The sequence below is a fragment of the Burkholderia sp. BCC1644 genome, assembly GCF_902833225.1.
Taxonomy (GTDB): domain Bacteria; phylum Pseudomonadota; class Gammaproteobacteria; order Burkholderiales; family Burkholderiaceae; genus Burkholderia.
This window is the reverse complement of the sequence record NZ_CADFEI010000009.1, coordinates 1-57,009: the sequence shown is the minus strand read 5'-3', so window position 1 is coordinate 57,009 and position 57,009 is coordinate 1. Positions and strand designations below refer to the sequence as shown.

The window sequence follows — 57,009 nt, the reverse complement described above, 5'->3', positions numbered from 1 at the left end:
TCGCCGCGCAGCACGTTGACGAACTGCGGCAGTTCGTCGAGGCTCGTGCGGCGCAGGAATGCGCCGATGCGCGTGACGCGGGGATCGCCGCGCGTGGCCTGCCGTACTTCGTGGCCGTCGTCGTGCAGCCGCATCGTGCGGAACTTGAGGATCGTGAAGGTGTGGCCGTTCGCGCCCTGACGCTGCTGCCGGAACAACGCAGGGCCCTTCGACGAGAGCCGCACCGCCGCGGCGATCGTGAGCAGCAGCGGCGCCGTGCCGATCAGCACCGCGGCTGCGAACAGGCGATCGAAAACGGCTTTCTGAAGCAGCGCATGGGACGACAACGGCGACGCGACGAGATTGATCGCCGGCGCGCCGACGAGGTCGACCATGCCGCCGTCGAACATCGTCATCGTGCTGACGTCGGGCATGAGCCGGATGTTGACGAGATCGTTGCGGAACGCATCGATCACGGCCATTACGGTGCGTGTGTCGCCGATCGGCAGCACAAGCCAGACTTCGGGGATCGCGTGCGCGCGTACGTGCTGCGCGAACGCGTCAAGCGCATCGAAGTGCGGGACGTCGGCGCGGCCATCGGGGCGAGCATGGTCGAGGTCGAACGTGGCGGCGGCGCGGAATCCGGCCGACGGCATCCGCGCGATCCGGTCGCGTACCGCGTCGCAATGGGTACCGGTGCCGACGATCGCGACCGGGTGGCCGCCTGCGGGCGGATGTCCGATCCGGCCGAACGTCCGTCTGGCGACGAGCCGCGACAGGCAGAGCGCGGCGCCGCTCGCGGCCGTCCAGAGCAGGTACCAGTTCGCCGGTATGCTCGACTCGGGCGCGAGCGTGCGCATCACGAGCGCCGCGCAGCCTTGCGCGAGCAGCCACGCGAGTGCGGTCAGGATCGCGGCGCGGCATTTCGGCCGGCGGTCCGGTATCCGGTAGATGCCGAACGCGGGGAACAGCATCAGCGCGAATGTCGCCGCGCAGGCAACGGCCGCCAGTTCGGGCGATCGGTCGGTGCCCGTATCGGACAGCACGAGTGCCGCAGCCAGTGCGCCGATCGAGATCAGCGCGACGTCGGACACGCGTGCGAGCGATCCCCCCGCGGTGGGCGACACGTGCGCTTGCCGGATTTCGAATGGCGTATCCATATACCCCTGCCCCTGTCGATTGGTCGGATGGGCGATGCGTCGTGCGTTTTCGATGCCGATGCGTTGCCGCCCCCGGATCGGGCCGAGGGGCGGCGGTCTTGCAGTGCATGGGACGGGCAATCGATGAACGACGACGGCGCCTGATTTGTCGGCCGGTTGCGCGCGTGTATCGGCGGTTTCGGCCTTGCTATGGCGGGCGAATGTTTGCGAAACGTTGCGATCGACTCGACCCGGTCAATTTTCGGCAAGCAGGGAGGTGATTTAAATAGAACGCCTACTAAATGGGACGCGTGCGGCTTCGTACAGGTACGAATGATTCGGGACTACGTCACAGGGTCAATTTTTTTTTGACGGACAAGTCCCGTTCGATGCAGGCGGTGGTCGGCGTGGAGGAAACGGGGGCGATGCCGTGTGCGAAGCTGCGGGGGAGGGAGTGAAAAGCGGTGGAGCGCCGCGATGGGGCGGAGCGAGAGGCAGCCAAGGGACGCAGGACGCGTCATAACGAAGAAACGGCGCCGTCCCGATGTCGACGAAGTCGACCGGGCCGGCGCCGTGACGGCGCGCAGGCGGGCGCGCCGGAGCGCGATCGCTCGCCCGTCACCCGTTGCGGAAAATCTCCGCATACGCACTCAACGCCGGCACGCCGCCGAGATGCGCATACAGCACCTTCGACCCCGGCTCGAATTCCCCGTTGCGCACCTTGTCGATCATCCCGTGCATCGATTTCCCTTCATAGACGGGATCGGTCAGCATGCCTTCGAGCCGCGCGCACAGCCGGATCGCTTCCAGCGTGCCGTCGTTCGGCAGCCCGTATTCCGGGCCCGCATAACGCGTGTCGAGCACGACGTCCTGTTCGTCGATGCGGCGCCCGAGCTCGACGATTTCAGCCGTGTGCCGGGCAATACGCGTGATCTGCGCATGTGTCTTTTCCGGCGTCGCCGACGCGTCGATGCCGATCACGCGATCCGCGCGCCCGTCGGCCGCGAAGCCGACGACCATCCCCGCCTGCGTGCTGCCCGTCACCGAGCACACGACGATGTAGTCGAACTTGAACCCGAGCTGCGCTTCCTGCGCGCGCACTTCTTCGGCGAAGCCGACGAAGCCGAGCCCGCCGAGCGGATGCTCGGAGCAGCCGGCCGGCACCGGATACGGCTTGCCGCCCGCCTGCCGCACGCTTTCCATCGCGTCTTCCCAACTGCGGCGAATGCCGATGTCGAAGCCGTCCGCCACGAGCCGCACGTCGGCGCCCATCATGCGCGACAGCTGGATGTTGCCGACGCGGTCGTATACCGGATCGTCGTAGTTGACCCAGTGCTCCTGCACGAGCACGCATTTCATCCCGAGATGCGCGGCGACGGCCGCGACCTGGCGCGTCTGGTTCGACTGGACGCCGCCGATCGACACGAGCGTATCCGCGCCCTGCGCAATCGCGTCGGGGATCAGGTATTCGAGCTTGCGGGTCTTGTTGCCGCCGAATGCGAGGCCGCTGTTGCAGTCCTCGCGTTTCGCATACAGCTCGACCTTGCCGCCGAGGTGCGCACTCAGGCGCTTGAGCGGCTGGATCGGGGTCGGGCCGAACGTCAGCGGATAACGGGGGAAACGTTGCAGGTTCATCGACTCGAGTCTCCGGAAAGGCGGGGTGGGTACGGGAAGCAGCACGTTCGGGAAGCGTCGGCATGCGGCCTCCCGATGTAAAAATGATAGGCAAGCACGCACGAAATGAGCTTGCGAAATAAATATCGTCGGCCTACGTTGATAATGAAGATGGAGCTATCAAAGCAATTTAGGCTCGGAAAAACGGAGGATGACGCAATGAAATTAAGTAGAAATTCGGCGGTGCCGGCCGATGCGGCGCCCGCGCTCGACCGCATCGATCGCGCGATCCTCAGGCAGCTTCAGCAGGACGCGTCGATCTCGAACGTGAGCCTCGCCGCGAAGGTGAAGCTGAGCGCGCCGGCGTGCCTGCGGCGCGTCGAGCGGCTCAAGGAGATGGGGATGATTCGCGGAATCGTCGCGCTGCTCGACCCGAAGCCGCTCGGGGCCGGCATGCTCGTCGTGATCGGCTTCGTGCTCGACCGCTCGACGCCGGAGGCATTTGCCGCGTTCGAGAAGGCCGCGCAGAAGGTGTCGGGGTGTGTCGAATGTCACGTCGTGACCGGCGAGTTCGACTACTTCATGCTGGTGCGCACGCGCGACAACGAGAGCTTCAACCGGCTGCATGCGGAGCAGCTGATCTATCTGCCGGGCGTGCGGCAAGTGCGCTCGTTCATGGTGCTCAAGGAGATTCTGTCGACGCACGCGCTGCCGGTGTAGTGCGGTTCGGCGGCGGGTGGAGTGGAGCGCGAGTCATCAATGACCGTCGGCGGTCATGGCACGCAACCGCCGATCCATGCAAAGACGCCGCGCAGGTCGCGCGGCGTTTCGCGTCAGCGTTGCCAGGGCGGCGTATCCGGCGATGTGCCGTGCCGGTAGCGTTCGCGCGCGGCCCGCACGATGGCCGGGTCGATCTCGTGCTCATCCGCCAGCGCCTTCAACGCCGCAAGCACGATGCTTGCGCGGTCGACCTCGAAGAACGCGCGCAGCGCGTCACGCGTGTCGCTGCGCCCGAACCCGTCGGTACCCAGCGTCACGTAGCGGCGCGGCACGTACGCGCGGATCAGTTCGGGCACCGCGCGCACGTAGTCGGTCGCGGCGATCACGGGCCCGCGCGTCGCGGCGAGCGCGCCGGTGACATACGGCATTGCGTACAGGCTGTCGTCGTCGAGCCGCGCGCGACGCTCGGCCTCCATCCCGTCGCGCTGCAGTTCGGTGAAGCTCGTGACGCTCCACACGGCCGCATCGATGCCCCAGTCTTCCTTCAGCATGCGCTGCGCGGCGATGACTTCGCCGAGGATCGCGCCCGCGCCGAGCAACTGCACCTGCGCGGTCGCATGCGATTCCGCCGCCAGCGGATACATCCCCTTCAGGATTCCTTCGCGCAATGCTTGCGCATCGCCGCCGGGCATCGACGGCTGTGCGTAGTTCTCGTTCATGACGGTCACGTAATAGAACACGTCGCGTTGCTGCTCGACCATCTCGCGCATGCCGGCATCGACGATCGTCGCGACTTCATACGCGAACGCGGGATCGTACGCGCGGCAGTTCGGAATCGTCGACGCGGCGAGATGGCTGCTGCCGTCCTGGTGCTGCAACCCTTCGCCGCCGAGCGTCGTGCGCCCGGACGTCGCGCCGACGAGGAAGCCGCGCGCGCGCTGGTCGGCGGCGGCCCAGATCAGGTCGCCGATGCGCTGGAAACCGAACATCGAGTAGTAGATGTAGAACGGCAGCATCGGCAGGTCGTGCACGCTGTACGACGTCGCGGCGGCGATCCACGACGAGATCGCACCCGCCTCCGAAATGCCTTCCTCGAGGATCTGGCCGCGCGTGTCCTCGCGGTAATAGAGCATCGAGCCGAGATCCTCCGGCTCGTAGCGCTGGCCGAGCGGCGAGTAGATGCCGACCTGCCGGAACAGGCTCGCCATGCCGAACGTGCGCGCTTCGTCGGCGACGATCGGCACGACGCGCGGGCCGAGGTCGCGATCCTTGATCAGCGCGGCAAGCATGCGCACGAGCGCCATCGTCGTCGACATCTCGCGGCCGGCCGCATCCAGCGCGAACGCACCCCAGGCCGGCATCGAAGGGACGGTCAGCCCCTTCGATGCCGCCATCCGCCTTCTGGGCAGATAGCCTCCCAGGGCAGCCCGGCGGGCATGCAGGTAACGCATTTCCGGGCTGTCTTCTGCTGGCTTGTAAAACTTCAACTGCTCGACGTCGCTGTCCGACAGCGGCAACCGGAAGCGGTCGCGGAACGCCTTCAGATCGTCGACGTCGAGCTTCTTCTGCTGATGGGTCGTCATGCGCCCCTGGCCGGCCGCGCCCATCCCGTAGCCCTTCATCGTCTTCGCGAGGATCACCGTCGGCTGGCCGCGGTGCGCGAGCGCGCGTGCATACGCGGCGTGCAGCTTGCGGGCATCGTGGCCGCCGCGGCGCAGGCGGTCGATCTCCGCGTCGGTGAGTTGCGCAGCGAGTGCTTCGAGCGCCGGGTCCTGGCTGAAGAAGCGCGCGCGGTTGTATGCGCCGTCGTTCGCGGAGAAGGTCTGGAACTGCCCGTCGACCGTATTGGCGAATGCGCGTGCGAGTGCGCCCGCGTGGTCGCGCGCGAACAGCGGATCCCAGTCGGAACCCCACAACACCTTGATCGTGTTCCAGCCGGCGCCCGCGAACTGCGCTTCGAGTTCGTCGATCACGCGGCCGTTGCCGCGCACCGGGCCGTCGAGCCGTTGCAGGTTGCAGTTGATCACGAACACGAGGTTGTCGAGCCCCTCGCGCGCGGCGAGCGACAGCGCGCCGAGCGATTCGGGTTCGTCCATCTCGCCGTCGCCGAAGAAGCCCCACACGGTACGGCCCGCGGTGTTCGCGAGGCCGCGATGCTGCAGGTAGCGCATGAAGCGCGCCTGGTAGATCGCGTTGATCGGACCGATGCCCATCGAGCCGGTCGGGAACTGCCAGAAATCGGGCATCAGCCACGGGTGCGGATACGAGCACAGGCCCGGGCCGGCGATCTCGCGGCGGTAATGCTTCAGGTGATCCTCGGTGAGGAAGCCCTCGAGGTACGCACGTGCGTAGACGCCCGGCGACGAGTGCGGCTGGAAATACACGAGATCGCCGCCGGCCGTGCCGGGGGCGTCGCCGCTCGCGGGCGACGCCGCGCGGAAGAAGTGGTTGAAGCCGGTCTCGAACAGGTCGGACGCCGACGCATAGCTCGCGATGTGGCCGCCGAGTTCGCCGTACGCGCGGTTCGCGCGCACGACCATCGCGAGCGCGTTCCAGCGCAGCGCGGCCGACAGCCGTTCCTCGAGGTCGAGGTCGCCCGGGTAGGGCGGCTGCTCGGCGAGCGGAATCGTGTTCAGGTAGCGCGTGACGGGCGTGCGCGGCGACGCGAGGCCGCTGGCGCGCGCATGCTCGGCGAGCCGGTCGAACAGGTATTGCGCGCGGTCGCGGCCGACGTGCGCGACCACCGCGTCGAGCGCCTCGAGCCATTCGGCGGTTTCTTCCGGGTCCGCATCGACGCGCGCGAGAGTCGCGCGCTGCGCGTGTTCGATACCGTTCGACAGATCCGTCATGGGAGTCTCCCGCGCGCCGGGAGTGGCACGCATCAATGGGACTCATGCTACGCGCCGATCCCCAGAATATGCGTCTGATTTCATTGGGAATTTGCTTCCGGATAGTGTAAATATTCTGGAATTGACGCGAGCGAAGGAATATTCGAACCATGAGCACAACCCCGAAGCGGCTCGACCGCATCGACATCGGCATCCTGAACCAGCTTCAGCAGAACGCGAGGATCACGAACGCGGAGCTGGCGCGCGCGGTGAACCTGTCGACGACGCCGTGCTTCAACCGCGTGCGCGCGCTCGAGAAGCTCGGGCTGTTCCGGCAGCAGGTCACGCTGCTCGATCCCGAGCCGCTCGGGCTGCGGATCAACGTCTTCATCCAGGTCAGCCTCGAAAAGCAGGTCGAGGACGCGCTGCAGCGTTTCGAGGAGGCGATCTCGCAGCGGCCGGAGGTGATGGAGTGCTACCTGATGTCGGGCGACGCCGACTATCTGCTGCGCGTCGTGATGCCCGACATGCGCACGCTCGAACGTTTCATCATCGAGCGGCTGACGACGATTCCCGGCGTGTCGAACATCCGCTCGAGCTTCGCGCTGAAGCAGGTGCGCTACAAGACCGCGCTGCCGCTGCCGGCGGCGGGGTTGACGCTGGTCGATCCGGACGAGGCCGCGTCGGACTGGAGTTGAGCGGGGAGTCGCCGGCGCGCCTGCCCGGTTTCCGGCTTCCGACTGCAGTCGGAACGATGACAAGGCGCCGACGATTGCCCGACGCCGTCGAAAGGGCCGGCATGCGGCAGGATTGATCGCTGCCGCAGCGGCGTGCAGGGCGTTCGCGTCTTCACGACGCCGCACGGCACGATCGCGTATGCTCGTCCCGTCAGCGGCGACGGCGGCTGCCGTTGCCGGATCAATCGTGTGACGACCGATCAACGAGCGAGGGCATGATGGCTAGACAGACGATGGCGGAATATCTGGCGAAGACGCTGGCGGCAGCGGGCGTCGAGCGCATCTGGGGCGTGACGGGCGACAGCCTGAACGGCCTGTCGTTCAGCCTGAGCCAGATCGGCTCGATCCGCTGGATGCATACGCGGCACGAGGAAAGCGCCGCGTTCGCGGCCGGCGCGGATGCCGCGTCGACCGGGCGGCTCGCGGTGTGCGCGGGCAGCTGCGGCCCAGGCAACCTGCACCTGATCAACGGCCTCTACGACTGCCACCGCAATCACCAGCCGGTGCTCGCGATCGCCGCGCACATTCCGTCGACCGAAATCGGGCTCGGCTACTTCCAGGAAACCCATCCGCAGGAACTGTTCCGCGAGTGCAGCCACTTCGCGGAACTCGTGACCAACGCATCGCAGTTCCCGCGCGTGCTCGCGCGCGCGATGCGCACCGCGATCGACGAGCGCGGCGTCGCGGTGATCGTGCTGCCGGGCGACATCGCGCTCGGCGACGGCCCGGAAGAAGCGCCGGCATGGAGCGAAGCGGCGCCGCCGTCGATCCTGCCGGCCGATGCCGATCTCGACCGGCTCGCGGCGCTGCTCAATGCGTCCGACGCGGTCACGCTGCTGTGCGGCAGCGGCACGCAGGGCGCGCACGACGAAGTGGTCGCGCTGGCCGACACGCTCGGTGCGCCGGTCGTGCATGCGCTGCGCGGCAAGCAGTTCGTCGAATGGGACAACCCGTTCGACGTCGGGATGACGGGGCTGATCGGCTTCAGCTCGGGCTATCACGCGATGGAATCGTGCGACACGCTGCTGATGCTCGGCACGGATTTCCCGTACCGGCCGTTCTATCCGTCGAACGCGAAGGTCGCGCAGATCGACTGGAAAGGCTCGCAGCTCGGCCATCGCGCGCCGCTCGCGCTCGGCCTCGTCGGCACCGTGAAGGAAACGATCGCGGCGCTGCTGCCGCGCCTGACGCGCAAGACCCAGCGGCGTTTCCTCGAGAATGCGCTGAAGCATTACGCAGCGGCGCGCAAGGGGCTCGACGATCTCGCGGTGGCCGAGCCCCCGGGCCGCGCGATTCATCCGCAGTACCTGACGAAGATCGTCGACGAAGTCGCGGCGGAAGACGCGATCTTCACGGCCGACGTCGGCACGCCGACGCTGTGGGCCGCGCGCTACCTGACGATGAACGGCAAGCGGCAACTGCACGGCTCGTTCAATCACGGCTCGATGGCGAATGCGATGCCGCAGGCGCTCGGCGCGCAGGGCGCGCATCCGGGGCGGCAGGTGGTGTCGCTGTCGGGCGACGGCGGGCTGTCGATGCTGCTCGGCGACCTGCTCACCGCACGCCAGCTCAAGCTGCCGATCAAGATCGTCGTGTACAACAACAGCCTGCTCGGCTTCGTGTCGATGGAGCTGAAGGCGGCCGGCTATCTCGACACGAACGTCGACCTGAGCCCGACCGATTTCGCGGCGATCGCGAAGGGCGCGGGCATCTTCAGCGTGCGCGTGGAGCACTCGGAGAACGTCGAAGAAGCGCTGCGCATGGCGTTCGCGCATGACGGGCCGGCCGTCGTCGACGTCGTCACGTCGAAATACGAACTCGCGATGCCGCCGAAGATCGAGCTCGCGCATGCGAAGGGCTTCAGCCTGTTCATGCTGCGCGCGATCCTCAGCGGGCGCGGCGACGAGATCGTCGAGCTGGCGAGAACCAACCTGCGGTGAGCGGTGCCGCGCAGCGCTGCTTCGGGCAGCGCCCGCGGCGTCACGCATCGACGAACGCGACACGGTGCATTGTGAGGCGCCGCACGGCATCGTCCGCGACGATGGGCCGGTGCGCTTGGGCCTGCGCGTGCGTTCAGCCCGGCGCCGCTTCGCACCCGGCGGCCACCCACTCGCGCACGGCCTCGACGAACAGCCGCAACGCGGCCGGCGGATGCCGGTTCGCCGGGTAGTAGAGGCACAGGCTGTCGAACAGCTGGCTCCACTCGGGCAGCACCTGCACCAGCCGTCCCGACGCCAGATGCTCGGCGACGCGAGATTCCGTGACCCACGCGATTCCGATGCCGGCCAGCGCCGCGTCGATCATCAGCGTCTGGTTGCCGAGCGTCAGCGGCCCGTCGACATCGACGCTCACGCGCTTGCCGTCGCGCATCAGGTCCCAGCGATAGAGTGCGCCGCTTTCGAAGCGGTAGCGGATGCACGCGTGGCGCGTGAGGTCCTGCGGGCTTTCCGGTGCGGCATGCCGCGACAGGTAGCCGGGCGATGCGACCGCGACGAAGCGCATCGGGCCGCCGAAGCGCACGGCGATCATGTCGCGCGGCACATCTTCGTGAACGCGGATGCCGGCGTCGAACCCGTGTTCGACGATGTCGATCAGCCGCGAATCGGTGACGAACTCGACGTGGATGTCCGGGTAGCGGGCGACGAAGGCCGGCAACACGTGCCGGATCAGCGGACGCGACGCGGCTTCCGACGCGCTGATCCGGATCTGGCCGGACGGGCGGTTGCGGGCGGTGGCGGCGTCGTTCAGCGCGTCCTCGAGATCGGCTACTGCGGGCCGCACGCGCACCAGCAACTGTTCGCCGGCTTCCGTCAGCGCGACCGAGCGCGTCGTGCGGTTGAACAGGCGCACGCCGAGGCGTGCTTCGAGGTGGCGGATCGTATGGCTCAGCGCCGACGGCGACACGCCCAGGATGCGCGCCGCGCCGCTGAAGCTGCGCTGCTCCGCGATCGTGATGAAGCTGGTCAGTTCGCCGATGTCGGTGCGCTGCATTTGTGAAAATTCCTCAATAACGCGTGAAATGGTACGCCGATTGTTGAGCCGTATCCATCAACCTACACTGCGTTCCTCGGCATTCCGTCGATCGTCTTCACCTTTTTCGCAGGAGAAATTCATGCAAAAGCGCATGCTTGGCAAGAGCGGCCTCGAAGTCTCGGCAATCGGGCTCGGCTGCATGGGATTGAGTTACGGCTACGGCCCCGCGACCGACAAGGCGAGCGGCATCGCGCTGATTCGCACCGCGTTCGAGCGCGGCGTGACGTTCTTCGACACGGCGGAAGCGTATGGCCCGTTCGTCAACGAGGAACTGGTCGGCGAGGCGGTCGCGCCGTTTCGCGACCAGGTCGTGATCGCGACCAAGTTCGGTTTCGAGGGCGGCCTGCCGATGAAGGGCGTCGACAGCCGGCCGTCGCATATCCGCGATGTGGCCGACGCGGCGCTGAAGCGGCTGAAGGTCGACCGCATCGACCTGTTCTACCAGCATCGCGTCGATCCGAACGTGCCGATCGAAGACGTGGCCGGCACGGTCAAGGACCTGATCCGCGAGGGCAAGGTCGCGCATTTCGGGCTGTCGGAAGCCGGTGAGCAGACGATTCGCCGCGCGCACGCGGTGCAGCCGGTCGCCGCGCTGCAAAGCGAGTATTCGCTGTGGTGGCGCGAGCCGGAGGCGCGGATCCTGCCGACGCTCGAGGAACTCGGGATCGGCTTCGTGCCGTTCAGCCCGCTCGGGAAAGGCTTCCTGACCGGCGCGATCGATGCGAACACCACCTTTGCCGAGAACGACTTCCGCAATATCGTGCCGCGCTTCTCCGAGGACAACCGCAAGGCCAATGCGGGCCTCGTCGATCTGCTCGGCCGCATCGCGACCGACAAAGGCGCGACGCGCGCGCAGATCGCGCTGGCCTGGCTGCTGGCCCGCCAGCCGTGGATCGTGCCGATTCCGGGCACGACGAAGCTGCACCGGCTCGACGAGAACGTGGGCGCGGCCGACGTCGTGCTGACGGCCGACGATCTCGCCGCGATCGAGACCGCACTGCAGCAGATCAGGATCGTCGGCGAGCGCTATCCGGCGCAGTTGCAGCAGCGCGTCGATCGCTGAACGCGCGTCCGGCGCCTGATCGGGCACGAATTGATCAGGGGAATCAGGGTCAATCTTCACGTCGCCTTAAGTTTGCGTTTCCTAGAATCGATTTGATCGTCGCTCTTCCTGCGGCGGACCGATTCGTCCAGGAGGATGCGCATGCCCAAGCCCCGTGTCGCCGTAGCCCTGTTCCATGAAGTCTTCGGCACGTCGTTGCCGACGGCGCAATCGTTGAAGGGCTGCCCGTGATGTGGCCGAATGCGTGGCGTGTCTCGGCGCTGTTCGTGCGCGAGTGGGTCGGCCGTCCGGCCGCGGTAGGTGCGTTGTGTCCGAGTTCGCGGCACCTGGCGCGCGAGATGGCCGATGCGGTGCCGGACGGCGAAGGGCTCGTCGTCGAGCTCGGCGGCGGCACCGGTGCGATCACCGCGGCATTGCTCGAACGCGGCGTCGCGCCACGGCGCCTCGTCGTGGTCGAGCGTTCGCCGGCGTTCGTCCAGCATCTGCGGCGGCGCTTTCCGGGCATCTCGATCGTGTCGGGCGATGCACGGCAGCTCGAACGGCTATTGCCGCCCGGTGCGCACGTCGACGCGATCGTGTCGTGCCTGCCGCTGCGCACGCTGCCGCGCGAGGACGTGACGGCGATCGTCGATCAGTGCCACCGCGTGCTGTCGGCCGACGGCGTGATGATCCAGTTCACGTACGACCTGCGGCCGCCCGGCCGTCATCCGCTGGGCGATTCGGCATTTGTTGCCTGCGGCAGCCGGATCGTCTGGGCAAACATTCCGCCTGCACGGATCGTGACCGTGCGCAGCGCCACCGCCGAACACGCGGAATGACGCCGCTGCGCGCGCGGCGCCCGACCGGGGTGCCTCGCCGACGCCTTTCATAATTCATTCGATGCCTTCCAATTAGCATTCATATTGCCGTCACATCGGGTTCCTACCATCGCCTTTCATTTCGAAAGCATCAACGGCGGGGAGAACCGGCAACATGAATCGAAACAAAATGGCGGCGCTGCTCTGTGCCGGCGCCTTTGCGCTTTCCGGATGCGGCAGCGACGACGGCCCGACCAGCACGGCGCCCGGCCCGATGAAGCCGCTGGCGCGCAACGTGATCTTCTTTCTCGGCGACGGGATGGGGATGACGACGCTGACGGCCGCACGTATCTACGGCGTCGGTGAAGACGGCGCGCTCACGATCGATACGCTGCCGGAAACCGCGTTCGTGAAGACCTACTCGAACGATGCGCAGGTGACGGACAGCGCGCCGTCGATGTCGGCGTACATGACCGGCGTGAAGACCAACAACGAAGTGATTTCGATGTCGCCCGATACGAAGGCGATCGAACCGACCGCCGGCCTCACCGGCAACTGCGGCGCGAACAACGGCAAATCGGTGTCGACGCTGCTCGAGATCGCGAAGGCGCAGGGGATGGCTACCGGCGTCGTGACGACCACGCGCGTCACGCACGCGACGCCCGCCGCAACCTACGCGCACGTGTGCCATCGCGATGCCGAGAACGACATCGCGGCGCAGCTCGTGCCGGGCGGCGCGGGCTACAACGGCGCGCTGGGCGACGGCGTCGACGTCGTGCTCGGCGGCGGCACGCAATTCTTCGTGCCGAAGGACGGCGGCGGCAAGCGCACCGACGGGCGCAACCTGGTCAACGAGCTGAAGGCGAAGGGCTATGCGTTCGCGCAGAACCGCGACGACCTGCTGGCGGCCGATGCGACGAAGAGCGGCAAGCTGGTCGGCCTGTTCTCGTCGAGCCACATGAGCTACGACCTCGATCGCGGCGCGACCAAGGAGCCGAGCCTCACCGACATGGCGACGCGCGCGCTCGACGTGCTGCAGAAGAATTCGAACGGCTATTTCCTGATGGTCGAAGGCGGCCGGATCGATCACGCGCTGCACGACACCAATGCGAAGCGCGCGCTGCAGGACACGGTCGCGTTCGACAACGCGATCAAGGCGACGATCGACAAGGTGCGCAAGACCGATCCCGACCTGAAGAACACGCTGATCGTCGTCACGGCCGACCACGACCACACGCTGGTGCTGAACGGCTATGCGGCACGCACCGGCAAGACCGAGGCGGGCAAGCCCGGCGTGCTGGGCGTGCTGCGCAGCTACCAGACGGGCGCGATCGCGAAGGACGCGGACGGCGCGCCGTACACGATCATCGGCTTCGGCAACGGCGAAAACCGCGTACAGGGCAGCCGTGCGGGCACCGCGCTCACCGACGCGGTGACGGGCGCCGACGACTACCGCCAGGAGGCGGTCGTGCGGATGGACAAGGGCAACGAGACGCACGGCGGCACCGATGTGTTCCTCGGTGCGATCGGCCGCGGCGCGGATGCGTTCCACGGCGTGATCGAGAACAACAAGGTCTTCGAGCTGGTGCGCAACGCGGTGCAGCTGTGAGCGCCGATCATACGGGTACAGGGGAATACAGGATGTCGACCATCAAGTGCATCGCGGCGGCGCTGGCCGTCGCGGGTTTCGCGTGCGGCGCGGCGCAGGCCGCCGGCCAGGCGAAGAACGTGATTTTCTTTCTCGGCGACGGCATGGGGCCGACGACCGTGACGGCGAGCCGGATCTACAAGGTCGGTGAGTCGGGACAACTGACGATGGAGACGCTGGCGCGCACCGCGCGCATCAAGACCTTCTCGAACGACGCGCAGACGACCGACAGCGCGCCGTCGATGGCCGCGTACATGACCGGCGTGAAGATGAACAACGAAGTGCTGTCGATGTCGTCGGACACGCGCGCGGTCGCGCCGGGCAGCGACGCGAACGGCAACAAGACGGTCAACAACTGCGCGCCGGGCAACGGCCAGCCGGTCGCGACGCTGCTGGAACTGGCGAAGGCGCGCGGCAAGGCGGTCGGCTCGATCACGACGACCGAACTCACGCACGCGACGCCGGCCGCGACCTATTCGCACATCTGCCATCGCGACGCGCAATACGACATCGCCGCGCAGGCGGCGCCGGGCGGCGCGGGCTACAACGCGGCGCTCGGCGACGGCGTCGACGTGCTGATGGGCGGCGGCCGCAATCACTGGACGCCGTTCGACGCGGCGACCAACAAGCGCGGCCGCGCGGACGGGCGCAACCTGCTCAACGAGATGAAGGCGAAGGGCTACACGGTTGTCGCCACGAAGGATCAGCTCGCGCAGGCCGGCAACGGCAAGCTGGTCGGTTTGTTCAGTTCGACGAGCCATCTCGAGTACGAGCTGGACCGCGTCGCGGGCAAGGGTGAAGGGCCGTCGCAGCCGAGCCTCGCCGAGATGACGTCGAAGGCGATCGACGTGCTGTCGAAGAATTCGAACGGCTATTTCCTGATGGTCGAGGGCGGCCGCATCGATCACGCGCTGCACGGCACCAACGCGAAGCGCGCGCTCGAGGACACGGCCGCGTTCGACGAAGCGATCCGCGTCGCGCTGTCGAAGGTCGACCTGTCGAATACGCTGATCGTCGTGACGGCCGACCACGACCACACGATGACGATCAACGGCTATTCGAAGCGCGGCAACCCGATTCTCGACATCAGCCGCAACTACCGCGACGGCCAGCCGAGCAAGGACGCCGACGGCAATACCTACACGACGCTGGTGTTCGGCAATGGCGCGAACCGGCCGAACGTGCGCACGTCGGTCGATTCGGCCACCGCGACGAACGAGGCGTATCTGCAGGAAGTCGGCGTGCGGATGGGCAGCGCGGGTTCGGAAACGCACGGCGGCGGCGACGTGATGCTGTTCGCCGACGGCGCGGACGCGAAGGCGTTCAAGGGCACGATCGACAACACGAAAGTGTTCGGGCTCGTACGCTCGGCGTTCGGTTTCTGAATCCGTTGACTGCATGAGGAACGGGACTGCCCGATGAAACGTCAGCTTCTCTGCGCGCTCGCTTGCGGGTGGGTTGCGCTGCCGGCCCTTGCAGCGGCCGATCTCGACGCCGTGCTGCTGCACGAGAGCCGCACGGTGACGGCCGACGGCGTGACGCGCACGACGCTGTATCGCGAACGGATGGTGAGGCGCGACGGGCACGTGTGGGTCGAACGCGTGCTGCCCGTGGCGGCGGCCGGCGGCGGTCATGGCGACGATCACGATCATGATCACGACACGGGCCGCCGCGCCGGTGTGCAGCCGGCCGCGGCCCACGCGGGCCACAAGCATTTCAACTTCCAGGCGGCCGCGCGGCACGTGACCTACGACGGCAAGACGGCGCGCATCGAGTACGTCGATGCGGCGAACCGGACGGTCGTCGGCGTGCCGCCGGCCGAGTACGAAACCACGGGCTTCGATGGCTCGTGGGACAACGCGTACTACGTGACGCCGCCGTCGCAGCTGAAGCGGCTCGCGGTCGCCAAGCGCGGCGACGCGCCCGGCACCGTCTGGTATGAGCAGGCCGTCGATACGCCCGGCGCGCGCGGTGTGAACCGGATCCTGTGGAGCGAGAAGCTGCAGGCGCCGCTGTCGGTCGAATACCGGAGTGCCGACGGCCGCGTCGTGCGCAAGCTGACGTTGACGCCGGCGCCGGCCGCGCGGCGCGAGCCGTTGCCGTGGCAGACGCTCGCCAGCTATACGCGCAAGGAATACGCCGACTATCTGGATTGACCGGCGGGCGGCCACGCTCTCCCGATCACGCAACGGCTTCTGTCGCCCGGTCGATCGTACGATTCGTACGCGGGGTTTGCGGTCAGGCCGGCCGGTATCGCATTCGCGATACGGCCGGGCGCTGGCCGCTTTTTTCTTTTTCCGTAGTGATGTCGCCCGGCAGGGGATGCCGACGATTCGCTAGAGCTGCGCGCCGTCCGGCACACGTGCTGAAGGCCGCGACGCGACCCGCTTGATGAAGCGGTCGAGCGGTGTCGCAAAGCCGCGCGCAATCGCCGCGCTCAGCACCGCCGACAATGCGAGATACGCCATCAGCAACAGCAGCTTGCCGTCGCCGTGCATGCCCGACGGCGGCCAGAACGTGCGCAGCCCGCCGAGCACGATCAGGTGGAACAGATACAGCTCGTAGCTCAGCGTGCCGGTCCGGCGCAACGGCGCGAGCAGGCGGCCCTGCGCGCGCGTGCCGTTGACGTGCGCGCCGATCAGCAGCACGGCGGTGCCGAGCGCCATCGCCGTGACGCCGGCGACGTGGCTTTCCGCGATCGGCCAGGCGAGGTAAAGCACGGCCATCGCCGCCGCGACGAGACCCTGCACGAGCGGCGCGGCCAACCGTTGCCAGCTTGCGCGTTCGGCCAGCAACGCGGTGCAGCAGCCGATCGCGATCCCGTCGAACGACGCAAAGTACGCATAGAGGAATCCGCCTTCGTCGCCGGCGTGCGTGAAGCGGTACACGGGCCCGATCGCGGCGATGACCACCCAGAACGCGGCCAGCCGTGCATCGCGGCGCAGCGCGATGCACAACAGCGGAAACGATAGATAGAACACCTCTTCGACCGACAGCGACCACAGCACGCCGAGCGCGTAGTTGACCCACCCGTATGCGCCGATCAGCACGTTCATCCAGAACGTCAGCGATGCGAGATTCACGAGCCAGAACGACACGGCGATGCCTTGCGGTGCATGGTTCTGGAAGATCGGCACGCCGGCCGCCGCGAGGCCGTTGACGAGCGCGAGCAGCAGGAGCAGGCACGGGACGATGCGCGCGACGCGCGACACGTAGAACGCGCGCACGTCGACCGCGCCGAGGTTGCCCCAGCGGTGTCGCGCATTCGACGTGATCAGGTAGCCGGAAATCACGAAGAACATCGTCACGCCGTAGTTGCCATTGCGCGCCACCGCATGCACCGCATCCCAGCCGAATACGCGGGCGAGCGACGTGTCGCGCAGCGAGTACGGGATGTTGAAGTGATGCAGCAGGACGAGCACGATCGACACCCCGCGCAGCAGGTCGATCCGCGCGTTGCGCGGGCCGGCGCTCATTGCGGCCCGCCCGTTTCGGCGAGGGCCGGCAGCGTCGCCAGGAACGTATCGCGTGCGCGCAGGCCGGCGTTCGGCGTCTGCCGCTGGTCGTCCTGTATCAGGTACGCGAACACGAGCTGGCGCGGCCCTTTGGCGGCCCAGCCGACGAACCAGCCGTACGCGTGCGACGCATCGTACTTGCGCCCCGGCGACCCGGTGCCCGTCTTGCCGTGCACGATCCAGCCGCCGGGCTGCGCGTCGATCAGCGTGATGCGCTCGGTCATGTCGTACGCGTGCGCGCTGACAGGCAGCGTCCGGTTCGCGATCTTGCGCATGAAGCCGACCTGTTCGAGCGGCGAGATGCGCAGCGACGCGTTGACCCACGCGCCCATCACGCCGTTCAGTTCGCCCTGCTGGCTGGTCGCGTCCGCATTGCCATAGCCGAACGCGGTCGTGTACTGCTGGAAGCGCGCCTGCCCGAGCGCCTGCGTGACCTGCTGCGAGTACCAGAACACCGACAGCTTCATCCAGCGCGCCGGATCGGTCGGCTCGCGCCACGGCGCGCCGCCCCAGTCGGGGTAGCCGGCGTGGAAGTCGAGCGTCGGGGTGTGCGCGTCCTTCAGGACGCCCGCGTCGAAGCCCATCAGGCTGATGGCGACCTTGAACGTCGACGCCGGCGTCACGCGGGTCGCGCAGTCGCCTTGCTGCACGAGCACCTGGCCGGTGGCGGCGTCGGCGACGACGGTGCAGATCGGGCGGGCATCGGAAGTCGTGCTGGCCAGAAGGCCGGCGGCGAAGGTGAACAGCGCGCGGCGCCAGTGCTTCAAGTGACACTCCTCGGGGATGGGCAGCAGGCGCACGGCGCGGGCGAAAGGCGGCAGGCCGTGCGCAATGAAGGCGACGGCCGGCATCGAGGAAGACGGGGATGGCGGGGATGGCGGCCGTTGCGCAGGCCCACAGTGTATCGACGGATCGTCGTCCGTTGACCTGTCACGGTTGACGGGGCGATTGTGCGCCTGCTTGCTGTCCGTTGCGGCGGCGCCGGCCGGTCACGCGTGGCGGCGTGCATGAAAAAGCCCGCCGGCAGGCTTGCGCTTGCGGGCGGGCGAAGACACCTCGGGCCGACCGGCACGGGTGTCGCGTGAAGAACGGAGAACCGGGTTGCGTCAGAACTTGTGGCGCAGCGCGAGACGCACGGCCACCTGGTTCGACGTCGACGACGGCGCGTCGGTGCCGGGGATGAACGCGTTGTCGAGGATCGAGTTCGTCTTGTCGCCGGCGATGTGCTGGTACGCGGCCTGCACGTACACGTCGGTGCGCTTCGACAGGTTGTAGTCGGCCATCAGCCCGGCCGAGTGGATCTTCGGCTTCGCATTGCCGGTCGATGCGTCGTACTTCTCGAGCGACAGCACGTACTGCGCGCCGACCATGAACGCCGGCGTGATCTGGTACGAACCGTTCAGCTCGAAGTTCTGGTACTTGATCGCGCTGACCGTCGCGCCCGGGGCGATGATCGCGCCCGGCGTGCCGAGGTAACCGTTGCCGGTCGGGTTCTTGTAGTTCGAGTTCGTGTACGCGAAGCCGACCGTCGCCTGGCCGAACGTGTAGTTGATGCCCGCGCCGAACACGCGCATGCGCTCTGCGATGTAGCTCGCGTCGTTCGCGGTGATCGCGCCGGCCGAGCCGTCGCCCGGATGGTTCGCCTGCAGGTACGCGGCGCCGATCAGCAGGCCGTTGTTCTGGTACTGCGCGCCGAAGCTGTACGCGCGGTTGTCCGAGAAGTTCGTGCTGTTGCTGAAGCTGTATGCGCCGCCGAACGTGAAGCCGCCGAAGTTCGGGCTCGCGTACTTCACGGTGTTGTCGAGGCGGAACGAGTTGTCGGTGTTGTCGTTGTCGAACGGGTGCGCGAGCAGGTAGCCGCCCCAGTTGCCGTTGGCCGTGGTCGGTGCGAGATAGTCGACGACAGAATCGTACTGGCGGCCGAACGTCAGCGTGCCGTACTGCGTCTGGCTCAGGCCGACGTAGGCCTGGCGGCCGAACATGCGGCCGCCCTGGTTGAGCCGGCCGGTGTTCACGTCGAAGCCGTTTTCGAGCTGGAAGATCGCCTTCATGCCGCCGCCAAGATCTTCGCTGCCTTTCAGGCCCCAGCGGCTGCCCTGCGCGTAGCCGCTCGCCATCTCGTAGACGTGGCCGGTGCCGACGTTGTTCGTGTAGTTCAGGCCTTCGTCGATCACGCCGTACAGCGTGACGCTGCTTTGCGCGAACACGGGGGACGCGAAGGCGGTCGTTACGGCCAGCGCCGTCAGGGTCTTTTTCATTGAGAGATCTCCGGGATATCCAGCTTCTTGTATCGGTTGTCGTGAGCGCGTCCGGCGAGGCGCGCCCCGTCATCCGGGGCGATCCGGCGCAGCGCGCGCGGCGCCGGAAACGCGCGATGCGCGGCGGCGCGGCGACCGGCTACGTCGGGTCGTGTCTCCTCCGATGACACCGCGCATTCTTCCGAAGCCGAAAAGGAATCGAAAGCGAGTAATTTCGATGGATGGGATCGGGTTCGCCAATGGGGTCGCGACAGACCGTTTCGACAGTCGAAACGGCGTGCGCGGCGGCGCGCTGCAACGCCGCTCGCACCCTCGCCGAACGGGGGCGCGACGCGGCCCTGGCAGGGCCGTGCGCGAGTACGGGAAATCGGCCGGGAAGCCCGTCCGGCGGGCCTCACGGCGTACCTGGCGATCGATTGGCGCTGCCGATTGCAATGATCGGAATTACTCGTTTCCCTAAACATATTGGCGGCTGAAACATGCAGGCTGACCGGACGTGGCTGGATGCACGATTCGCCGGTCGCCGCGCATGCCGCGACGCACAAACAACAGATTCGATTTGGAGACGACCCACCATGCAGATTCGACGACTGAAAACGGTCCTTCTCGCCGCCGCGGCGATTCTTTCCGCGCCCGCGGCCCACGCGGCCGGCGGCGTGTGCGCCGACGGCAAGACGGTCCATTTCGCGGGCATCACGTGGGAGAGCGGGTCGTTTGCGACCGAAGTGCTGCGGCAGATCATGGAGAAGGGCTACGGCTGCAAGACGGACGTCGTGCCGGGCAGCACGGCCGCCACCGAAACGGCGCTCGCGCGCAACGACCTGCAGATCTGGGCCGAGCAGTGGACGGGCCGCAGCGAGATCACCGCGAAGGCGGTTGCGTCGGGCTCGGTGAAGCTGATCGGCGACACGCTGCCGGGCGGCACAACGGAAGGCTGGTTCGTGCCCGACTACGTGGTGAAGGGCGATCCGGCGCGCAACATCAAGCCGGTCGCGCCGGGGCTCGTATCGGTCGACGATCTGCCGAAGTTCAAGCAGGTGTTCGCCGACGAGGAGGAACCGGACAAGGGCCGCTTCCTGAACTGCCCGACGGGCTGGGACTGCGAGCGCGTGAACACGCGTCTGCTGAAGGTGCTGAAGCTCGACCAGTCGTACACGAACTTCCATCCGGGCACCGGTGCGGCGCTCGACGCGGCGATCGCGTCCGCGTACCAGCGCGGCGCGCCGATCGTGTTCTATTACTGGGGCCCGGCCGCGCTGATGGCGAAATACAAGTTCACCGCGCTGAAGATGCCGGCCTATAACGAAGCATGCTGGAAGACGTTGCGCGACGAGAGCAGCACGCACCAGTGCGCGTCGTCGTACATGGTGTCGCGGCTGACGGTCGGCGTGTCGAAGCCGTTCGCCGATGCGAATCCCGATCTCGTCGGCGTATTCGGCAAGGTGCGTTTTCCGATGGACTTCCTGAACCAGACGATCCTCGAGATGACGACGAAGAAGATCGACGGCGCGGCGATGGCCACGCAGTTCCTGAAGACTCGCCAGGACATGTGGAAGCAGTGGGTGCCGGCCGACGTCGCGCAGAAGATCGCCGGCAGCCTGAAGGGCGCGTAACCTGCGCGCGGCGGCAGGCCCGCGCCCGCCGCCGCCGTCACGCGCCTTCGCGGCGCGACGGAGAATCAACATGAACGGCTTCTTTCTGCACCTGTCGATCGCCGACTGGGTGAACAGCGCGCTCGAGACGTTCGTCGCGCAATACGGCGACAGCTTCCATCACTTCAGCGTGCTCGTGCTGCGCTACCTGCTCGTGCCGCTCGAAGGCGCGCTGCGCGTGGCGCCGCCGTGGCTCGTGCTGCTGGTCGTCGGCGCGATCGCGTGGAATGCGACGCGCCGCATCGGCCTCGGCGTGCTCTTCATGCTGCTGCTTTACGCGATCGGCTGCTTCGGCCTGTGGGACAAGCTGATGCAGACGCTCGCGCTGATGCTCGTCTCGACGGTGCTGTCGGTCGCGATCGGCGTGCCGGTCGGCATCCTCGCCTCGCGCAGCCCGTGGCTGCGCCGGCTGCTGCTGCCCGTGCTCGACGTGATGCAGACGCTGCCGAGCTTCGTGTACCTGATCCCGGTGCTGATGCTGTTCGGGCTCGGCAAGGTGCCCGCGATCCTCGCGACGATCATCTATGCGTTGCCGCCGCTGATCCGCCTGACCGATCTCGGCATCCGCCAGGTCGATCCGGACGTGACGGAGGCCGCACGTGCGTTCGGCACGACGCGCTGGCAACTGCTCGTCAACGTGCAGCTTCCGCTTGCGCGGCCGAGCATCATGGCCGGCATCAACCAGACGACGATGATGGCGCTGTCGATGGTCGTGATCGCGTCGATGATCGGCTCGCGCGGGCTCGGCGAGGACGTGCTCGCGGGCATCCAGACGCTCGACGTCGGCAAGGGCACGCAGGCCGGCCTCGCGATCGTGATCCTCGCGATCGTGATCGACCGGATCAGCCAGGGCTTCGGCCAGGAGCGGCGCGCACGCCGCCGGCTCGCGCAGCAGCGCCGGCAGAAGGGCGCATCGCGCGTGCCGTACCGGCTGCCGCGCAAGGCGCAGTCGGCGGGCGTCGATTCGAATCAGGCGACGCAATCGTCGCGCGCATAGGAACGGAGGCAGACATGGCGACTATCGACGTCAAACACGTGTACAAGCTGTTCGGGCCGCAGGCCGCGCATGCGCGCGTGCTCGACCTGCTGCGCTCGGGCAAGCGCAAGGCCGACGTGCTGGCCGAAACGGGCTGCAACGTCGGGCTCAACGACGTGAGCCTCGGCATCGAGTCAGGCGAGATCTTCGTGATCATGGGGCTGTCGGGCTCGGGGAAATCGACGCTCGTGCGGCACTTCAACCGGCTGATCGAACCGACGGCCGGCGAGATCGTGATCGACGGCAGCGACGTGATCAAGCTCGACGCGCACGGGCTGCGCGAGCTGCGCCGCTTCAAGGTCAGCATGGTGTTCCAGAACTTCGGGCTGCTGCCGCACCAGACCGTGCTCGACAACGCCGCGTATGCGCTGCGCACGCGCGGCGAGAAACGGCACGACGCGGCCGACGCGGCGCGCAACTGGCTGACGAAGGTCGGGCTCGACGGGTATGGCGATCACTATCCGGACGAGCTGTCGGGCGGGATGCGCCAGCGCGTCGGGCTGGCGCGCGCGCTGGCGGCCGACACCGACGTGCTGCTGATGGACGAGGCGTTCTCCGCGCTCGACCCGCTGATCCGCACCGAGATGCAGGATCAGTTGCTCGAACTGCAGGCGACGCTGTCGAAGACGATCGTGTTCATCACGCACGATCTCGACGAGGCGCTACGCATCGGCGACCGGATCGCGATCCTGCGCGACGGCACGCTCGTGCAGGTCGGCACGCCGGACGACATCCTGTCGCGGCCGGCGGACGACTATGTGCGGCGGTTCGTCGAGAAACGCACGAGCATGAACTGACGCGCGTCTCGCTGCCCAGGCCGCGTACTGCGCTCACCGCGCGCGGTGCGCGGCCGTCGTCAGCACGATCTTGCCGACGTGCACGCCCGAGTCGATCAGCACGTGCGCACCGCGCGCGTCGTCGAGCGGGAAGGTGCGGAACACCTGTGGCTTGACCGTGCCCGCCGCGACGTGCGGCCACAGGTGGCGCTCGAGATCGGCGATGAGCGCGCCCTTTTCCTCCGGCGTGCGCGAGCGCAGCGTCGAACCGATGTGCGTGAGGCGCTTGGTCATCATCGGCCACACGTCGAGTTCCTTCGCCGGCCCGTTGAGCGCGCTGACCTGCAGGATCCGCCCGTTCATCGCCGCGGCCCGGTAATTGCGCGCCACGTAGTCGCCCGCGATGATGTCGAGGATCACGTCCACGCCCTTGCCGGCGGTGATCGCGTCGACTTCGGCGACGAAATCCTGTTCGCGGTAATTCACCGCGTGATCCGCGCCGAGCCGCAGGCTCGCGGCGCGATGCGCTTCCGAGCCGACCGTCGTGATGACGGTCGATGCGCCCATCGCCTTCGCGATCATCGTCGCGGTGGTGCCGATGCCCGATGCGCCGCCGTGGATCAGCACCGATTCGCCCGCCTGCAGCCGCCCGCGCTGGATCAGGTTCAGCCATACCGTCAGGAACGTTTCCGGCATCGCCGCGGCTTCGATCATGTCGAGGCCGGGCGGCAGCTTCATCGTCGTGAGGTGATGGGCGACCGCGTATTCCGCATAGCCGCCGCCCGTCACCAGCGCGCTGACGCGGTCGCCCGGCGCGAAACCGTGCACGGCTTCGCCGGTCGCGACGACTTCGCCGGCGATTTCCAGGCCCGGGATGTCGGACGCGCCGGGCGGCGGGTTGTAGAGCCCCTTGCGTTGCAGCACGTCCGGGCCGTTCACGCCGGCGGCGTGAACCCGGATCAGCACTTCGTCGGCCTTGGGCCGCGGCACGGGGCGACGTGCGGTCGCGAGGACGTCGGGGCCGCCGGGGCGGGTGATTTCGACTGCCGCCATGTCGGCGGGAATGGAGGAGAGCGTATCGGACATGTTTGCCTCGAAAAGACTGGTGAGTGGTCGGTGAAAAAAGTATAGGCTTGGGCCTTGATGAATTCACGCAGCGATTTTCACGACCACAGATGCAAATTTGCATCACCTTGGAGAAGGCGCTTGAACTGGGACGACGCACGAATTTTTCTCGCGATCCACCGGGAACGCAGCCTGCGCGGCGCGGCACGGGCGGTCGGGCTCGATCAGGCGACGGTCGGCAGGCGGCTTGCGGCGCTCGAGCGCGCGCTTGGGGCGACGCTGTTCCTGCGCACGTCGGCCGGGTACGTGCCGACCGCGGTGGGCGAGGTCGCGCTGCGCAACGTGGAGAAGATGGAGCAGTCGGCGATCGACCTGGTGCGGCAGACCCAGGGCGTCGACCGGCGCCTGGCCGGCGACGTGCGCGTGACGACGACCGATACGATCGGGCTCGAATTCGTGATGCGCGCGATGCGCGACCTGCACGACGAGCATCCGGACGTACGCGTGCTGCTCAACACGTCGACGCAGGTGGAGAACCTCGCCAAGCGCGAGGCGGACATCGCGATCCGCACGATCAAGCCCGACAATCCCGATCTGCTCACGCGCCGGCTCGCCGCGTGGCCGACGGGGTTGTACGCGTCAGAGGAATACCTGGCGCGGCATGGCGAACCGGTGCCCGGCACCGGCTTCGAAGGGCATGACCTCGTGTGCTTCCTGCCGCACCTGAATGCGCGCGGCCCGCTCACGGTGGTCGGCGAGCCGGTGCGCGCCGGGCGGATCGTGTCGGGGCTGAATTCGAATCTCATGCTGCGCGCGGCGGCGCGCGCCGGGCTCGGGCTCGCCGAACTCCCGGTGCCAATCGCGGAGCGCGACGCGCTGGTGCGCGTGTGGCCGGCGCGTACGTCGGCGCGGCCTTACGAAGTCTGGATGGTGACGCACAAGGATTTGCGGCATACCGCGCGGATGAGCGCGATGATCGACCACATCGTGCGGGTGTTCGACGAGGTGCCGGTGCAGGGCGGGGCGGGGGATTGAGGCGGGAACGGCAACCGGATCGCGATCCTGCCCGACAGCACGCCGGACGATATTCCGTCGCCGCCGGCCGACGATGACGTGAGGCGGTTCGTGGCGAGGCGCACGAGTGCGAACCGGGCCGGCGGTGGTTGGTTGCGAGACGACACTACTTGCCGGCCGCGGTCGACGTGACGACCGATATGTCGGTCAGCCGCACGCCGTACGGGCCGACCAGTTCCTTGACGCGGACGATGCCCGACGCGCTTGCGTCAGGCAGATCCAGATCACGGTTGCACACCGAGACCGGCGCAGCGAGTCCGTTGTCCATGAATGTGACCTGGTGCCGGCAGCCCTTCGGACCGGACTCGTCCAGCGCGAAGCCGGCCTCGAAGGAGCGGGGCGAATGCGCGGTCATTCTGACCAGCGCGCTGAGCGTGAAGTTGCCGAACATCATGCCCAGGCCGCCGAACATGAAAAGGCAGAAAAGGAGCTCCTTGAGGCCGCCCGCCTTTCGCAGGTCCGACGTGACGATCACGGCAAGCAGCGCGAAGGCAATGGCGAATCCGGCGACGACAGCCGAGGAACCGGGCCAGTCGGCAGGGTAGCAGTGCTTCGTCGCAAACAGGCCGACGAACATGATGACGAGCGGCGCGAGAATCAGCGAGAGAAAGGTGATTGCGTGCCATCTCTTCATTTCTTTTTTTTGTGTCGCCATCGAATCGGGAACCTGTCGCGCGAGGTGGAAGACCTCGTAAATTATGAACGACTTTCGACAGGCCCCCTGGCGACCACTCAGTGCGCGACGGGCTCCCGTTCGCCGGTCCGCGCGTCAGCCGTCTCGCCGCGCGACGCATCCGCCAGAATCAGATCCGCGCCTTTCTCCGCGACCATCATCGTCGGCGCGTTGATGTTGCCCGACGTGATGTTCGGGAACACCGACGCGTCGACGATCCGCAGCGCCTGCAGCCCGTGCACGCGCAGCGACGCATCGACCACCGACGTCGCCGCGTCCGGCCCCATCGCGCACGAGCCGCACAGGTGGTAGATCGAACCCGACTGCTCGCGGAAATACTGCAGCATCGCTTCGTCTGAATCGACCTGCGGCCCCGGCGAGATTTCCTCGACGGTCATCGACTTCAGCGCCGGCGCGCGCATCAGCGCACGAATCACCTTGCTGCCCTGCACGGCCTCGTCGAGATCCTTCTGCGTGGTGAGCGCGTTGATGTGGATCTTCGCGGCATCTTCCACGCGGTTCGACGCGATCTCGATCGTGCCGCGGCTCGTCGGCCGGCACGGGTTGAATGCGATCAGGAATCCGGAGTAAGGCTCGGGCTTGATGCTCGCGCGGTCGCTCTTCGGGATCCGGTACGACAGCGGGTTGAAGTAGAGCTGAATGTTCGGCTCCTGCGCATCGGCCGTGCCGCGGAAGAAGCCGCCCGCCTGGTTCACGCTCATTGCGAGCGGGCCGCGCTTCGTCAGCAGGTAGCGCAAGCCGATCTTCATCTTGCCGATGGGCGTACCCATCTCGTCGTTCAGCGTCGGCCGGTTCGCCTTGAAGTAGAAGCTCACGCACAGGTGGTCTTGCAGGTTGCGGCCGACGGCCGGCAGTGCCTGCACGAGCGGCACGTGGTGGCGCGCGAGCAGCGCCGGATCGCCGACCCCCGACAACTGCAGCAGCTTCGGCGTATCGACCGCGCCGGCCGCGAGGATCACCTCGCGCGCGGCGACGAGCGTTTCGTCGCCATGCTCGCCGGCGACGACCACGCCGGTCGCGCGCGTGCCGTCGAACGTCACGCGCCGCACGAGCACGCCCGAGCGCAGCGTGAGGTTCGAACGGCCCAGCGCGGGACGCAGGTACGCGAAGCTGCTGGAGCAGCGTTCGCCGTTTTTCGTGTTCAGATCGTAGATGCCCGCGCCCTCGAACTGCGCGCCGTTGAAATCGTCGGTGCGCGGCAGGTTCAGTTGCCCGCAACCCTTCAGGAACTCGTGGACGATCGGATGCACGTCGGCCTTCATCGACGTGATGTGGATCGGCCCCGTCGCGCCGTGATGCTGCGGATCGGTCGCGCCGGCCGCGTGGGTTTCGAGCTTGCGGAAGTACGGCAGCACGTCGTCGTACGCCCAGCCCGGATTGCCGGCGTTCGCCCAGTCGTCGTAGTCGCTGCGCTGGCCGCGCACGTAGACCATCGCGTTGATCGAGCCCGACCCGCCGACCACCTTGCCGCGCGGGCAGTACAGCTTGCGATCGGCGAGCTGCGCCTCGGGCTCGCTGTAGTACATCCAGTTGTAGCGGCGGTTGTAGTAGGTCTTCGTGAAGCCGACCGGCACCTTGAACCAGAACGACGCGTCGCGTTCGCCCGCTTCGAGCAGCAGCACCGAGTGCCGGCCCGATTCGCTCAGGCGGTTCGCGAGGATGCAGCCGGCCGAGCCCGCGCCGACGATGATGTAGTCGTAGCTCATGTCTGTCCTTTGCGCTCAGCCCTTCGCGGGGGCGAGATCCTTCACGTCGACGGGGTGTTCGCCCATCTGCAGGTGCAGCCGTTCGCCGGTGTAGGGCGTGTGGCGCTTCACGACGTCCATGTCGAGCTCGATGCCGAGGCCCGGCTCGTTCGACGGGATGATGTAGCCGTCTTCCCAGCGAATCGGCGTCTTCACGACTTCCGCGTGGAAGCCGCCCCACGTCATGATGCTTTCCTGGATCAGGAAGTTCGGCGTGCAGGTCGCGAGCTGGATGCTCGCGGCGGCGCCCACCGGCCCGTTGTACAGGTGCGGTGCGATCTGCGCGTAGTGCACTTCGGCGAGCGTCGCGATCTTCTTCGCTTCGAGCAGGCCGCCCACGCGCGCGACGTTCAGCTGCAGGATCGATGCGCCGCCCGCCTGCAGCAGCTTGTGGAATTCGTACTTGGTGGTCAGGCGCTCGCCGGTCGCGATCGGAATCGACGTATGCTTCGCGACTTGTGCGATCGCCTCTTCCTGGCCGGGGGGGACCGGCTCCTCGAACCACAGCGGGTCGTATTTCTCGAGCCGCTTCGCGAGCCGGATCGCCGACGACGGCACCATTTGCCCATGCGTGCCGAACAGCAGGTCGGCCTTGCTGCCGACGGCTTCGCGCACCTTGCGGCAGAACAGCTCGCAGCGGTCGAGCACTTCCAGCGACAACTGGTGGCCGGAGTACGCCGTGTACGGGCCGGCCGGGTCGAACTTGACGGCCGTGAAGCCGAGCTTCACGTTCTCGGCCGCGCATTCGGCCGCGAGGTCGGGGTCGTCGTAGTCGTATTCGCCCTTGGCGTTCTTCGGGTACAGGTACGTGTACGAGCGCAGCCGCTCGTGGATCTTCCCGCCGAGCAGTTCGTACACGGGTTTGCCGGCGGCCTTGCCGATGATGTCCCAGCACGCCATTTCAAGGCCGCTGACGACGCCCATCATCGTGAGGTCGGGGCGCTGCGTGAAGCCGCTCGAATAGGCCTGGCGGAACAGCCGTTCGACGTGATGCGGGTCGCGGTTCAGCAGATGGCGTTCGAACACGTCGTCGATGATCGGGGCCATTGCCTTCGGGCCGAACGTCGCCGAGTAGATTTCGCCGACGCCTTCGATGCCGTCGTCGGTCTTCAGCTTCACGAAGATCCAGTACATCCCGCCGACATGCGGCGGCGGCACGGCGACGATATGGGTTTCGAGAGAAACGATCTTCATACGGACTCCTGGATTCGGTGAATGCGGGTGAGGCGGTATTTGAGGAAGGCGGCCGCGCCCGCGCCGCAGAGCGCGATGGCCGCGATATAGCCGAAATAGAGCTGGTAGCCGTGCGCGCCCGGGTAGGTCTGCGTCACGTAGCCGTTGATCAGCGGCACGAACACGTCGGGCGAATAGCCGAGCACCGAGATCAGGCCGATCGCGAGGCCCGCGCAATGCGTCGGCACCTTGCAGTCGTCGAGCAGCGACCAGTACAGGCCGCGGATCGCGTAGGTGAGGATGCCGATGAACAGCACGAGCACGACGAGCATCGCCTGCGGGCTGTGCGCGGGCGCTGCGATCAGCCCGACGAGCGACAGCGCGGCGAGCACCAGCGCCCAGAACAGAACCGACACCTTCGAGACGCGGTCGCCGAGGAAGCCGCCGCCGATGCCGCCGACGGGGCGCATCCACAGCTTGAGCGTCGTGATGAAGCCGGCCGCCGTCGCGCTGAGCCCGAAATTACCTTCGTGCAGGTAGGCCGAGAAGCTGTAGGTTGCCCAGAACACCTGGTAGCCGCAGAACACGATCGCGGCGACGAGCCACAGCTCGGGGATCGCCGCGAGCGTCTTCAGGTCGGACAGCACGTTGCCTTTTCGGCGTTCCGTCACGGCCTTGCGTTCGTTCGCGCCCGCCGGATCCTTCACCAGCGCGAGCAGCACGCCGAGCGCGATGCAGAAGAACGCGTACAGATGCACGACGAGCCTGAAGCCGGCCGCATCGGTGCTGCCGTGCGCCTGCGTCACGTAGGCGAACAGCGTGATCGCGATCGTCGCGAGCAGCGCCTCGACGAGCCCGCGGCCGCCGTCGAGCAGCCCGAAGAAACGACCCTGTTCGTCGGGGCCCGCGATCATGTTCACGCGCTTGATCACGGCGGCCCAGAACGTGAGGCCGGTGGTCAGCCCCCAGCCGCCGAAGATCAGCACGAGCGTGTCGAACGACGGCCCGGTCGCGTAGACGAGCCCGAGCGCGCCCGTCGCGAGCAGCGAGAAGCAGATCAGCCAGCGCGGCGACAGACGGTCGGCCAGCCAGCCGCTCGGCAGGTAGCTGACGAGGAAGATCGTGCCGAGCGACGAGTACAGGTAGCCGAGCTGTACGTCGTCGATATGGAAGAACTGCAGCATCGTCGGCTGGTACACCTGCCGCAGATACAGCATCGGGTAGATCGCGCCCGCGGCGATCACGAGCAGCAGCAGTTGCAGGTAGCGTTGCGCACGGGAATGCTGCGACGCGTGGGCGTCGAGCGTTTTGTCTTGCAACGCGAGCGACGCGGCGGGTGTCGACGGTTGGGTCGGCATGATGTCTTCCTCCATCAGGCGTCCTTGAAGCGGAGGCCTGCAGATTTCTTATGTTCTGGTTGGGTCAGGTGCGGCGCGCGCGGCGTGGTGTCGGGGGCGCGCGCCGGAAACGATGCGTCGGCGTGACGGCGTCAGTACTTCATGACGACGAGGCGCGTCTGCGTGAATTCGAGCATCCCGTGCTTGCCGTCGTCGCCGCCGAGGCCCGAACGTTTCCAGCCGGCATGGAAGCCCTGGTACGGATCGGCCGGCGTGCGGTTCACGTACAGCTCGCCGGCTTCGATCGCGTTCGCGACGGTCATCGCGGTGCGGTAGTACTCGGTGTAGAGCACCGACGACAGGCCGAACTGGTGGTCGTTCGCCTGCGCGATCGCTTCGTCGATCGTCGTGTAGCGCAGTACGGGCATGATCGGGCCGAAGGTTTCCTCCTGCACGATCTCCATGTCCTGCCGCACGCCGGTGAGCAGCGTGGCCGGGTAGAAGAAGCCGGGGCCGTCGGGGATCGCGCCACCGGTTTCGAGCGTCGCACCAGCCGCGATCGCGCGTTCGACCATTCCGTGGATGTGCGCGCGCGCCGAAGCGCTGACGAGCGGGCCCATCCGTGTGGCGTCTTCCGCACGGTTGCCGATGCGCACGGCCGCCATCTTCTCCTTCAGCAGCGCGACGAAGCGGTCGTGCACGCTGTCGTGCACGTACACGCGCTCGATCGCCGTGCAGAGTTGGCCGCAATGGGTCGTCTTCGACGCGACGAGCGCAGCGGCCGCGCGTTCGAGATCGGCGTCGGGCTCGATGATCGCGGGCGTCTTGCCGCCGAGTTCGAGCGACGGCTTCGCGATGTTCGTCTTGCAGTAATCGAGTACCTTGCGGCCCGCGTTCACGCTGCCGGTCAGCGTGATCATCCCGACTGCGGGGTGCGTGCACAGCGCTTCGGCCGTCGCGTGGTCCATCGTCAGGATGTTGATGACACCCGGCGGGAAGCCCGCGTCGTCGGCCGCCTTCGCGATCTCGAACGCGGACACCGGCGTGTGGTTGCTCGGCCGCACGACCACGGTGTTGCCCGCGATCAGCGCGGGCGCGACCTTGCGCAGCAGCGTGTAGACGGGGTAGTTGAACGGGATCAGGCACGCGACGACGCCGATCGGCTCGCGCTGCAGGAACAGGTTCTCGTCGGGCGTGTCGCTCGGGATGATCTCGCCCTCGATCCGGCGCGCCCACTCGGCGTGATAGCGCGTGATCTGGCCCGCGTAGACGGCTTCGTTCGACGCGTCCTCGACGCTCTTGCCGGATTCCTGCGCGAGCGCCGCGCCGATCTCGGGGGCACGCGCGGTCAGCGCGTCGGCGAAGCGGTGCAGGTACGCGGCACGCTCGGCGCTCGGCAGCTTGCGCCATGCCTTCTGCGCGGCTGCTGCGGCGTCGACGGCGGCAAGTGCGTCGGCCGGCGTCGCGGCCGGCACGCGCGCGAACGGCGCTTCGGTGGCGGGATTGTGGACGACGATGAACGCGTCGCTTTCCGGGGCAACGAAACGGCCGTTCACGTAGTTGCGTTCGGTGCGCATGAAGTGACTCCTCCGATGAATGCAGGCGGATCGCTTCGGGTGGCGACACGCGTGGCATGGGATGGAGGCCATTCTGTTCATGCGTTTAGCGCACGGCAAACGACTTATTTTCGCGCCGAGCATGAGAAAAACGCACGTTACTCGACAAGTCGCCCGGAGTCGGCCGTCCGGCAAGGCTGTCGTGGTGGTGGCGGGATGGCGCGCGGGCGGCGGCCCTGTCGTATTTTCGACCGGTCCGCGTGCGGACCCGCGCGGGAGCCGGTAAGGTGTCGCCCGCGGCCCGCGGCCCGCGGCCCGCGGCCCGCAGCCGGCGGTCGCGGTCGCGGCGGTCGGGGACGGATCGCGCGTCAGGCCAGCGGCACTTGAGGCAGCGGCGACGACGGTTCGAGATGGCGCTTCGCGAGCCACACTTCCTGCTGCAGCCACTCGCGAAACTGGACGATGTGCGGCAGGTTCGTCTGCTCGGGCCGCGTGACGAACCAGTACGACTGGTGGCCGTCGACGTGTACGTTGAGCACCTGCATCAGTTGCCCGGTCGCCAGTTCGCGCGCGACCATGTGGCGATCGGCGATCGTGATCCCGAGGCCGTCGATCGCCGCGCGGATCGCGTGGTCGAGCAGGTCGAATTCGTAGCCGCCGCGCGTGTCGACATCCGCGATGCCGGCGGCTTTCAGCCAGTGCTGCCAGGTCAGATAGCGCTGGTCGTCGGTGGCGAGCACGTGCAGTAGCGTGAAGCGGTTCAGGTCGATCGGCGCGCCGTCCTGTCGCAGCCGCGCATACAGCGCGGGCGCGCAGACGGCGATATGCTGCTCCTGCATCAGCAATGCGTTGTCGAAGCCGTCCCATTCGCCGTCGCCGAACCGGATCGCGCAGTCGAGCACGCGCGATTCGCCGAGGCTGTCGTGAATGCGGGTCGTGAGGCTCAGCTCGAATTCGGGATGCGCGTCGCGCAGCCGGCCGAGCCGCGGCATCAACCAGCGCGCGGCGAAGGTGGGCGGCACGTTCGCGCGCAGGCGGTTCAGGTGGGTTTTTTCCTGCAGGCTGCGTACGGTCAGCTCGATCTTGTCGAACGATTGCTGCAGCGCGCGCAGCAGCACGCGGCCCGCTGCCGTCAGTTCGAGCTGGTGATGGCGGCGCTCGAGCAGGGTTTCGCCGAGCTGGCCTTCGAGCTGGCGAACCTGGCGGCTCACCGCGCTCTGCGTCACGTTGAGCAGTTCGGCCGCGCGTGTGAAGCTGCCGGTGCGGCCGGCCATCTCGAAGGCTTTCAGCGCGTTCAGCGCCGGCATCTTGCGTCTCACGGGGCGGTGTCGTGTTTGGTGCGGGATGCTTATTGTAGGCGGGCGGCGCGGGCGCGGGGACGATGAATGGATGCGACGGAGGACGCGGGCCCCCGGGGTTTTTACGGCGCGGCGGTTGGCGCGCAGGATGGTCGGCGGCGCCGGCGCGCAACAGCGTGAACGACACGAACGATACAAACGATACGAACGAAAGGGACACACATCATGCGACGCCTGCCATCGTTGATCGCGCTGCGATTTTTCGAGGAGACCGCGCGTCACCTGAGCTTCAACCGTGCGGCGGTATCGCTGTGCGTGACGCAGGGGGCGGTGAGCCGGCAGATCCGGCTGCTCGAGGAGGCGCTCGGCGCGCGGCTGTTCGAGCGCGATCACAAGGGTGTGCGCCTGACCGATGCCGGCCAGCGGTTGCTGCCGTTCATCGGGCAGGCGTTCGACACGATCGAACGTGGCGTCGACGAAGTCGCCGCCACGCGGCCGGGTGCGAAGCGGCGCCTGACGGTGTCGCTGCCGCCGACGTTCGCGACGCAGTGGTTTTCGCCGCGGCTCGGCACGCTCGCGGAGGCGCTGCCCGACGTCGAGTTGTCGATCCGCACCGAGCCGGCCGACGATTGTCATTGCCACATCCGCTTCGGGCGCGCGGCGCGCGCCGGGATGCAGTCGGAGCTGCTGATGATGGAGCGGCATGCGCTTGTCGGTGCGCCGCGTTATCGCGGCGATGCGCTCGACGTGCTGCTCGGCCGGCTGCCGTCGCTGCATGTGCTGCACGAAGGCAAGCGCCTGACGTTATGGGCCGACTGGTGCGAGCAGGCGGGCGTGCCGGTGGCGCGGATCGGCGACGGCATCGAGTTTTCCACGCTCGAACAGGCGATCCGCGCGGCGCGCAAGGGCGCGGGGCTGGCGGTGGTCGACCTCAACATGATCGAGGAGGAGATCGCCGAGGGCAGCCTCGTGCGGCTGTCGCCGGTGCAGCCGATCGGGCCGTTCGGCTATTGGCTCGATGTCGAGCCGGAGAGTGTCGCGGTCGAGCACGTGGTTGCGTTTGCCGCGTGGTTGCGGGGGCAGGTGGCGAGGCGGGGGTAGAGGGTGATGGCGGGACGCGGCTGATCGAGGGGTGGGGGAAATCGGATCAGTCCGCGCCGGTCGTGCGGTGCCTCCTGCTTGGGCGTCTGTCAAAGATCGTTACGAACTGAAGGCTGGCTAGATCGTCGTTGAACCGAGCCGCGCGGTTACATTCCATTGCCGCGGGCTAGAGGTCGGGGTCCTGTCCGAAGTGCAGGAGTGTTTCCCGGCGACAACGGGCTTCGGCATCGGCCATCGAGATGATCTGCAATGTGCTTTTCGAGTGATCGATCGGCCCCACGTCGAAGACTTTTCTTTGCGGCGGTGATGCCGGCTTGCCGGCCGGTTGCACGTGATATTCGACGGCAGACGTCAGCGCCGCCTGCGCTTGATCGTGATGGCGTGTGCTTGCGACGAGTTCGCCAATGAGCTGCCGGATTTCCGAGAGACGAATGGGGCGATTCTCGTTCGTCATGCGGCTGCGCCTGGCTATTTGCTTCGCGAAACGGAAGCCCGTGATCGGATGGTGCTTTTGTGTCATTCGTAAATTCCTTTCTCGATCAGGTATTGCTGCAGCGTCAGCACTGACTGGCTATGCGGGGCAACCTCGAATGTCATCCAGCGATGTGACCCGGCGACTCGCCAGAAGTCCCGCCCGAATCGCGTTGCGTAGAGTGCACGTAGCGACCGAAGCGACCGGTCGGCCAACCCGACCGGATATCCGGGGAAATGCTGGAACAGTGCAGCCTCGTCACCGTGCCGATTCGGAATCGGCGCATCGAAGCCGAACCTGGGCCATGCGTAGTATCCGGAGAGCTTTGGTCCACCGGGTTCCGGGGCGGCTTTGCGACCGCCTATCGCGAACGCACTGATCCGGGCAATCCTCAGCCTATCGCATGCTCTTACGATTCGCCATAGCATCGCTGCGCCGAGTCCGGCGACAGCGGTGTCGACAAGATCGATGGATCCCAATTCGAGTACGCGCGTGTCCGGGGTTTTGAGCACGGAGATGCGATTTTCCGAGCGGATCAATTTCGGATGCGTGACGGCGAATGTCAGCCGGTCCGCGCTGTCGACATAGGCTTGAATTTCCGACCCGGCGGGCGCTCCGCACAATGAAACGAGCAGTTCGTCGGGGATGTTGCCGCTCACGCCAAGCAACGCGGGAATATCGAGGTCGTTTCGATCGACCTCGAGCCGATCGTCGAAATACGTCGTCTCGTACGGCAGAACATGACTGAGATCGACAGTTGGAGCGGGCATGGCTTCCGGCAATGAATGGAAAGCCCCAGCATATCGCCGCGAATCCGGCAGGCCGAGTCCGCCAAACGGCCAATCTCGATGCGGGACGATCGCCTTTTCCGCCCGCCTTACGACCAGTCGAACGTCAACAACGCCACACGGCTCACCGGCTCGTAAAACAGCAGAATCCAGTCCGCCCCCATCGCGCGATATTCCCATCCGGTCACACCGGCGACGAAGCGAAAGCGTGCACCGTCGGGGCCGATCGGCCGGATGTTGTCCGGATCGCTGTCGTCGACCGGAAAATCCGAGGTGCCCGACCAGTTGCCCCAGCCGACTGATCCGCCAAGCTGGTCGATGATGTTGCACGGTTTTTCCTGGCTGAAATCGCGCTCGTCCGGCGCGTACTGGTTGGACGAGTAGAGCACGCCGTATTCGGCGAACCGCTGGCGCGCCGCTTCGATGCTGGCTTGTTGCTCGGCGTAATGCGCCTCCAGTTCCGCGCGATAGCCTGCGTCATGCGTGCCGGGCGGGTTTTCCAGATAGAAGTAGCGCGGGTCGCCGAGCAGCGTGTAGCGGTTGTCGTCGTCGAGCCGGAACCCGATCCAGTTCGCGCGCAGATAGTCGTTGTGGTACGCGGCCGTGTCCTGCCCGACGAGCCCGTCATAAGGTTCGACGGGGCTGAGCAGGTGGATCCAGCCCTCCCACGATGGATTGACCGTCGACAGGTCGATCGATACGAGCGGATGCAGATGGCGCGCGAGCGCGGTATGGGGCTCGGCAAAGACGTCCGTGTCCGACGGGTAGACCTTCAGGCCGGGTTGTGGCGTGACGATGTCTTCAATCATGATCGGTGTCCGCATGGTGAGCGTTCGGCAAGGCTACACGAGTGCAGGCGAAACCCGGATGAATGGCGGCGCCGCAGCAGCCTGTCTGAATCCCGTTCCGTTCCACCCATCCGGTCGCATGTGAAAGTAGTCGCGCCGGCCCGTCTGGAGATCGTTCGCTTGATAATAGTTGATAACCGGGATACGCTGGATGGATCGAATTCAATCCGGTCGGGAGGTCGACATGATCAGCGCGGAACTGGGCCAGCAACTGGAGGCTTATGTCGCGAAGCTGGTCGAATCGGGGCGCTACGGTTCCAAGAGCGAAGTGCTGCGCGAAGGCGTGCGCCTGATCCAGGATCGCGAGGCGCAACTGAATGCGCTGGACGCGGTGATCGCGCGCAGCGTGGCCGATGCGGAAGCAGGACGCGGCGCCGAGGCGGCGGAAGTCTTCGATCGTCTCGAGGCGAAGTACCGGGCCCAGGCCGATCGTCAGGCCTGACCGTGCGCCTGTCGGATTTCGCGATTGCCGAACTCGAAGCGATCGCCGATTACATCGCGCGTGACAACCCGGAACGCGCCGTGACGTTCGTGCGGGAGATTCGCGACAAATGTCTGGGCCTGGCCGTGATGCCGCGGGCATTTCCGCTGGTGCCGCGCTTCGAGCGCCACGGCGTGCGGCACCGCGTGTACGGCAACTACCAGATCTTCTATCGTGTCGTCGGCGATCCGCCGACGCGGATCGATATCCTTTACATCCTGCACGGCGCGCGGGACTACGCGTCGATTCTGTTCTGAGCGATATCGGCGACCGCTTCTTCTCGCAGGGAACACGAGAATCCGCCGGCCGCATTGCATGAACCCGGCCTTGGCCGGGTTCGTTCCGATCGCATTCCGCATCGCCACCGCGCATGAGCCGTATGTCGCTGCGAAAGCACGGGGCACGACGACGGAGGCGGGCACGCAACCCGCCTCCGTCGTCAATGCCCCGACGCCTCCTCCAGCGTCAGATGCTTCGTCTCCGGTGCCCACGCGATCGACACGATCATCCCCACCAGCAGCACGCCCGCGAGCGCGAACATCGTCGCGTGAAAGCCGAGCGTCGCGATGCCGGCCGGCAGCAGGAACGTGCCGATCGCCGAACCGAGCCGGCTGCACGCGATCGCGAGACCGACGCCGCATGCACGCACTTCGGTCGGAAAGCACTCGGGCGGGAACACGCCGACGAGGTTGCTGAACGCCGACATCGTCAGCGTGAAGATCGCGAACGCGACGATCATCGCGACGGCCGCCGACGACGGCAGCACCGCGAGCGCGACGAGCGACGCGCACGTCACCGCGAACGAGCCGATCAGGAAGCCGCGTCGCGACAGCCGGATCGTCAGCCAGATGCCGATCAGCGCACCCAGCACGAGAAACGCGTTCAGCAGCAGGTCCGCACCGAAACCTTCGGCGAGGCCGATCGTCTTCAGGATCGTCGGCAGGAACGTGTAGATCGCGAAATACGGAATCACGAGGCACACGAAGAACGCACAGTTGAAAATCGTGGGGCGGATCAGGTCACGCTGGAACAGTCGCGCGAAGCCGGCATTCGCATGCGGTTCGGCCGAACCGTCGAGCATCACGTGCGGCCCGAAATGCTTCGCGACGATCGCGCGCGCTTCCTGCACACGGCCCTTGCCGAGCAGCCAGCGCGGCGATTCGGGCGTGCCGATCCGCAGCACCAGCACGATCAGCGCAGGCAACGCGGCCGACGCGAGCAGCCAGCGCCATGCGTCGGGCGCGGCGTCGCTGTACGCGAGGCCGAGCACGTTCGCGGCGACATAGCCGATCGTCCAGATCACGCTGAACGAGCCGAGCAGCGCACCGCGATGCTTGCGCGGCGAGAATTCGGCGAGGATCGCGTGGCCGACGGTGAAGTCGCCGCCCATCCCGAAGCCGATCAGCACGCGCAGCACGCACAGTTCGAGCGGCGACGTGACAAAGCACTGCGCGAACGCGGCCGCCGTGATGATCACGAAGCTCGTCAGGAAGATCTTCTGCCGGCCCATCCGGTCGGACAGCCAGCCGAACACGAGGCTGCCGAAAAAGATGCCGATCAGCGCCGAGCTGCCGATCATCCCCATCCAGAACGCATCGATCGGCATCTGCTTGCCGAGTGCGGCCAGCGCGTAGCCGATCGTGCCGAGCGTGTAGCCCTCGGTGAAGTGCGCGCCGAACGTCAGGCCGGCGATCTTCACGTGGAAACGGTTGAGCGGCACGTCGTCGAGCGCGACGGGGCGGTGCGGCGCGCCGGCGCCACGCGACAGCGGCAATGCGCGTGCGGTGCCGGATTGAACGTTGGCTTGAGTCAAGCTGCCTCCTGGATTGTTATCTGGTGCGCAGCGGCGCGTGCAGGCGGCATGCCGCCGCGAGCGTCGTGCGAGGCGCCGCGCGGCCGGGCGGCGCGCGGCGCGGGTCGACCGCGGGGAGCGGTCAGCGGCCGAGGCCGGCCATCAGCGTGTACTTGAGTTCCACGTATTCGTCGAGGCCGTACTTCGAGCCTTCGCGGCCGAGCCCCGATTGCTTGACGCCCCCGAACGGCGCGACTTCGGTCGAGATGATCCCGTCGTTGACGCCGACCATCCCGCTTTCCAGCGCACCCGACACGCGCCACGCGCGGCCGAGGTCGCGCGTGTAGAAGTACGCGGACAGCCCGAACGGCGTGTCGTTGGCCGCGGCGACGGCTTCTTCCTCGGTCGTGAAGCGGAAGCAGCCGGCGACGGGGCCGAAGGTTTCCTCTTCGGCGATCAGCATGTCGGCCGTCATCCCGGTCAGCACGGTCGGCTCGTAGAACGTGCCGCCGAGCCCATGACGCTTGCCGCCGGTGAGCGCGTGCGCGCCCTTCGCGGTGGCGTCGGCCACGTGCCGCTCGACCTTGCCGAGCGCCGCCTCGTTGATCAGCGGCCCCTGGTCGACTTCACCCGCGAGCGCGTTGCCGACGCGCAGCTTGCGCACGGCATCCGCGAGCTTGTGTGTGAACGCGTCGTACACGCCGTCCTGCACGAGAAAGCGGTTCACGCACACGCAGGTCTGTCCGGTATTACGGAACTTCGACGCGATTGCGCCGACGACCGCCGCATCGAGATCGGCATCGTCGAACACGATGAACGGCGCGTTGCCGCCGAGTTCGAGCGACAGCTTCTTCAGCGTGTCGGCCGACTGCTTCGCGAGCAGCTTGCCGACCCGCGTCGAGCCCGTGAACGACAGCTTGCGCACGACGGACGAACTCGTCAGCGTCTCGCCGATCGCGACCGCGTCGCCCGACACCACGTTGAACACGCCGGCCGGCACGCCCGCGCGCTCGGCGAGCACCGCGAGCGCGAACGCCGACAGCGGCGTTTCCTCGGACGGCTTCAGCACCATCGTGCAGCCGGCCGCGAGCGCGGGGCCGGCCTTGCGCGTGATCATCGCGAGCGGGAAATTCCACGGCGTGATCGCCGCGACGACGCCGACCGGCTCGCGCGTGACGACGATCTGCGAATCCGGCTTCGGGCTCGGGATCACGTCGCCGTACATGCGCTTCGCTTCTTCCGCGAACCATTCGAGAAAGCTCGCCGCGTACGCGACTTCGCCGCGCGCTTCGGCGAGCGGCTTGCCTTGTTCGCGCGTCAGCAGCTCGGCGAGCGCGTCGCGGTGTTCGAGCATCAGCTCGCCCCAGCGCTTCACGCGTGCGCCGCGTTCCTTCGCGGTCAGTGCGCGCCACGCGGGAAACGCATGCGCGGCCGCGTCGATGGCGCGCTGCGTGTCGTCGGCGCCGCCTTTCGCGACTTTCGCGATCGTCTCGCCGGTCGCGGGGTTCAGCACCGGATAGGTTGCATCGCTCGCGCCATGCGATTCGTGCCATTCACCGCCGATGTAATGGCCGGTCCTCAGAAATTCGTTCATTGTGTGTCGTTCCTTCAGTGCCTCGGAGCTTCGGTCCTTCAGTCCTTCAGTCCTTCAGTCCGTCGCGAAACTGCCCTGCGCCGGACGCGATGCGCGCGCGATCCGCTTGCCGGCCGTGTAGTCGTTGATCAGGTCGCACGGCGTGTAGTTGCGCTCCAGTTCGTGCAGTTCTTCTTCGGTGAGCTGCGTTTCGAGCGCGCCGAGCGCGCTGTCGAACTGCGCGACGGAATCCGCGCCGACCAGCATGCTCGCGATGCCGGGGCGACTCAGCACCCACGCCTGCGCGATCTGCGCGGGCGGTACGCCGCGGCGCTTTGCGACCTTCGCGACCGATTCGGCGATCGCGAGCGACGAAGCATCGCCGTACATCTGTGCGGTGAAGAAGTCGGTCTGGTTGCGCGTCGATTGCGGCTCGCAGGTCAGCAGGCCGCGCGCGAGCGGGCTGAACACCGACACGCCGACGCCCTGGTCGATGCAGTACGGCACCATCTCGCGCTCTTCCTCGCGATACGCGAGGTTCAGCTGCAGCTGCATGTTGATCGGCTTGTCCCAGCCGTTTCGTTCGCAGGCCTGCATGATCTTCGCGAACTGCCACGTGTACATCGTCGATACGCCGATGTAGCGCGCCTTGCCCGCGCGCACGATGTCGTGGAGCGCGCTCATCGTTTCCTCGACGGGCGTGTTCACATCGAAGAAGTGCAGCATGAAGATGTCGACGTAATCCATCCCGAGCCGCTTCAGCGAAGCGTCGATGCCGTCGAGCACGTGCTTGCGCGAATGGCCGCCTGCGTTCGGATAACTGCCCATGTCGTAGCCAACCTTGGTCGTCACGACGAGCTCCTCGCGGCGCGCGTTGCGCTTCAGGATGCGGCCGACCACTTCCTCGCCGACGCCCGTCGAATAGAAATCCGCGAGGTCGATGAAGTTGACGCCGGCGTCGAGCGCGCGGCGCACGATCGGCTCGCTCTGCGCTTCGTCGAAGATCCAGGGCTTCCATTCGGGGGTGCCCATGTTCATCGTGCCGAGGCACAGGCGGGACACCTTCAGGCCGGACTGGCCCAGGCGGACGTATTCCATGTTTCCTCCAGGTGCGGCCTTGTGTCGGCCGCTCGTCGTCGTCAGTTTTTCTTCGGGGTGTAGAACGGGTTCGACACGTCGCGCGCGGCGGCGAACACCGCGTCGCGATGCGGCAGCCCTTCCATCGCGGCAACGATCGCGTTGCGGCACGCGCGATAGTTGTTCTCGAACACGGCATCGAGATCGTCGGTTTGCGGGTTCACCCAGTTCGCCGACACGACGACCCAGTCGTTCTCCGCTTCGGGCGGCAGCGTGCCGTTCTCGAGCGCTTCGGCCACGGCCTTCGCGATGCCGGCCTGCGATGCGCCCCACGTGGCGTTGCCGTGGAAATCGTTGGCGATCTGCGCCTTGTTGACGTACAGCGTGAGCGGCTTGGTCGGCACGCCCGGCTGTGCGATCACGACGAACGGCGCGTGGCCGGCCGACGGCGTCGCGAGCGCGGTGGCGAACGCCTGGCCTGCCGGGCCGTTGCGCGGGCCGACCAGCACGTTGATGTGTGCGAGGTTGACGCCGGGGCCTTCGAAGCCTTCGCCGATGTAAAGCTGCCTGGGTTGGGATGCGGTCATTGCGGTGTCTCGTCGATGAGGTTGGGTGTGCGGCGATTGTGGTGGGCCGCGGCGCGGCCGGTGAATCGATGTTTTCTGATCGGGCTATGAGTTTTCGTCGTCTCCGGGAATGCCCTCGGCCCGGCACGCCAACGCCCGCCGGGCAAGCCTCGGCCGTCGTCATGACGGCGGGCGGGGCGGGATCGGCGGGTGGGCATTCGCGAACCGGCTCCGGGTTTGTCATACCCGGGCAGGGGTTGGAGGGCCGGGCGCATCCGGACAACAATCGGCGTACTCCGAGCCCTATCTTTCGTCTTCCCTTCTTTTTTCGAAAGCGAGTAATTCCGATGGCTGCCATTCAAAGGCCCGATTGGTCGAAGCTCAGTTCGCTCGATCCGGAGCTGATCCGCGCATTCGTCGCCGTGGTCGAGAGCGGCGGCTTCACCGCGGCGGCCCGGCAATTGCATCGCACGCAATCGACGATCAGCCTGCGCATCCGCACGCTCGAGGAGCGGCTCGACACGCACCTGTTCATGCGCAACAGCCGGCGGCTCGAACTGTCACGCGACGGCGAGAATTTCCTGATTCATGCGCGCCGCATCATCCAGGTGCAGAACGACGCGATCCTCGCGCTGAAGCAGGCGAGCAGCGACCGCGGCGTCGTGCGCTTCGGGCTGCCCGAGGACTATGCGGAGCTGTGGCTGCCCGACCTGTTGAAGTCGTTCTATGCGATGCGGCCGGGCGCGCGCTTTCACGTGCATTGCCGCACGTCGCTCGAGTTGCTCGAACGGCTGCAGGCCGGCGAGCTCGACGTCGCGCTCGTCGTGCGGCACGGGCCGAACGCGGGCGGACGGCTGCTCGGCCGTCACGAGGTCGTGTGGGCCGCGCACCGGGATTTCGCGCTCGGCCCGCAGGCATCGGTGCCGCTCGCGCTGTTTCCGGAGACGTGCTGCTACCGGCAGCGCGGGCTGCAGGCGCTCGCGACGGCCGAGCGGCCGTATCACGTCGTCTATACGAGCCAGAGCCCGACCGGCATCAAGATCGCGGTGAACCACGGCGCGGCCGTGACGATGATCGATCGCTGCACGCTGCCCGAGAACTGGCGCGTGCTCGACGAGACGGACGGGCTGCCGCCGTTGCCGGCTGCCGATCTCGAACTGCACCGCTCGCCGGGCATCTGCGATCCGCTGACCGACGATCTGGTGTCGCTGATCGAATCGATGGTCGACGAGCGGCGGCGCGCGTCGCTCGAGGCGTTCGCGTAGCGGGGCGACCGACGCGCAGGCGGGGTGACGCGGACCGTGGCGCGGTGGCACGGCACGCGCATGGCGACTGCGAGATCGGCCGCCGGCCGCCAGCCTTTAGCGGCCCGGCCGGCGCACACCGCCCAGCGGCCAGCGACCAGCGGCCAGCGGCCAGCGCCCATCAGCCACCAGCCACCAGCCACCAGCCACCAGCCACCAGCCACCAGCCACCAGCCACCAGCCACCAGCCACCAGCCACCAGCCACCAGCCGGTGACGTGTCGCGTCCCCCGCGCCGTTTTTTGCGCCCGCAGGCCGTTTCTTTGCACGACGTTTATGCGGTCTCTTCTAAGCTGAGGATGTGTCGAACAGCCGAGACGGCCTCCGTCCGCTCCATGACCTTCATTCATCCTGTTCCCGCCTTCAATGTCGCCGGCCGCCGGTTGCGCGCCGGCGTACGCAACAACGTCATTCCGTTCCCGCCGCCGCGCCCGCGCCTGCAGTTGCCCGTCACGTTGACGGCCGATTCCGGCGAACGCGCGCATGCCCGGCTCGCGGCGCTGCTGCATTCCCCGCTCGGCGTGTATGTCGTCAGCGCGCGTGCCGTGCGCGACGTGGTTCACGTGCACTTCGACATCGCGCCGGAAGACCTGGATTTCACGCTGCACATGCTGATCGCGCAGCAGGCCGACGCGGTGATCGGGCCGGTCGCGCGCCGGTTGCGCGTCGGGCCGAAGGCACGGTGAAGCGGGGAACGGCTGTTGCCCGTTCCCTGATGGCTTGTCCGATCCGCCGCCCGTTCGCCGGTTGCCGTGTCGTCCGTCCGCAGATGGCGGACAGGCGCGCGGCACCGCGTGCGCGGCGCCGATCCTGACTACGGAGGGGTCATGGACCTCATGGAAGCAGTGCATGTCGAGCGGCCGGAAAGCCGCCGGGTACGGACGGCGTCGCTGCCGTCGGGCCAGCAACTCGCGCGTCAGCTCGTGACGACGGTGCGCGTGGCCGAAGTGCTGCTGCATCAGGCGATCGTCGTGCCCGACGGGCATCAATGGTCGGTCGACACCGAGCGGGCCGATGCGGCCGGCGGCCCGCTCGCAGCCTGGGAGACGTGCGTAATCTGGCGGATCGGCAAGGTGTTCGCCGCGACGGTCAGCCCGGCCGCTCGCGTCAACGATCGCGACCAGGTCGCGGTCGAGATCCGGCTCTGTCTGCCCGAACAGGACTACGTGGCCGAGCGGCGCGTGAGCACCTTCGGCCGCCGCCACGGCAATCGCTTCGGCGCGACGCTGTCGGTCGCGTCGGGCGCGCAGTGGGGCTGGCAACGCACGGAGCACGTCGCGCCGGAACACACGCAGGTGCGCGGCGATACGCTGGAAGCGCTCGTCGACCGGGTTGCCGCGAACGTCAACGCGGCGCTGGGCGCGGCCGGGTTCGGCGCGACGCGCTGATCACGCGTCGCTGGTCTGCCCGGTCGGCCGCTGCAGGTCTTCCATCAACTGTTCCGCGAGAAAGTCGCACGGCGGCCGCTTCGATTTCGTGCTGCGCGCGAGAATCAGTTCGAGCGGCGGCAGGTCGGGCAGCCCGTGCGCTCGGCCGAGCATCGACAGTTGCGCGGGAATCGCGCAGCGCGCGAGCGGCGCGACCGCGAGGCCGGCCTCGACCATGCTGAGCAGCCCGAGCAGGCTCGGGCTTTCATACGAAGTGCGGTACGGCACCTTCGCGCGCTCGAGGCTGCGGATCGCGTTCTCGCGCGCGACGCTGCCCGGCATGAACACCGCGATCGGCAGCGGCCGCTCTTCCCACACGCGCGGCCCGTTCGTCATCGCGGCCCACGCCATCGGCTCGTGGCGGATGAAGTCGCCCGACAGCCCCTTGATGCGCGTGCCGCATACGAGGTCGACGGTGCCCTCCTTGATCAGCGGCGCGAGCGCGCTGCTCGGCAGCCCCATCACCTGGATCTCGACCTTCGGGTAGGTCGCCGAGAACTTCTTCAGGACCGACGGCAGCAGCGACGACGCATAATCGTCCGGCACGCCGATCACGACTTTACCGGTTACTTCCGGCCGCACCACGGCCGCCCACGCCTCGTCGCGCAGCGCCAGCATTCGTCTGGCGAATCCCAGCAGTACCTCGCCTTCGCGCGTCAGCACGATGCTGCGCGGCTTGCGCACGAACAGCGGTCGCCCGATCGCGTCTTCCAGGCTCTTGATCTGCATGCTCACGGCCGACTGCGAGCGGTTCACGGCCTCGGCGGCGCGGGTCATGTTGCCGGTCTCCGCGACGGCGACGACGGTGGCCAGCACGTCGTGATCGAGCATCTTCATGGGTATCAGGAAAACTGAACGTAACGATCAGCATTATGCGTTTTTATTGTTGCTGTGTGTCTGCCATAGTGCGATCACGCTGGCGTTTCGCCCGAGGGCGGCGCGGCGTTCAGGCCGGTTGATCCGGTGTGCAGGACTGAACAAGGAAGCGTGGTGTATCGATGATCGACCATCCGTTGCGCGCCGCACTGGCCGCGGAATTGCATGCCCGGCCCTTCCTGCGGCTCGCCGAAGCCGTGTCGCTCACGCATTACGCGATCTACGCGGACGGCCAGCCCGACATCCACGAAACGCTGCTGCACGCGCTGTGCCGCGATACCGGCATCGCCGCGCCGCACGAAGGCGCGACGCACTACGCGGTGCAGTCGCCGAGCGGCTGGCACCTGAAGTGGGAGCGCCACACCGAATTCTCGACCTTCACGTTCGTCGCCCCGCGTCGCGACACCGGCTATTTCGACGATCTCGCGATCGAAGGCATTCCGGCTGCGTGGTTCGCGCGGCTGGCCGGCATCCGCTTCGTCGCGGTGCGCATGGAACTGCTGACGGGCGACGCCGCGCGGCTCGTGTGCGGCGACCTGCGCCGCTGGATCGACGGGCCCGCGCTCGTCGGCAGCAACGTGCTCGGCGGCGGCAAGGTGTTCTGCGACTGGCATGTGCGCGACGACGGCTTCATGCGCTTTCTCGTCGTCGACGAGGATTTCCGCGAGGAGCAGGGCGGCCGCCTGCTGCAGCGCCTGCATGAAATCGAAACCTACCGGATGATGGCGCTGCTGGCGTTGCCCGTCGCGCGCCGGATGAGCCGCGAGCTCGACGAGATCCACGCGGCGCTGCACGCATTGATGCAGCGGATGGACGCGAGCGGCGCCGACGGCGACGATACGGCGCTGCTCGTCAAGCTCACGCATCTCGCCGTGCGGGTCGAATCGCTGTCGGGATCGGGCGCGCGCTTCAGCGCGTCGCGGGCATACGAAAAGCTCGTGCTGGCGCGTATTCACGAGCTGCGCGAGGAGCGTATCGAAGGGATGCCGACGATCGCCGAATTCATGGAGCGTCGTTTTGCGCCGGCGATGGAAACATGTCGCAGCGTATGGGCGCGCCACGAACAGATCGCCGCGCGGATTGCGCGGGCGGTCGACCTGCTGCGCACGCGCGTGAACCTCGCGCAGGAAAAGGACGTGACGCGCCTGCTGGTCGGCATGGAACGTACCGCGCGCAATCAGCTGCATCTGCAACACGCGGTCGAGGGGCTGTCGGTAGCGGCCATTTCGTACTACGTGCTGTCGCTCGCGACGGCGGCGTTCAAGGCGTTGCATGTGATGAACCTGCCGGTCGATCCCGAACTGGCGGAGGGCCTGCTGATCGCGCCGGTCGTGTTCGCGGTGATTCACATCACGCGGCGCACGCGCGCACAGCTGGCGCGATCGGAGGCGGCGCATGACGGCACGACGATGCACGCGGCGACGTTGAAGCAGGTTGGTTAGAACATCTAAAACATGATCAGGTAAAGGAGTGGAGATGACTTTTTCGCAGAATCAAGCGGGCTTTTACAGCGGTTTCGATGCCGCGTTCGACGAACCGGCGCCGGACGACGCGGGTGTGCCCGAGGCCGCGCGCGTGACGTCGTATCAGGCCGTGCTGCAGGAGCCGATGGCGTCGCTCGTCGGGAATACGCTCGATCGGCCGGATGTCGCGGCGGTGGCGATTCTCGGGTACAACTGACGCAGGGTTGATCGTGTGTGCCGCCCGGCTGCATGTGCGGCCGGGCGGGTTTGTTGATTGGCGCGGTGTGTAGTGCTCAGTCGCCGGAGAGGTCGCCGATCGACGCGCCGTGCGGAATCTGGCCGGACGTGACCTGCCGGACGTATTCGTCCTGGGCATCCTGGATGTTCTTCGAGATGTTGCCAAGGACTTTCTTGATATAGTCTTTGGCGGAATCGGTCTGACGCGCCATCCATCCTTTCTCTTCGATTTCGCGAAGTTGCATGAATACGCCGTCGCCGAGCGACACGTTGTTGAGCCGCGTAATTGTGTTGTGCACGAAGTTGTCGAAAAACGCGATCACTTCCGGCGTCAGCTTTGCTGGGTGTACCCATGCGGTGGCCAGTGCACGCACTGTTTTGTCTGAGATGTCGTCGACTGTCCGGCGTTCGCCGAAGGTCGACTGCGGAACTTTGGAATTCGGATCCTGGCCTTTGTAGTACCAATCCCGACCTTCGTAGTTCGGCAAGCCGCCACCACTCGTGAAGATCGAGTTGTAGACGTCGGCATCGATGGTGTTGATGAAAAGATTGCTGCCGCTGCTGTAGTGGCCTGTGCGATCGTGAACATAGCGTGCCCACGACACGAACAGCTTCTGATGTTCGAGGAAGTGTTTCTCGAGCGGGCCGTTTGTTTTCGGAAGCATCGCGGTGTATGCGCCGAACAGATCGTTGACGTTGAGATCCTTGCCGTTGACATTGACGGTCTTGCGATAGTCGAATTCGCGTGCCGCCAATGGAGATATCGTGCGGAGCTTGGCAAGTGGCATCATCGGCACGCCGGCGGACCAGGCACGATCGAGCATGTTTCGTGCGGAGACGCGTGCTAGTTCGGAGGATTTTTGATCCTCGCCATCGCGGAAGCCGCCTCCGACGTCCGACTGACTGCCGGGATAGACGATCTCCAGTAAGTTCGCATGGTCCGGCGATTTTCGCGGTGAATCCAGGTTCTTGTAGAAGCGCAGTTCCGTCGCGGCGACGTGATGGACAATCGATTTGAATTCCTTCTGGATGTCGAATTGCCCGAGCGACTGCTTGGAGAGGGCGAGAAAAAAACTGAGCCCCTTGATGCTGAGGCTGGCGACTTTGCCTTCGCCGGGAACGACGCCGAGTACGGGCCCGACGACTTTGGTGAAGATCGAGTCCGCATAGGACGTCGATACGCAGTCGAACAACCCCATGAAATCGAACTGGACTTCGATGCCGCTGTAAGTGACCTTACCGTCCTTCTGCGTACAGGTCTTTCCGATCAATTCGTTTGCGAATTTCCGTCCGATGACGCCGCCGCGGTCATATCCGAAAATCGCTACACGGATGCGCTTGATTTCGCGCGGATCGGCCGACGTGGCATGCGCAATGTTGTTCTTGAAATCCGCAACAGCTTTGTTAACTCGTGCATCGAAGCCCGTCCCCATATAACCTGCAGCGAATTCACTATCTCGGACAACCGGAATGGAATCTGCAGCGATGGTCGTGGCGGCCGGCAGCAGCGCGGCCGCCACTTTTCCAGGCGTCACCGATTCCTTGATCTGATTTCTCGCGGTCTCCCCCGCATGATCCAGCCCGTCGAGGACGGACGACGTGCCCCGTGACAGCAATCCTTTGTCTGCAGGAGAGTCGCGAAACCGTTGAGCGATGTCGGCGGCGATCTTCTTGCCGGGATCCTTGATCACTTTGGCATCGGCTTCCTTGAGCAACGCGGCTTCGGAGTCGGTCAGGATCTTCTTTACTGCACCGACCGTTTGCCCCGACAGGTCCCGACCCATACCTTCGTAATACATCTTGTAAATGCCGAATTCATCGCTGCTGTCCGCGTGCGCGTTGAAGAGACGCGCGATATTCGACAGGCGATCGGTGTCAGCCATGCTCTGTGCGAAACCGTCGAAGAAGAAGCTTTGATAAATCTCCTGATTGCAACGGAAGCACGGGCTGGGTGGCTCGGCCGGAAGTTGCGCACTGACGCTTGCGGCGCGTGCGGCCCGCAATGCCGCCGATGCCGATTCAGGCTGGCTTTTTGAGGCACCTTGCGCGGCGACGGTTTCGTTCGGCATGTTTCCCTCGCTGGACTAGTTGGTGGTGCGCATGCGCGGCATTGTCGGGTATTCGACCCACTGCGCTTCGATTTTGCGTTCAGGTAGGAAATGGAACTCGATATAGCCGTCGCGCTTGTTCGGCAGCTTCGGGACGGCGATGTCCGTCTCGTAGATCTCCGGCGACAGATTCTTGGCGTCCTCTTCGGGTGTCAGATCGTACGTGATCTTGAGGTGCCAGGTTTTCTTGTTGCGCGGCACCTCCATGCAACAGATGGTACCGCCGCCGCCGCCGAATTGGCGGGCGTGCACGCTGCCTGCGCCGAAACCGTCCACAACGAAGTTGTAGACGCCTCGCTCGGTGTAGTTGAAGCCCACGACCCGATAGGGGCCGTAGCTTGAGGTCTGTGCATGTACCCACCATGCGCCGCTCAGCAGCAATACCGCGATGACGATCGGGTTGCGAAGGAGGCGGCGAAGCAAAGTCAGCATGTCGATGTTCCTGTCATTCAGTTTGTCGTGGACGACGCATTGCTCGTTGTATTCGGGTTGCGCGGATCGGTCGGGGCTGCCGCCCATCGAGCCTCGATCTTGCGTTCAGGACGAAAGTAAAACCGGATATATCCACCGTGCTTCTCGGGAAGCGGGGGGATCGCGATGCCCGTTTCGTAAACGTCGCCAGGCAGGTTGTTTTTGTACTGCTCCTGAGTCAACTCGTACTCGAGTTTGATATGGCAGGTCCTTTTCCCGCATGACACTTCCATACAGCACATAGTTCCACCGCCACCCCCCGGTTTGTGCGCGCGCAGGTTGCCCGCCCCAAACCCGTGGATCATGAAACCATAGATACTCCGATCGGTGAAGTTGTACCCGATGACGCGATACGGCCCGTCGTTTCCCGCATGCGCGGCTCCAGAACGCCCGCGGCTACCGCGACCGCGCCGATCGCAACGGCCCGACGCATCCCGCACGTCAATTCGCGCTCCATTCCTGTCCCCCGCCGATCAATCCCGCGCCAGGCAACGCATCGACCGCCACCACCGCCTGCTCCCGCTCCGCGGCGTACCCTGCCAGCGGATGCCCGTCCAGCAGCGCTGCCCACACATCCTCATCGACGTCCGCGAGCGCTTCCGACAACGGCGATCGATCGTCCTCGCGTGCCGCGATCTTCGCGGCGATCGCCGGATGCGCATCGAATGCCGGATGCACGTTCATCCCGACCAGCACGAAATACGCGAGATCGTTCTCGTTCGCGAGCCCATGCCGTTCCCGCGCCCGCGCGACCAGTTCCTTCGCATAGCGAATACCCCAGCGGTCCGGCACAGCCGACATCGGCGGGAGAAATTCGTCGCGCAACTGGAAATAGAGTGACTCCGCGAACCCTTCGCGTGCGAGCGCATCGTATTGCGCGTCGGTGAATATGATCGACGCCGCGGTGGGGGCGGGTAGCGGCCCATGTTCCTGACCCGCCACGACCTCCCACGGATCGAACCGGTAACGCAGTTCGACGAACGTCGCCAGCAACTCGCGCCGTTGCGCAGGCGTCAGGATTTGCACGAGGTTTTCGAGAATCGATGGGTCGTAGTAGCGCAACAACGCCTGGCGCTTATCGGGCAACGTCGCCTCGGCGAGTGGATGCAGATAGGTGGCTAGGTCGGTCAATGCATGGCCGGTCGCCAGCCACACGGCGAGATCCGCATCGCCACCTGCATTCAGCAGGTCGAGCATCGTCGCGTGCGACGCATCGTTGTCCGCCGTCAGGTCCAGCAGGAACGGGCCGATTTCGGGCCGCGACGCTTCGAGCATCGTGTCCGGATACAGCGAGCACCATGCGATGCCGCGCGCACGCGCCATGTCGAGCATCGTATCGTCCAGCGCGCCGTCGACGAGCGCCAGCAGGCGCAGCGGGCGCGTTTCCGCGGCTTGGCGCGTGCGATGCCAGTCGCGCAGGTCGTCGTGCCGTTGCTCGGCGGTCGTGCGCGGCCACTGTGCCGGCAGCGGCAACGCGCGCGTCAGGTCGTGAAACGGCTTCATCGAGGCGGCGGATGTCATGTGCGGGGCGTCAATGCGGATTTCATTTTTGCGGCGCTGCGCCGGCATTCCGAACATACGCCTTCGGGCAGGCGCGGCATCGGGTAGTCGGTGCTGGCCGGGCCCGAGAAGCTGTGATCGCCGCCCTTGAAATCCACCTTGCCGGGCGCGTGGATTTCGATGTTGCCGTTGCCGATGCGGATATATGCACCGCCGGACGTCAGCAGGATTGGCTGCTTCGACGCGAGGTCGATCTGCGCCGTGGCGGCGACGATCTTCACGGTCTTCTGCGCGGTGAGTTCGACATCGTCGTCGTGTGCGCGGATCTCGATCTTGCCCTTGCCGGCGAACAGCTTCATCCCGGCGTTCTGCGCGAACAGGCTGACCGACGAGATCACGCTTGCGACCAGCGATTTCCCCGCCGCGAGATGGGTGTTCTGGCCGCTGACGATGTTGACATGCCGGTCGGCGACGATCTGCAGCGATTGCTGGCTGGCCATCCCGATGCCGGCCGGGCTGCCGAACAGCATCGCGGGCTGCGTGAACGCGTTCGCGTTACCGGTCCCGCCACCTGACGTGCGTCCGCCCGATGCCGCCCCGGGCACGCTTTGCTGGGTCGCGTCGGTGAACGTCTTCAGCGCGTCGCGGCCGGGTTTCAGCGTTTCTGCCTGGTGCGTCTCGCTCACGTCGGACAGCGATTCGAGCAGGCTTTCGGCGCCGACGAGCTGTTGCTGCGTCTCGCGCACGTCGAGCGGCTGGCTCGACACGGACTTCGGATGCGTCGTGACGTACAGGCCCTGGTTCGCGCGTACGGCGCCGTATGCATCGGTCCTCAGGTCGAAGCCGCTACCGACGTACGCGCCGCGCGTGTTGCCGGACTGCTCGATCAGATAACCGACATGCAGCAGGCTGTTCGCGGTGCTGCTGTAGAGCTGCGAGCGGTTTTGCCCGGTCGCGTCGTCCATCACGAGCTGGTTGTAGCCGCTGCCCGCGTATTCCTTCGAGCGGAAGCCGGACAGCAGCCCGTCCGTGTGCCACTGCGGTTGGGTCGCGCCGTTGTAGAGCCGCGCCGTGACGATCGGCCGGTCACAGTCGCCGGACATCCAGTCGACGACCACTTCCTCGCCGATGCGCGGCACGTGCACGCTGCCGTACCCGCCGCCCGTGTCCGACGACGCGACGCGCAGCCAGCACGACGCGCGCTCGTCGCCTTCGTTCAGGCGATCCCAGTGGAACCGGACCTTGATCCGGTTCAGTTCGTCGGTATGCACTTCCTCGCCCTTCGGACCCGCGACGGTCGCGGTCTGCAGGTGCATCTCGGGCTTCGGATGCTCGAACGGGCTGCGGAACGGCACCGTCTGGCGCTGTGCTTCGATCTCGACGAGATAGAAACCCTCGCTGCCGTCGGTGTGGCGCACGGTCATCGCGCCGGCCGCGTCGCCGAGCTGCGCCTTCATCGCGTCGAACTGCGCGGCCAGGCCGTGCGGAAAATGCGACGGCGCAGCCGGAATGTTGTTCTTGATCCACCAGACCGTCTCGACGACGGCAAACCGGTTGCCGTCCCGTTCGGACGGCGGATGGGCCACATGGTCGGTCAGCTCGAACACACGGCCCGTGTCGATGCCGCGCATGCCGCCGAATCCGTGGAATCGCTTCGCGCGCGATTCCCATTCTTCCATCCGGATGGTCGACTGGCGATTGCCGTCGCCCTGGGCACCGTACGTATAGGGGCCCGTGTACGTATAGACCTCGGCCTGGTTCGGCAGGTCGCCCTGATCCGGCCGGGTCGGGACATCGGTGCCCTTCGGGTTGAGCGCGGTGCCGGGCGACTTGTAGTCGAACGTGCGCGTCGTGTAATGACTGCTCTGCAGGGTGCGTGTGCCCGACCATTGGACGAGCGCCTGGGTTTCGTCGCCCGAGGCCGCACGCAGGAATGGCACGCGGGGCGGCGCGGCGGCGGGCAGCGAATGGAGCGAATCGGTGATCACCAGCGTATGGTGCGAGCCGTCCTCGGCCTGCTCGAAATAGCCGAACAGGCCTTCGTCCTCGAGCAGGCGATGGATGAAATGCCAGTCATGCTCGAACTGCATGCAGAACGAGCGGTTTCGCAGCGGTGCCGAGAGCGCGAACCGGAACATACCGGCGGCTTGCGGATGCTGGTTGAAGACGTCGGTCAGGATTTCGTCGGCAGTGCGATCCTGCCAGATGCGCTGGTCGCGGCGGTACCGGAGGAAGCCGAGCCACGACATGAAACGGATCTGGTACGCGGTGATGCCGCCGTTGAAGCCGAGCCGGCGCGCGGTCTGCACGTAGCCGTGCCACGGCAGATAGGTGTCGCCTTGCTGTTCGACCCACAGCGTGACGGGCTGCGCGATCAGCTTCTTCAGCTCGATATTGTCGCGGGTCGAGACGGCGTCGACAGTCAACGTGAAATCGCGGCCCAGCCGCGATACGCCGTGAACGGTCTGGGGCAGCAGGACATTCTGGCCCAGCGGCGTATCGAGCTTGAGCAGGCGTGCTTGCTGAAACAGGCCGCCACCGATCGCGCGAACCAGTTCTTGGGAATTCATCGTCGTGGCCCTCTTGAATCGAGAACGATGAGCAGGGAGGCGAGTCGACCGCCGGTTTTATCGTACAAATTCTCTCGATCGGCGATTTTACAGGATAAATCGCGGGACTTCGGCGTCGCGGCGCCGGCGGGTAGCGCGGCCCCGGCGCGTCACGTGCGACCGGCCCGACGGCCGCCAGCGACCGCGCACGGCGGCCATGCTACCGCGTGCGTGTGGCCGGTCCCGCCCCCTGCGCGAGCGCCAGCTCGACGAACGCACGCGCGGCCGCGCTCCGGTACGCGCCCTTGCGCTGCAGCAGCACGGCGGTACGCCGCAGCACGGCCGGGTCGAGCGCGACGGCAACGAGATCGTCGTGCCCGGTCGCGATCGTCGCGGGCAGCAGCGTCGCGAGATTCGTGCGGCGCACGATCTCGATCACCGCCCCCAGCGAATTCGCCTCCATCTGCACGCGCGGCTGCACGTCGTGCTCGCGGAAATAACGGTCGATCTGCGTGCGCGTCGCGAACTCGGCGGTCAGCAGCACGAGCGGCGCGTCGTGCAGCGTGCGCAGGCCGGCCTTGCGTTTCCCGGCGAGCGCGTGCCGACGGTTCACGACGAGTGCGAGCGTCTCGACCAGCAGCGTTTCCACTTCGATATCCGCCGTCTGCACATCTTCGAACGCGATGCCGACATCGAGCTCGTCGTCGACGAGCAGCGCCTCGATGCGCTCCTGCGACATCTCGCGTACCGACAGCGACACGTCCGGATAACGACCGTGAAACGCCTCGACGAGCGGCCCGACGAGATAGCTCGTGAAAGTCGGCGTGACCGCGAGCCGCAGCGAGCCGCGGCTGAGATCCTGCACGTCGTGAATCGCGCGCCGGCCTTCCGCGAGATCGTGCAGCGCCTGCCGCGCATAGCGGAAATACACCTCGCCTGAATCCGTCAGCCGCGTGACGCGCCCGGTGCGGTCGAACAGCTGCGCGCCGAGCGTTTCCTCGAGCTGGCGGATCTGCTGCGACAACGCGGGCTGCGACACGTGCAGCGAGGCGGCCGCACGCGTGAAGCTGCGGTGTTCGGCAACGGCCAGGAAGTAATGGATATGGCGCAGCAGCATGGTGGTTCCTATAAGTCGAGCTTATCGGCCTGATCATAAATCAGTCTTTTACCTTATTGGAAGCGCGGCGTAACCTGCCCTTCATCGATTCCACCCGCACCGGAGAACACGCGATGAAGGACATCATCGAAGGCTTCCTGAAATTCCAGCGCGATGCCTATCCGGCGCGCGCCGCGCTGTTCCGCGACCTCGCGCGCAGCCAGAATCCACGGGCGCTGTTCATCTCGTGCTCGGATAGCCGGCTCGTGCCCGAACTCGTCACGCAGCGCGAACCGGGCGACCTGTTCGTGATTCGCAATGCCGGCAACATCGTGCCGTCGTACGGCCCCGAGCCGGGCGGCGTGTCGGCGTCGGTCGAATACGCGGTGGCCGCGCTGCGCGTGACCGACGTCGTGATCTGCGGCCATTCCGATTGCGGCGCGATGACCGCGATCGCGACCTGCCAGTGCATGGACCACATGCCGGCCGTCGGCCACTGGCTGCGCTACGCCGATTCGGCGCGCGTCGTGAACGAGGCGCGCACGCATCGCAGCGAACGCGAGCGGATCGACTCGATGGTGCGCGAGAACGTCGTCGCGCAACTGGCGAACCTGAAGACGCACCCTGCCGTGCGGCTCGCGCTCGAAGAAGGGCGGCTCGCGCTGCACGGCTGGGTCTACGACATCGAATCGGGTTGCATCGACGCCCATGACGGCGCGACCGGCCGGTTCGTCTCCCTGGCGGACCATCCCGAGGTCCGCGCCACGCCCGCGACGCTTCCCGTCGCGGCCTGAATCGCTCCAACCCCACCACGAGGAATTGCCATGATCCAGTCCCAGCACAGCCAGACCGCCCGCCACGCGCTCGCGGAGACCGTCGTTCTCGCGAAGGCGCGCAAGCACCTGTCGTTCGCGCAGCTCACCGAAGGCACGGGCCTGAGCGAAGCGTTCGTGACGGCCGCGCTGCTCGGCCAGCATGCACTGCCGGCCGATGCGGCGCGCAGCGTCGCCGGCAAGCTCGGCCTCGACGACGACGCGGTGCTGCTGCTGCAGACGATCCCGTTGCGCGGCAGCATCGACGATCGCGTGCCGACCGACCCGACCATTTACCGCTTCTACGAAATGCTGCAGGTGTACGGCACGACGCTGAAGGCACTCGTTCACGAGAAGTTCGGCGACGGCATCATCAGCGCGATCAATTTCCGGCTCGACGTGAAGAAGGTCGACGATCCGGAAGGCGGTTCGCGCGCGGTGATCACGCTCGACGGCAAGTACCTGCCGACCAAGCCGTTCTGAGGCCGGCGCGGCGCCGCGGCAGCGGCGCCGCGCAGGTTCCCGCCCGACGTGCATCGGCCGGTTGAAGCCGCCGCACGTTCCCGCCATTCCGTTTCAACGAGGACGCAGCCATGGATTTTGTGAAACGCACGATCGATCTTGCGATGAAGAACGTGGAAGAGGGCGGCCGCCCGTTCGCGACGGTGATCGTCCGCGACGGCGAGATCGTCGCGGAAAGCCCGAACCTCGTCGCACAGACCAGCGACCCGACCGCGCATGCCGAGATCCTCGCGGTGCGCGACGCGTGCCGCAAGCTCGGCACCGAGCACCTGACCGATTGCGAGATCTACATTCTCGCCAGCCCGTGCCCGATGTGCCTCGGTTCGCTGTACTACTGCAGCCCGAAACGCGTGATCTACATCACGACGCGCGAGGACTACGCGCCGTTCTACCGCGACGACCGCAAGTATTTCGAGCTCGACACGTTCTATGCCGAATATGCGAAACCGATCGAGGAACGCCGGCTGCCGATGGTGCAGCACAAGCACGGCGACGCGATCGACGTCTACCGGCGCTGGAAGGAACTGAACGCGAAATGACGTGACCCGCGCGGCGCACAGGCCGCGCGTGGCAGCCGCCCGGCTGCTCGTTTTCCCGACCCTCCGTTTCACCGTCCGTGTCACCCGGCGGCGCCCGTGCCGCCGGGGCGCCTGCGCTGCCGCGCGCGGCCGGGTCGTGCCCCGTTTTGCCGCCTCCCCAAACATCGATCCCGTTCAATGTCCGGAACGGAAATCCGCGATCCAAAAGGTTTTTGACGGGTTTAAAAATTCGCACTGGAGACGACAGAAACGTGCGGAAAGCCCGATGAAAACCGATGAAATCTTCATGACAGCCAGCGCGGTGCCTGCGGTCGTTCGCGACTGATTGCCCTCGATCGCCGTGCGAGCCCCCACACCTGTTTCGTTGCGCCATTCGTTCCGGACGAGGAATCGCTCGATCCCTCTCCGCCAGCACCGCGCGACTGCCGACCGGTCGCGCCTGACGCCAGAGATTCGCTTACCTGCTTAAAACGGACCATCATGAAACGGGATTCATTCAGTACACCTGATGCGATGCATCGACCGACGGCGGACATGCTCAAGCCGAACGACGCCTTCGTGCGCATCGAAAACGTCGTGAAGAAATTCGGCGACAGCACGGCCGTCGACAACGTGAACCTGACGATCGCGAAGAACGAGCTGTTCGCGCTGCTCGGCAGCTCGGGCTGCGG

General features: G+C 66.5%; 50 protein-coding genes and 1 pseudogene (1 of these 51 only partly in view). 24 read left to right on the top strand and 27 right to left on the bottom strand.

What is annotated here, in order from left to right; all coding sequences use genetic code 11:
• Together HWX87_RS19150 and HWX87_RS19145 are read right to left on the bottom strand one after the other, a co-directional pair.
• Window positions 1-1,139 carry the 5' portion of an undecaprenyl-phosphate glucose phosphotransferase gene (locus tag HWX87_RS19150; protein WP_176048584.1) on the bottom strand. 274 nt of this gene lie to the left of the window's left edge, so only the first 1,139 of its 1,413 coding nucleotides appear in the window; its start codon is at window positions 1,137-1,139; its stop codon lies off the left edge, out of view.
• 597 nt (window positions 1,140-1,736) lie between these two features.
• Window positions 1,737-2,753, bottom strand: coding sequence for a 1-aminocyclopropane-1-carboxylate deaminase (locus tag HWX87_RS19145; RefSeq protein ID WP_176048583.1), 1,017 nt, complete (start codon window positions 2,751-2,753; stop codon window positions 1,737-1,739).
• 198 nt (window positions 2,754-2,951) lie between these two features.
• Between HWX87_RS19145 and HWX87_RS19140 the strand changes: the two genes are divergently transcribed.
• The gene (locus tag HWX87_RS19140) at window positions 2,952-3,452 is read left to right on the top strand and encodes an Lrp/AsnC ligand binding domain-containing protein (RefSeq protein WP_176048582.1); all 501 of its coding nucleotides are present in this window, start codon (window positions 2,952-2,954) and stop codon (window positions 3,450-3,452) included.
• A 113-nt stretch (window positions 3,453-3,565) separates the two neighbouring features.
• Here the strand turns inward: HWX87_RS19140 and mdeB are convergent, their stop codons facing one another.
• A complete protein-coding gene (mdeB, locus tag HWX87_RS19135; RefSeq protein ID WP_176048581.1) occupies window positions 3,566-6,301 on the bottom strand; it encodes an alpha-ketoglutarate dehydrogenase in 2,736 nt (911 codons plus the stop codon).
• Window positions 6,302-6,450: 149 nt separating this feature from the next.
• Here mdeB and HWX87_RS19130 point away from each other — a divergent pair, with 149 nt between their 5' ends.
• Together HWX87_RS19130 and poxB are read left to right on the top strand one after the other, a co-directional pair.
• Window positions 6,451-6,978 (top strand): Lrp/AsnC family transcriptional regulator, encoded by a 528-nt coding sequence (locus tag HWX87_RS19130; RefSeq protein ID WP_176048580.1) that lies wholly within the window; start codon window positions 6,451-6,453, stop codon window positions 6,976-6,978.
• Between the two features lie 257 nt (window positions 6,979-7,235).
• The gene (gene poxB, locus HWX87_RS19125; protein ID WP_176048814.1) at window positions 7,236-8,957 is read left to right on the top strand and encodes a ubiquinone-dependent pyruvate dehydrogenase; all 1,722 of its coding nucleotides are present in this window, start codon (window positions 7,236-7,238) and stop codon (window positions 8,955-8,957) included.
• A 133-nt stretch (window positions 8,958-9,090) separates the two neighbouring features.
• Here the strand turns inward: poxB and HWX87_RS19120 are convergent, their stop codons facing one another.
• On the bottom strand, window positions 9,091-10,008 hold the full coding sequence (locus HWX87_RS19120) for a LysR family transcriptional regulator (protein ID WP_176048579.1): 918 nt from the start codon (window positions 10,006-10,008) through the stop codon (window positions 9,091-9,093).
• Between the two features lie 121 nt (window positions 10,009-10,129).
• Here HWX87_RS19120 and HWX87_RS19115 point away from each other — a divergent pair, with 121 nt between their 5' ends.
• The 5 genes from HWX87_RS19115 (at window position 10,130) to HWX87_RS19095 (ending at window position 15,714) form a co-directional block, all read left to right on the top strand.
• Window positions 10,130-11,113, top strand: coding sequence for an aldo/keto reductase (locus HWX87_RS19115; RefSeq protein WP_176048578.1), 984 nt, complete (start codon window positions 10,130-10,132; stop codon window positions 11,111-11,113).
• 227 nt (window positions 11,114-11,340) lie between these two features.
• Entirely contained in the window at window positions 11,341-11,931 is a 591-nt protein-coding gene (locus tag HWX87_RS19110; protein WP_176048577.1) for a methyltransferase domain-containing protein, read from the top strand.
• Between the two features lie 154 nt (window positions 11,932-12,085).
• On the top strand, window positions 12,086-13,519 hold the full coding sequence (locus HWX87_RS19105; RefSeq protein WP_176048576.1) for an alkaline phosphatase: 1,434 nt from the start codon (window positions 12,086-12,088) through the stop codon (window positions 13,517-13,519).
• 32 nt (window positions 13,520-13,551) lie between these two features.
• On the top strand, window positions 13,552-14,943 hold the full coding sequence (locus HWX87_RS19100) for an alkaline phosphatase (RefSeq protein ID WP_176048575.1): 1,392 nt from the start codon (window positions 13,552-13,554) through the stop codon (window positions 14,941-14,943).
• Between the two features lie 33 nt (window positions 14,944-14,976).
• Window positions 14,977-15,714 carry a hypothetical protein gene (locus tag HWX87_RS19095; RefSeq protein WP_176048574.1) on the top strand — a complete coding sequence of 246 codons (738 nt, stop codon included), beginning with the start codon at window positions 14,977-14,979 and terminating at the stop codon, window positions 15,712-15,714.
• 180 nt (window positions 15,715-15,894) lie between these two features.
• Here HWX87_RS19095 and HWX87_RS19090 read toward each other — a convergent pair whose 3' ends face one another.
• The 3 genes from HWX87_RS19090 to HWX87_RS19080 form a co-directional block, all read right to left on the bottom strand.
• On the bottom strand, window positions 15,895-17,034 hold the full coding sequence (locus HWX87_RS19090) for an acyltransferase (protein ID WP_176048573.1): 1,140 nt from the start codon (window positions 17,032-17,034) through the stop codon (window positions 15,895-15,897).
• The gene (blaOXA, locus tag HWX87_RS19085) at window positions 17,031-17,840 is read right to left on the bottom strand and encodes an OXA-1043 family class D beta-lactamase (protein WP_176048572.1); all 810 of its coding nucleotides are present in this window, start codon (window positions 17,838-17,840) and stop codon (window positions 17,031-17,033) included. The genes HWX87_RS19090 and blaOXA overlap by 4 nt, the downstream gene beginning before the upstream one ends.
• Window positions 17,841-18,179: 339 nt before the next feature.
• Window positions 18,180-19,331 (bottom strand): porin, encoded by a 1,152-nt coding sequence (locus HWX87_RS19080; protein WP_176048571.1) that lies wholly within the window; start codon window positions 19,329-19,331, stop codon window positions 18,180-18,182.
• Between the two features lie 575 nt (window positions 19,332-19,906).
• On the opposite strand from HWX87_RS19080, the gene HWX87_RS19075 reads away from it, so the two are divergent.
• The 3 genes from HWX87_RS19075 (at window position 19,907) to HWX87_RS19065 (ending at window position 22,816) form a co-directional block, all read left to right on the top strand.
• Entirely contained in the window at window positions 19,907-20,944 is a 1,038-nt protein-coding gene (locus tag HWX87_RS19075) for an ABC transporter substrate-binding protein (RefSeq protein WP_176048570.1), read from the top strand.
• A 70-nt stretch (window positions 20,945-21,014) separates the two neighbouring features.
• Window positions 21,015-21,980 carry a proline/glycine betaine ABC transporter permease gene (locus HWX87_RS19070; RefSeq protein WP_176048569.1) on the top strand — a complete coding sequence of 322 codons (966 nt, stop codon included), beginning with the start codon at window positions 21,015-21,017 and terminating at the stop codon, window positions 21,978-21,980.
• 14 nt (window positions 21,981-21,994) lie between these two features.
• Window positions 21,995-22,816 carry a betaine/proline/choline family ABC transporter ATP-binding protein gene (locus HWX87_RS19065; RefSeq protein WP_176048568.1) on the top strand — a complete coding sequence of 274 codons (822 nt, stop codon included), beginning with the start codon at window positions 21,995-21,997 and terminating at the stop codon, window positions 22,814-22,816.
• A 33-nt stretch (window positions 22,817-22,849) separates the two neighbouring features.
• Here HWX87_RS19065 and HWX87_RS19060 read toward each other — a convergent pair whose 3' ends face one another.
• Window positions 22,850-23,881 carry an NAD(P)H-quinone oxidoreductase gene (locus tag HWX87_RS19060; protein ID WP_244137706.1) on the bottom strand — a complete coding sequence of 344 codons (1,032 nt, stop codon included), beginning with the start codon at window positions 23,879-23,881 and terminating at the stop codon, window positions 22,850-22,852.
• A gap of 120 nt (window positions 23,882-24,001) precedes the next feature.
• Between HWX87_RS19060 and HWX87_RS19055 the strand changes: the two genes are divergently transcribed.
• Window positions 24,002-24,895, top strand: coding sequence for a LysR family transcriptional regulator (locus tag HWX87_RS19055; protein WP_176048567.1), 894 nt, complete (start codon window positions 24,002-24,004; stop codon window positions 24,893-24,895).
• Between the two features lie 145 nt (window positions 24,896-25,040).
• Here HWX87_RS19055 and HWX87_RS19050 read toward each other — a convergent pair whose 3' ends face one another.
• From HWX87_RS19050 to HWX87_RS19025, 6 genes are all read right to left on the bottom strand, one after another.
• Entirely contained in the window at window positions 25,041-25,589 is a 549-nt protein-coding gene (locus HWX87_RS19050; protein ID WP_176048566.1) for a hypothetical protein, read from the bottom strand.
• A 77-nt stretch (window positions 25,590-25,666) separates the two neighbouring features.
• The gene (locus tag HWX87_RS19045; RefSeq protein WP_176048565.1) at window positions 25,667-27,334 is read right to left on the bottom strand and encodes a GMC family oxidoreductase N-terminal domain-containing protein; all 1,668 of its coding nucleotides are present in this window, start codon (window positions 27,332-27,334) and stop codon (window positions 25,667-25,669) included.
• A 15-nt stretch (window positions 27,335-27,349) separates the two neighbouring features.
• Complete coding sequence (locus tag HWX87_RS19040; protein ID WP_176048564.1) at window positions 27,350-28,567, bottom strand: mandelate racemase/muconate lactonizing enzyme family protein; 1,218 nt, start codon at window positions 28,565-28,567, stop codon at window positions 27,350-27,352.
• The gene (locus HWX87_RS19035) at window positions 28,564-29,904 is read right to left on the bottom strand and encodes an MFS transporter (RefSeq protein ID WP_176048563.1); all 1,341 of its coding nucleotides are present in this window, start codon (window positions 29,902-29,904) and stop codon (window positions 28,564-28,566) included. Before HWX87_RS19035 ends, HWX87_RS19040 begins: the two co-directional genes overlap by 4 nt.
• A 131-nt stretch (window positions 29,905-30,035) precedes the next feature.
• Window positions 30,036-31,460, bottom strand: a complete 1,425-nt coding sequence (gene aldA, locus HWX87_RS19030) for an aldehyde dehydrogenase (protein ID WP_176048562.1) — start codon at window positions 31,458-31,460, stop codon at window positions 30,036-30,038.
• A gap of 347 nt (window positions 31,461-31,807) precedes the next feature.
• A complete protein-coding gene (locus HWX87_RS19025) occupies window positions 31,808-32,746 on the bottom strand; it encodes a LysR substrate-binding domain-containing protein (protein WP_176048812.1) in 939 nt (312 codons plus the stop codon).
• 216 nt (window positions 32,747-32,962) lie between these two features.
• Between HWX87_RS19025 and HWX87_RS19020 the strand changes: the two genes are divergently transcribed.
• Entirely contained in the window at window positions 32,963-33,838 is an 876-nt protein-coding gene (locus HWX87_RS19020) for a LysR family transcriptional regulator (RefSeq protein WP_176048561.1), read from the top strand.
• A 166-nt stretch (window positions 33,839-34,004) separates the two neighbouring features.
• Here HWX87_RS19020 and HWX87_RS19015 read toward each other — a convergent pair whose 3' ends face one another.
• The 3 genes from HWX87_RS19015 to HWX87_RS19005 form a co-directional block, all read right to left on the bottom strand.
• Window positions 34,005-34,358 carry a hypothetical protein gene (locus tag HWX87_RS19015; protein WP_176048560.1) on the bottom strand — a complete coding sequence of 118 codons (354 nt, stop codon included), beginning with the start codon at window positions 34,356-34,358 and terminating at the stop codon, window positions 34,005-34,007.
• Complete coding sequence (locus HWX87_RS19010) at window positions 34,355-35,080, bottom strand: hypothetical protein (RefSeq protein WP_176048559.1); 726 nt, start codon at window positions 35,078-35,080, stop codon at window positions 34,355-34,357. Before HWX87_RS19010 ends, HWX87_RS19015 begins: the two co-directional genes overlap by 4 nt.
• Before the next feature lie 107 nt (window positions 35,081-35,187).
• Window positions 35,188-35,907: a hypothetical protein gene (locus HWX87_RS19005; RefSeq protein WP_176048558.1), complete on the bottom strand. Its 720-nt coding sequence runs from the start codon at window positions 35,905-35,907 to the stop codon at window positions 35,188-35,190.
• 223 nt (window positions 35,908-36,130) lie between these two features.
• On the opposite strand from HWX87_RS19005, the gene HWX87_RS19000 reads away from it, so the two are divergent.
• Both HWX87_RS19000 and HWX87_RS18995 read left to right on the top strand, forming a co-directional pair.
• A complete protein-coding gene (locus tag HWX87_RS19000) occupies window positions 36,131-36,388 on the top strand; it encodes a type II toxin-antitoxin system ParD family antitoxin (protein ID WP_124840527.1) in 258 nt (85 codons plus the stop codon).
• A complete protein-coding gene (locus tag HWX87_RS18995) occupies window positions 36,385-36,684 on the top strand; it encodes a type II toxin-antitoxin system RelE/ParE family toxin (protein WP_176048811.1) in 300 nt (99 codons plus the stop codon). The genes HWX87_RS19000 and HWX87_RS18995 overlap by 4 nt, the downstream gene beginning before the upstream one ends.
• A 182-nt stretch (window positions 36,685-36,866) precedes the next feature.
• On the opposite strand, the gene HWX87_RS18990 is transcribed toward HWX87_RS18995, so the two are convergent.
• The 4 genes from HWX87_RS18990 to fae all read right to left on the bottom strand — a co-directional run bounded on the left by HWX87_RS18990 (window position 36,867) and on the right by fae (window position 41,456).
• Complete coding sequence (locus tag HWX87_RS18990) at window positions 36,867-38,201, bottom strand: MFS transporter (protein WP_244137722.1); 1,335 nt, start codon at window positions 38,199-38,201, stop codon at window positions 36,867-36,869.
• 160 nt (window positions 38,202-38,361) lie between these two features.
• Window positions 38,362-39,813 (bottom strand): NAD-dependent succinate-semialdehyde dehydrogenase, encoded by a 1,452-nt coding sequence (locus HWX87_RS18985; protein ID WP_176048556.1) that lies wholly within the window; start codon window positions 39,811-39,813, stop codon window positions 38,362-38,364.
• 54 nt (window positions 39,814-39,867) lie between these two features.
• Entirely contained in the window at window positions 39,868-40,890 is a 1,023-nt protein-coding gene (locus HWX87_RS18980; protein WP_176048555.1) for an aldo/keto reductase, read from the bottom strand.
• A gap of 41 nt (window positions 40,891-40,931) precedes the next feature.
• Complete coding sequence (gene fae, locus HWX87_RS18975; protein ID WP_124520836.1) at window positions 40,932-41,456, bottom strand: formaldehyde-activating enzyme; 525 nt, start codon at window positions 41,454-41,456, stop codon at window positions 40,932-40,934.
• Between the two features lie 326 nt (window positions 41,457-41,782).
• Between fae and HWX87_RS18970 the strand changes: the two genes are divergently transcribed.
• The 3 genes from HWX87_RS18970 (at window position 41,783) to HWX87_RS18960 (ending at window position 44,126) form a co-directional block, all read left to right on the top strand.
• On the top strand, window positions 41,783-42,700 hold the full coding sequence (locus HWX87_RS18970; protein ID WP_044848054.1) for a LysR family transcriptional regulator: 918 nt from the start codon (window positions 41,783-41,785) through the stop codon (window positions 42,698-42,700).
• A gap of 373 nt (window positions 42,701-43,073) precedes the next feature.
• On the top strand, window positions 43,074-43,424 hold the full coding sequence (locus tag HWX87_RS18965; RefSeq protein ID WP_176048554.1) for a hypothetical protein: 351 nt from the start codon (window positions 43,074-43,076) through the stop codon (window positions 43,422-43,424).
• A gap of 141 nt (window positions 43,425-43,565) precedes the next feature.
• Window positions 43,566-44,126 (top strand): hypothetical protein, encoded by a 561-nt coding sequence (locus HWX87_RS18960; RefSeq protein WP_176048553.1) that lies wholly within the window; start codon window positions 43,566-43,568, stop codon window positions 44,124-44,126.
• On the opposite strand, the gene HWX87_RS18955 is transcribed toward HWX87_RS18960, so the two are convergent.
• The gene (locus tag HWX87_RS18955) at window positions 44,127-45,002 is read right to left on the bottom strand and encodes a LysR family transcriptional regulator (RefSeq protein ID WP_176048552.1); all 876 of its coding nucleotides are present in this window, start codon (window positions 45,000-45,002) and stop codon (window positions 44,127-44,129) included.
• A 161-nt stretch (window positions 45,003-45,163) separates the two neighbouring features.
• Here HWX87_RS18955 and HWX87_RS18950 point away from each other — a divergent pair, with 161 nt between their 5' ends.
• Entirely contained in the window at window positions 45,164-46,483 is a 1,320-nt protein-coding gene (locus tag HWX87_RS18950; RefSeq protein WP_176048551.1) for a DUF3422 domain-containing protein, read from the top strand.
• Between the two features lie 34 nt (window positions 46,484-46,517).
• Complete coding sequence (locus tag HWX87_RS18945) at window positions 46,518-46,721, top strand: hypothetical protein (RefSeq protein WP_176048550.1); 204 nt, start codon at window positions 46,518-46,520, stop codon at window positions 46,719-46,721.
• Window positions 46,722-46,797: 76 nt separating this feature from the next.
• Here HWX87_RS18945 and HWX87_RS18940 read toward each other — a convergent pair whose 3' ends face one another.
• The 5 genes from HWX87_RS18940 to cynR form a co-directional block, all read right to left on the bottom strand.
• Window positions 46,798-48,810, bottom strand: a complete 2,013-nt coding sequence (locus tag HWX87_RS18940) for a DUF2235 domain-containing protein (protein WP_176048549.1) — start codon at window positions 48,808-48,810, stop codon at window positions 46,798-46,800.
• A gap of 15 nt (window positions 48,811-48,825) precedes the next feature.
• Window positions 48,826-49,281 (bottom strand): DUF3304 domain-containing protein, encoded by a 456-nt coding sequence (locus HWX87_RS18935; RefSeq protein WP_176048809.1) that lies wholly within the window; start codon window positions 49,279-49,281, stop codon window positions 48,826-48,828.
• A gap of 480 nt (window positions 49,282-49,761) precedes the next feature.
• Entirely contained in the window at window positions 49,762-50,841 is a 1,080-nt protein-coding gene (locus tag HWX87_RS18930; protein WP_244137705.1) for a DUF4123 domain-containing protein, read from the bottom strand.
• On the bottom strand, window positions 50,838-53,390 hold the full coding sequence (locus HWX87_RS18925) for a type VI secretion system Vgr family protein (RefSeq protein ID WP_176048547.1): 2,553 nt from the start codon (window positions 53,388-53,390) through the stop codon (window positions 50,838-50,840). Before HWX87_RS18925 ends, HWX87_RS18930 begins: the two co-directional genes overlap by 4 nt.
• A 199-nt stretch (window positions 53,391-53,589) precedes the next feature.
• On the bottom strand, window positions 53,590-54,486 hold the full coding sequence (cynR, locus tag HWX87_RS18920; RefSeq protein ID WP_176048546.1) for a transcriptional regulator CynR: 897 nt from the start codon (window positions 54,484-54,486) through the stop codon (window positions 53,590-53,592).
• A gap of 113 nt (window positions 54,487-54,599) precedes the next feature.
• Here cynR and HWX87_RS18915 point away from each other — a divergent pair, with 113 nt between their 5' ends.
• From HWX87_RS18915 to HWX87_RS18900, 4 genes and pseudogenes are all read left to right on the top strand, one after another.
• On the top strand, window positions 54,600-55,259 hold the full coding sequence (locus tag HWX87_RS18915; protein WP_043178750.1) for a carbonic anhydrase: 660 nt from the start codon (window positions 54,600-54,602) through the stop codon (window positions 55,257-55,259).
• 30 nt (window positions 55,260-55,289) lie between these two features.
• Entirely contained in the window at window positions 55,290-55,760 is a 471-nt protein-coding gene (gene cynS / locus HWX87_RS18910) for a cyanase (protein WP_176048545.1), read from the top strand.
• Window positions 55,761-55,870: 110 nt separating this feature from the next.
• Window positions 55,871-56,338: a nucleoside deaminase gene (locus HWX87_RS18905; RefSeq protein ID WP_176048544.1), complete on the top strand. Its 468-nt coding sequence runs from the start codon at window positions 55,871-55,873 to the stop codon at window positions 56,336-56,338.
• A gap of 513 nt (window positions 56,339-56,851) precedes the next feature.
• Window positions 56,852-57,009, top strand: a pseudogene (locus tag HWX87_RS18900) (polyamine ABC transporter ATP-binding protein); the annotation flags it as partial.

Bases quoted from the DNA above. Each gene is read 5' to 3' on its own strand.
- poxB (WP_176048814.1), top strand. From the start codon at position 7,236: ATGGCTAGACAGACGATGGCGGAATATCTGGCGAAGACGCTGGCGGCA.
- HWX87_RS19070 (WP_176048569.1), top strand. From the start codon at position 21,015: ATGAACGGCTTCTTTCTGCACCTGTCGATCGCCGACTGGGTGAACAGC.
- HWX87_RS19120 (WP_176048579.1), bottom strand. From the start codon at position 10,008: ATGCAGCGCACCGACATCGGCGAACTGACCAGCTTCATCACGATCGCG.
- HWX87_RS18905 (WP_176048544.1), top strand. From the start codon at position 55,871: ATGGATTTTGTGAAACGCACGATCGATCTTGCGATGAAGAACGTGGAA.
- HWX87_RS18915 (WP_043178750.1), top strand. From the start codon at position 54,600: ATGAAGGACATCATCGAAGGCTTCCTGAAATTCCAGCGCGATGCCTAT.
- aldA (WP_176048562.1), bottom strand. From the start codon at position 31,460: ATGCGCACCGAACGCAACTACGTGAACGGCCGTTTCGTTGCCCCGGAA.
- HWX87_RS19020 (WP_176048561.1), top strand. From the start codon at position 32,963: ATGCGACGCCTGCCATCGTTGATCGCGCTGCGATTTTTCGAGGAGACC.
- HWX87_RS19005 (WP_176048558.1), bottom strand. From the start codon at position 35,907: ATGATTGAAGACATCGTCACGCCACAACCCGGCCTGAAGGTCTACCCG.
- HWX87_RS19025 (WP_176048812.1), bottom strand. From the start codon at position 32,746: ATGCCGGCGCTGAACGCGCTGAAAGCCTTCGAGATGGCCGGCCGCACC.
- HWX87_RS19075 (WP_176048570.1), top strand. From the start codon at position 19,907: ATGCAGATTCGACGACTGAAAACGGTCCTTCTCGCCGCCGCGGCGATT.
- HWX87_RS18970 (WP_044848054.1), top strand. From the start codon at position 41,783: ATGGCTGCCATTCAAAGGCCCGATTGGTCGAAGCTCAGTTCGCTCGAT.
- HWX87_RS19090 (WP_176048573.1), bottom strand. From the start codon at position 17,034: ATGAGCGCCGGCCCGCGCAACGCGCGGATCGACCTGCTGCGCGGGGTG.
- HWX87_RS18985 (WP_176048556.1), bottom strand. From the start codon at position 39,813: ATGAACGAATTTCTGAGGACCGGCCATTACATCGGCGGTGAATGGCAC.
- HWX87_RS19045 (WP_176048565.1), bottom strand. From the start codon at position 27,334: ATGAGCTACGACTACATCATCGTCGGCGCGGGCTCGGCCGGCTGCATC.
- HWX87_RS19060 (WP_244137706.1), bottom strand. From the start codon at position 23,881: ATGTCCGATACGCTCTCCTCCATTCCCGCCGACATGGCGGCAGTCGAA.
- HWX87_RS19015 (WP_176048560.1), bottom strand. From the start codon at position 34,358: ATGACACAAAAGCACCATCCGATCACGGGCTTCCGTTTCGCGAAGCAA.
- HWX87_RS18945 (WP_176048550.1), top strand. From the start codon at position 46,518: ATGACTTTTTCGCAGAATCAAGCGGGCTTTTACAGCGGTTTCGATGCC.
- mdeB (WP_176048581.1), bottom strand. From the start codon at position 6,301: ATGACGGATCTGTCGAACGGTATCGAACACGCGCAGCGCGCGACTCTC.
- HWX87_RS19115 (WP_176048578.1), top strand. From the start codon at position 10,130: ATGCAAAAGCGCATGCTTGGCAAGAGCGGCCTCGAAGTCTCGGCAATC.
- HWX87_RS19050 (WP_176048566.1), bottom strand. From the start codon at position 25,589: ATGGCGACACAAAAAAAAGAAATGAAGAGATGGCACGCAATCACCTTT.
- HWX87_RS18925 (WP_176048547.1), bottom strand. From the start codon at position 53,390: ATGAATTCCCAAGAACTGGTTCGCGCGATCGGTGGCGGCCTGTTTCAG.
- HWX87_RS18980 (WP_176048555.1), bottom strand. From the start codon at position 40,890: ATGGAATACGTCCGCCTGGGCCAGTCCGGCCTGAAGGTGTCCCGCCTG.
- HWX87_RS18950 (WP_176048551.1), top strand. From the start codon at position 45,164: ATGATCGACCATCCGTTGCGCGCCGCACTGGCCGCGGAATTGCATGCC.
- HWX87_RS19140 (WP_176048582.1), top strand. From the start codon at position 2,952: ATGAAATTAAGTAGAAATTCGGCGGTGCCGGCCGATGCGGCGCCCGCG.
- fae (WP_124520836.1), bottom strand. From the start codon at position 41,456: ATGACCGCATCCCAACCCAGGCAGCTTTACATCGGCGAAGGCTTCGAA.
- HWX87_RS18965 (WP_176048554.1), top strand. From the start codon at position 43,074: ATGACCTTCATTCATCCTGTTCCCGCCTTCAATGTCGCCGGCCGCCGG.
- HWX87_RS19080 (WP_176048571.1), bottom strand. From the start codon at position 19,331: ATGAAAAAGACCCTGACGGCGCTGGCCGTAACGACCGCCTTCGCGTCC.
- HWX87_RS19095 (WP_176048574.1), top strand. From the start codon at position 14,977: ATGAAACGTCAGCTTCTCTGCGCGCTCGCTTGCGGGTGGGTTGCGCTG.
- HWX87_RS19105 (WP_176048576.1), top strand. From the start codon at position 12,086: ATGAATCGAAACAAAATGGCGGCGCTGCTCTGTGCCGGCGCCTTTGCG.
- HWX87_RS19065 (WP_176048568.1), top strand. From the start codon at position 21,995: ATGGCGACTATCGACGTCAAACACGTGTACAAGCTGTTCGGGCCGCAG.
- HWX87_RS19000 (WP_124840527.1), top strand. From the start codon at position 36,131: ATGATCAGCGCGGAACTGGGCCAGCAACTGGAGGCTTATGTCGCGAAG.
- cynR (WP_176048546.1), bottom strand. From the start codon at position 54,486: ATGCTGCTGCGCCATATCCATTACTTCCTGGCCGTTGCCGAACACCGC.
- HWX87_RS18935 (WP_176048809.1), bottom strand. From the start codon at position 49,281: ATGCTGACTTTGCTTCGCCGCCTCCTTCGCAACCCGATCGTCATCGCG.
- cynS (WP_176048545.1), top strand. From the start codon at position 55,290: ATGATCCAGTCCCAGCACAGCCAGACCGCCCGCCACGCGCTCGCGGAG.
- HWX87_RS19010 (WP_176048559.1), bottom strand. From the start codon at position 35,080: ATGCCCGCTCCAACTGTCGATCTCAGTCATGTTCTGCCGTACGAGACG.
- HWX87_RS18930 (WP_244137705.1), bottom strand. From the start codon at position 50,841: ATGACATCCGCCGCCTCGATGAAGCCGTTTCACGACCTGACGCGCGCG.
- HWX87_RS18940 (WP_176048549.1), bottom strand. From the start codon at position 48,810: ATGCCGAACGAAACCGTCGCCGCGCAAGGTGCCTCAAAAAGCCAGCCT.
- HWX87_RS18960 (WP_176048553.1), top strand. From the start codon at position 43,566: ATGGACCTCATGGAAGCAGTGCATGTCGAGCGGCCGGAAAGCCGCCGG.
- HWX87_RS19035 (WP_176048563.1), bottom strand. From the start codon at position 29,904: ATGCCGACCCAACCGTCGACACCCGCCGCGTCGCTCGCGTTGCAAGAC.
- HWX87_RS18955 (WP_176048552.1), bottom strand. From the start codon at position 45,002: ATGAAGATGCTCGATCACGACGTGCTGGCCACCGTCGTCGCCGTCGCG.
- HWX87_RS19130 (WP_176048580.1), top strand. From the start codon at position 6,451: ATGAGCACAACCCCGAAGCGGCTCGACCGCATCGACATCGGCATCCTG.
- HWX87_RS19040 (WP_176048564.1), bottom strand. From the start codon at position 28,567: ATGAAGATCGTTTCTCTCGAAACCCATATCGTCGCCGTGCCGCCGCCG.
- HWX87_RS19145 (WP_176048583.1), bottom strand. From the start codon at position 2,753: ATGAACCTGCAACGTTTCCCCCGTTATCCGCTGACGTTCGGCCCGACC.
- HWX87_RS19100 (WP_176048575.1), top strand. From the start codon at position 13,552: ATGTCGACCATCAAGTGCATCGCGGCGGCGCTGGCCGTCGCGGGTTTC.